A 56,278-nucleotide genomic window follows, 5' to 3' on the forward strand; every position below is an offset into this window, starting at 1 on the left:
CTGCAGCGCGAGCCGCTGGACTGGTGGATCGCGCTGCAGGCCGCTGCCGCCGCACGCGACACGGCCGCCACCGCCGACATCCGCCGCCGGCTGCTGGCCACTGGGCTGCAAGACGCCAGGCTGGCGGCCCTGCCCGCTGCCCCGGGCCGCAAGCCATGAGGCGCGCGCTGCTGTGGCTGCTGCTGGCGCTGGCCCCCGCAGCCTGGGCCCACAAAGGCAGCGACGCCTACCTGGACGTGCGCAGCGAAGCCGGTGCCCCGTTGCAGATGAGCCTGGCCGTGGCCATCAAGGACCTGGACCTCGTAGTGCCACTGGACGCCGACGCCGACGGACGGGTGACCTGGGGCGAGATCAAGTCTGCCGCCCCCGCCGTGCGAGATGTGCTGGGCGCGAGCACGGCTCTCGATGGCGCAGCGGTCTGCCCGCTCGCATGGACCTTTGCCGGCCTGGAGCGGCGCAGCGACGGCGTCTACCTGCGCTGGACAGCCAGCCCCGACTGCCCCGGCGCGCAGGCGCTGCGCTACGCACTGCTGCGCGAACAGGACGCCACCCACCGCTTGATCGTGACCGGCCATATCGACGGCCAGGACCTGCTCACGACCTGGTCGCCGCAGCAGCCCGGCGGCCTCGTGCTGCGCGCATCGACCGCGCCTTCGGCGGCAGCCGCGCCGCACAGCGGGCCGGCCACGCTGTGGACCTACCTGCAATTGGGCATGCACCATCTGCTGGAGGGCTACGATCACCTGGCTTTCCTGCTGGCCCTGGTGCTTCCGCTGCGGCTGGCATTGGGCCGGGCGCAGCCTGCTCTGCGGCCTGCGGTGGGGCCGGCGCACCACCCATCGACCTGGTGGGCATTGCTGCGTACGGTCACGGCCTTCACGGTCGGCCACTCCATCACGCTGGTGCTGGCCACGCTGGGGTTCACGCAGGCGTCGCCCGCCTGGGTCGAGCCCGTCATCGCGCTGTCGATTGGCGTCACGGCTTTGCTGAATCTGTACCCCGCAGCGCGCGTGCGCCCCGACGTGCTGGCGCTGCTGTTCGGCCTGGTCCACGGTTTCGGCTTCGCCGGGCTGCTCACCGAGGCCGCAGCCCCGAGCGGCCTGCTGCCCTGGGCACTGGCCGGCTTCAACCTGGGGGTGGAGTGCGGCCAGCTGCTGGCCGTCGCCGGCTGGGTGCTGCTGTCGCAGCTGGTGGTGCGCCGCAGCTGGTACGGCAGCGTCGTGGTGCGCGGCGGCTCCTGGGCATTGGTGTTGCTGTCCGCCTGGTGGTTCTGGGAGCGGGTGCGGTAAGCGGCGGGCGCTCGACAGCGCCCGGCTTGCCCCTACGCCACAGGTTGCGCCGCAGCAGCCGACGCCGGCAGGCCGAACAACCGGTCGAAGCTCCAGTTGAAGACGAAGGTGTAGACCAGGAAGAACAGCAGCAGCGCGGCGTCGTAGAGCAGCGCTTCCCACAGGCTGATGTCCAGCCACCAGGCGAACAGCGGGATCAGCAACAGCGCCAGCCCGCCCTCGAAGCCCAATGCGTGGCCGATGCGCCGCGCGACCGAGCGCCCCCGCACGGGCTGGCGTGCCTCCCAAGCCTCGAACAAGGTGTTGAAGACCAGGTTCCAGACCACCGCCACGAGGGACGAGGCCGTGGCCAGCACCGTGGACTGGCCGGCCCCTGCGCCCGAAAGCGCCGCCAGGCCGATGCTGGCGAACAGGATGGCGAACCCTTCGTAGAGGGTGACGTAGACGACTTTGCGTTGAATTCCTTGCATGATGGCCCGGACTGTATGCGTCGCGGGCTGAAAGAAGAAGTCAGGTCATGTCAGTTTGACTGATGAGTCAAGAACGCGCCGCTCGGATGGCGCAGGCCTGCGTGCGCGCTGCCGATGGCCGGCGCCGCTCCGGATAAACCCGACGCTGCATTTCCTGGGAGCGATGTATCGTTTTACTAAATCGATTTACAACGATCAGGAGACCACCGTGCAACGCTTTCTTTCCGCCGCGCTGATCCTCGCGTTCTCCCTTGCCGCCGGCCATGCCGGTGCACAGGCACCTGCCAAGCGCCTGCTGCGCATCCACACCGCGGGCCCGGCCGACCTGGGCGTGGACAACACCTTCCTGGCGACCGAATTCGCCAACATGGTCAATGCCGCCTCGCCGTCGCTGGAGGTCAAGGTGTTCCCCAACAGCCAGCTGGGCCAGTCGCGCGAGGTCATCGAGGCCATGCGCCTGGGCTCGGGCGCAGCAGGCACGACGGGCGGTGCGGCGGAGTACGCGTCCTTCGTGAAGCGCGTCGGCGTGCTGGGCCTGCCTTTCGTGTGGACCAGCTACGAGCATGCGCTCAAGGTGCTGGACGGCCCCGTCGGCCAGCAGCTCAGCGCCGACATGGAAAAGGGCGGCTTCAAGGTGCTGAGCTGGGGCGTGAGCTGGGGCTACCGCAACGTGATCACCGCCAAGAAGGAGGTCAAGCAGGCCGCCGACCTCAAGGGCCTGAAGATCCGCACCATCCCGACCAAGGTGTTCGTCTCCGCGATCAACGCCATGGGCGCCAATGCCACGCCCATGAACTTCGGCGAGATCTACACCTCGCTGCAGGGCGGCGTGCTGGACGGCTACGAGCACACGGCGGCGACCACGCTGTCGTTCAAGCTCAACGAGGTGTCGTGCTGCATGGCGATGACGCGCCACCTGATGGACCCGGTGGTGCTGGCGCTGTCCATGTCCGAATGGCGCAAGCTCAGCGCGGCCGAGCAGGCAGTCGTCACCAAGGCGGCAGACGATGCAGGCCGCAAGGTGCGCGCCCTGGCCGCCGTGCGCGAGGCCGAGTCGCTGGCCGCCGTGAAGAAGCTGGGCATGAAGGTTAACGACATCGACATCGCCCCGCTGCAGAAGGCCGCACTCAAGGCGCAGGACGATCTGGCCAAGGACTTCGGCGCCGAGGCGCTGCTCAAGCAGATCCGCGCGCAGTGATGCACCGCGTATTCCACGCCATCGACCGCGCGGCCGAATGGCTGGTGGTCGCCCTCATGGGCCTGATCGTCGTCATCGCGCTGATCCAGGTGGTCAACCGCTTCGCCTTCAACTCCTCGCTGAGCTGGAGCGAGGAGGCGCAGATCTTCGGCCACATCTGGATCGTGTTCATCGGCATCCCGATCGCGCTGCAACGTGGCGCACACCTGTACATCGAGACCTTCTGCGACATGCTGCCGCCGCGCGCGCGGCTGGTGTTCGACTTCACGATGGAGTTGCTGTGGGCCGCGTTCGGCTTGTCGCTCATCGTGCTGGGCTGGATGGTGGCCGAGGTAGCGCACCTGCAGGAATCGCCGGGCCTGGAGATCCCGATGAGCGGGCCTTATGCCGGCATGGTGTTGGGCGGCGCTTATTTGCTGCTGGTGGCGCTGCGTCGCCTGGCCGCACTGCGCGGGAGGCTCGCATGATCTGGTTCCTGTTCGCGCTGATGCTGGGCACCATGCTGGCCGGCATGCCCATCCTGCTGGCCATCGCGCTGGTGGGCTACGTGGGCGTGGCGGCCGTGCCCGACCTGGTGCTGCCCCTGTTCGCGCAGAAGATGTTCGCGCAACTCGACTCGTTCACGCTGCTGGCGCTGCCGTATTTCATCCTGGCCGGCGGCCTGATGTCGGCCGGCGGCATGAGCCAGCAGCTGGTGGATTTCTCGCGCGTGCTGGTGGGGCACCTGCGCGCCGGGCTGGCCCATGCGTCGGTGGTCGCCAGCATGGTGTTCGCGGGCATCTCGGGCTCCAGCACGGCCGATGCGTCGGCGATCTCGGCCATCATGATCCCGACCATGAAGAAGTCGGGCTACAACGCCGGCTTCTCGGCCGCGCTGATCGCCACGGCCGGCACCATCGGGGCCATCATCCCGCCCAGCATGGTGATGGTGGTGTACGGCGCCATCGCGCAGGTGTCGATCGGCGGGCTGTTCCTGGCGGGCATCATCCCGGGCATCCTCGTCGGGCTGTTCCTGATGGCGACCATCAAGATCTACACCTACCACCCCAAGTACCCGGAACTGCGCGTCACGCACGGCCAGTTCAAGTGGCGCGCCGTGGGCAAGTCCTTGGTGGAGGTGTGGCCGGCGCTGCTGGGGCCGGTGATCATCGTCGGCGGCATCCTGACCGGCGTGTTCACGGCCACCGAGGCCGGCGCCGTGGCCTGCCTGTACGCGCTGGTATTGGGCATGGTGGTCTACAAGAAGATCAAGTGGCGCGACCTGCCGGGCATCCTGCTCGACGCGGCCGTGATGACCACCATGGTCTCGGGCGTGATCGCCGTGGCGGGCGCCTCGGGCTGGCTGCTGGGCTACCTGGAATTCAACGACGGCGCCGTCAAGTTCGTCACCTCGTTCTCGCAGAACCCCACCGTGGTGCTGCTGCTGGTGGCCATCGTGATGATCGTGCTCGGCACCTTCGTCGACTCGCTGGCGGTGCTGCTGGTGTTCGCGCCGGTGGCCATCGAGATCAGCAAGGTCTACGGCATCGACCCGTTCCAGATGGGCCTGGTGATGGTGATGTGCAACCAGATCGGCGCCGTGTCGCCGCCCACCGCGCCGTTGCTGTTCGTGACGACCAGCATCGCGCAGACCAGCTATTCGGAAGTGAACCGCCATGTCTGGTGGTTCATGCTGGCCGAGGTGCTGGTGATGCTGCTGGTGATCTTCGTGCCGGGCCTGGCCTCGTGGATCCCGCATTACTTCCTGGGATAGCGGCTTGAGCACCATCCAGGATGTCGCGCGGCACGCCGGCGTGTCGATCAGCACGGTCTCCAACGTGCTGAACGGCCGCACCGACCGCATGGGCGCCGAGACGCTGGCGCGCGTGCAGGCAGCCGTCGCGGCGCTGAACTACCGGCCCAGCCGCGCGGCCCAGCAGCTCAAGACCGGGCACAACCCGATGCTGGGGCTGCTGGTGCCCAGCATCGCCAACCCCATGTACGGCTTCATCGCGCGCGAGGTCGAGGCGGTGGCCCAGCAGCAGCACGGCCACCGCGTGATGCTGGGCAACACCTACCGCGACAAGGACGTGGAGACCGGCTTCTTCGACGATCTGCTGTCGCACGGCGTGCGCGGCGTGATCATGATCTCCTCGCAGCTCGACGAGCAGCATTTCGAGCAGGCCCAGCAGCGTGGCCTGGTGGTGGTGAGCTACGACCGCCGCGCCACACCGGGTGCCGCGCCGGCCATCGACCACGTGACGGTCGACAACCTGGCGGCCGCGCAGCTGGCCACCGCGCACCTGATCGCGCACGGCCACCAGCGGCTGGCCTTCGCCACCGCCTCGGGCCAGACCATGAGCCGGCGCGAGAAGGTCAAGGGCTTCCAGGCCGCGGCCCAGGCCGCCGGGCTGGCCGGCAGCGCCCAGGTGGTCGAAGGCCGCATGCAGGACGGCTACGGCGATTCGCAGATGGCCGATCTGGGCCGCATGCTGGCCGCGCGCATCGCGGCCGACCCGCAGCGGCCCACCGGCATCGTGGCCGTGAACGACCTCATGGCCTTCGGCCTCTTGGCGGGCCTGCGCGATGCGGGCCTCGTGGTGCCGCGTGATGTGTCGGTGGTCGGCATCGACGGCCTGTTCCTCTCGGCACTCATGAACCCGGGCCTGACCACGGTGCGCCTGCCCGTGCCCGACATGGCGCGCACGCTGGTGGACCGCGTCATCGCCCGCCTGGCCGACCCGGGCATCGCGCCCGCTGAGTTCATCTTCCAACCCGACCTGGTGGAGCGCGAGTCCGTGGCCGCGCCGGCCCGGTCTGCCAGAAAGCAAGCGTGACAACCCGGCCTACCGTTTTCCTGACGCACAGCCCGACGGCGGTGCAGAACTACTACGGCCCACGCGCGCTGGCGGCGCTGGAGGCCGTGGCCACGGTGCGCCGCTGCACGACCGAGGAGGCCTTCACGGCCGAGACGCTGGCTGCAGCAGCCCAGGGCTGCGACATCATCGTGAGCGACCGGCGCGCCGAAGGCAGCGCCGACCTGCTGGCGCGCCTGCCGCAGCTGGTGGCGTTCTGCCGCTGCGCCGTGGACATCCGCAATGTCGACGTGGCCGCGGCCAGCGCGCACGGCATCCTGGTCACGCAGGCCAGCGCGGGCTTCATGGCCTCGGTGTCCGAATGGATCGTCGGCATGATGGTCGACCTGGCGCGGCACCTGAGCCCGGCCATCGCGCAGTCCCAGGCCGGCGCGGCGCCCACAGTGCGCATGGGGCGCGAGCTGCGCGGCGCCACGCTGGGCATCGTCGGCTTCGGCCAGATCGGCCGGTACCTCGCCGGCCTGGCGCGGGCCTTCGGCATGCGCGTGTGCGTGGCCGACCCGTTCGCGCAACTGCCGGCGGAGGTGGAGGCCATGCCGCTGGCCACCTTGCTCGCGCAATCGGATTTCGTGGTGTGCCTGGCCGCCGCCACGCCGCAGACCGAGAACCTCATGGACGCCGCCGCCTTCGCCGCCATGCAGCCCACGGCGTATTTCATCAATGCCGCGCGCGGCAACCTGGTCGACGAGGCCGCGCTGCTGCGCGCGCTGGACGCCGGCCGCATCGCCGGCTGCGCGCTCGACGTGGGCCGCGCGCCGGACCAGATGCCCAGCCCGGCGCTGGCGCGCCACCCGCTGGTGCGCGCCACGCCGCACATCGGCGGGCTCACGCCGCCGGCCATCGAGCACCAGTCGCTGGAGACGGCCGCGCAGGTCGCCGCCATCGTGCAGGGTCGCATCCCGCCCGGCGCCGTGAACGCGGCGCAGGCGCTGCGGCTGCAGGCCCGCTTTCCCATTACCCCAGGAAGGAATCCATGACCGCTGCACCTTTTCCGCCCGGCGCCTGCGACTGCCATGTGCATGTCTACGAGCAAGGCTTTCCGGTCGCGCCGAGCGCCGTCTCCCAGCCCCCGCACGGCCCGCTCTCGGCTTACCGCGAGGTGCAGGCCACGCTGGGGCTGCAGCGCGTGGTGCTGGTGCAGCCCACGGCCTATGGCTTCGACAACCGCTGCATGCTGGAGGCCCTGGCGCAATTGGGCGACACGGCGCGCGGCATCGCCATCGTGCCGCCGGACGCCAGCGATGCGGAGCTGCAGCGCCTGCATGCCCAGGGCGTGCGCGGCGTGCGCTACATGACGATTCCGAACGCGGGTGGCATCGTCTCCTGGGACAGCATCGAGGCCATGGCCGCACGCATCGCGCCGCTGGGCTGGAACCTCAACCTGCAGCTCGACGGCCGCGACCTGCCGCAGCGCCAGGCCGTCATCGACCGCCTGCCGTGCAAGGTGGTGATCGACCACAACGGCAAGTTCCTCGAACCCGTGGCGCCGGAGCATCCGGCCTTCGAAGCACTGCTAGCTGTGCTGGCGCGCAAAGACCGCTGGATCAAGCTGTCGGCGCCCTACGAGACCTCCAGGGCCGGCCCGCCCGGCTACGACGACGTGTCCACGCTGGCCCGGGCGCTGGTGCGCGCGCACCCCGACCGCTGCCTGTGGGCCAGCAACTGGCCGCACCCGGGCCGGGTGCCGCCGCCATCGAACACGGCCCTGGCGGCGCTGCTGTCGGGGTGGGCGCCCGACGAGGCGGTGCGCCGCGCCATCCTGGTGGACAACCCCGCCGCGCTGTACGGGTTCTGAGGGCGCCCCTGTCGCGCTGGCTACGAAGTAAATTGGCCGCATGGCCTTCAGCTCCGACAGCGTCACCGTGTTCCTCGCCGTGCTCGACCACGGCTCCTTCTCGGCGGCCGCGCGCGCGCTCAAGCGCGTGCCCTCGGCCGTCAGCATGGCGATCGCCAACCTGGAGGCCGATCTTGCGCTGCCGCTGTTCGACCGCGGCGGGCGCGAGCCCCAGCCGACGGCCGCCGCCCGCGCGCTGGAGCCGCAGGCGCGCCAGCTGGCGCTGCAGCTGCGCGCGCTCGATGCCCATGCGCTGTCGCTCACGCAGGGCCTGGAGAAACGGCTCACGCTGGCCATCGCGCCCGAGCTGCTGTCGGCGCGCTGGAGCGGCCCGCTGGCGGTGCTGGCGGCCGAGCACCCGCTGCTCGACGTGGAGGTGCTGGTGGCGCCGCAGACCGACGCGCTGGCGCTGCTGCACACCGGCCGCGTGCAGCTGGCGCTGGTGTTCGAGCGCCCGCTGCTCGACGGCCGTGAGGGCTTCGAGCAGGTCGGCGACGAGACCCTGGTGGCCGTGGCCGCGCCGCGGCATGCGCTGATGCACGCAGCCGAGCCGCTGGGCGAGGCGCATCTGACGGCCACGCGCCAGGTCGTCATCGCCGGGCGCGACACCGGCGTGGCCGACACGCGCGTGCTGTTCGCACGCCACCAGTGGCACACCGACAGCCCCGAGGCCGCCTGCGGCCTGCTGGAGGCGGGCCTGGGCTGGGGCTGGCTGCCGCGCAGCATCGTGCAGTGGCGGCTGGACGCCGGCACGCTCGCGCTGCTGCCGCTCGAGGGCCTGGCCAACGCGCAGACGCTGTGCGTGGACATCGTGTGGTCGCGCGAACGGCCGCTCGGCCTGGGCGCGCGGCATTTGATCGACGGCATGGCCCGCGCGCGCAAGCCTGCCGGCTGAGGTTGTGGATGTGGGCGCGCGTCCGACACGCGTGCGGCCTGGCAGACGGCTGCGCCACGGAGCCGTGCGGCGTACAACGGAACGCTCGCGACGCACGCTCGCACGACTTCCAAGGAGAACACCATGAACGTACCCACGCAACCTCATCCAGGCGCGCCGGCCGTGGACCAGAACCTGGCCGAACAGGCCCGCCCCGGCTACGGCATTCCCTCGCAGGACCCGCGGGCGGACGCACAGCTGCCGCTCGGGCCGGCCGAGGTCATGCGCGAGGCGAATTCCGTGCTCGTGGGGGGCGGCGCCATGGCCGGCACGGCGGCCGGTGCGGCCATCGGCGTGGCGCTGGGTGGCCCGGTGGGCGTGGTCGTGGGCGCGGCCATCGGCAGCGTGGCGGGTGCCGTCGGCACGGCTGCGGCCAGCATCGCGGCCAGCCATGCGGGTGACGCGGACGGCACCGCTGCATCCGGCGTGCAGCTCCACGTCGACGACACGGGCGGCACTGGCCGGCCGGTGGTGCTGATCCATGGCTGGCCCCTGTCCGCGCAGGCCTGGGAGTCGCAGACCGGCGCGCTGCAGGCCGCGGGCTTCCGTGTCGTGGCCTACGACCGGCGCGGCTTTGGCCGCTCCGACAAGCCCGCGTCGGGCTATGGCTACGACGAGCTGGCCGACGACCTGGCCCGCGTGCTGGACGAACGCGACCTGCGGGACGTGACGCTGGTCGGCTTCTCGATGGGCGGCGGCGAGGTGGCGCGCTACATCGCGCGCCATGGCGAGTCGCGCCTGCACAGCGTGGTGTTCGCCGCGGCCGTGCCGCCCTACCTCATGCAGGGCCCCGACAACCCCGAGGGCCCGCTGACTCCCGAGAAGGCGCAGGAGATGAAGGCCGGCCTGGAGCAGGACCGCGGCGCCTTCTTCGAGCAGTTCACGCGCGACTTCTTCTCGGCCGGCGGCACGCTGCAGGTGACCGAGCAGCAGCGCCAGGCCGCCGTCGCGCTGTGCCACCAGTCGGCGCAGCCGGCAGCGCTGGCCTGCATGGAATCCTTCGGCACCACGGATTTCCGCGACGACCTCGAGAAGGTGACGGTGCCCACGCTGGTGCTGCACGGCGATGCGGACGCCATCGTGCCGGTGGAGGGTTCGGGCCTGCGCACGCACCGCGCCGTGGCGCACAGCCAGCTCGTCACCGTGCCCGGTGCGCCGCACGGCCTGAACGTGTCGCATGCGAGCGCGTTCAACGAGGCCTTGCTCGCGTTCCTGCGCAACTAGCGGCGCAGGCGGGCTACGATGCCCGCCTTGACGACACGGCACGAGGAGCCGAATTGAACTGCTTACGCGCGCTCGCCCTGGTGGGGCTGTTGCTGGCCCCAGGGCTCGCCCCTGCGCAGAAAGCCGCGCCCAGGATCACCGTCGACCGCGAGTCGTACATGACGCGCTGCATCGCCCAGCTCTACCCGCTGGACGAGACGCTGCTGGACAACCTGGCCAAAGGTGACGGCTTCGACCGCAAGGCGCGCTTTTACCTGCGCGTCACGCGCGACGTGTGCGGCTGCAGCCTGGAGCAGGCGCAGATGGCGCTCAACGCGCGCCAGCAGCTGCTGTTCGCCTACCGCGGCTTCGAGCCGGTGGAGCAGGGCGTGGGCCAGGTTTTCGAGCAGGCCGACCGCGATGCCGTGGCCAAGTTCGAGCAGGAGCACAAGGGCTACCAGCAATGCGCGCAGAACTTCGACCGGCGTGTGCGCGAGGGGCCGGACGGCAAGCGCTGAGGCCGGGCGCGGAGGGCGTTCAGTGAAGCATCGGCGCTGAAGCCCACGTCCTGCACACCCTGGAGATTGGAACACTATGAAGTCGCGCTCGCGCAGGCGGCGCGCCAGGTCCGACGCATCGCTCAGGCTGCCGCGTGGTGCCGGGCCGCGAGCGAAGGGGATGAACATGTTGTAGCCGAACAGCCGGGCGGCGTCGTTGCGCTGGGCCCCGGGCCGCGTGGCCGCGGTGGTGCAGGTGTGCATGCGCGGCAGTACGGCTTGGCGGCCACCGCGCGCGCACCGGGGCATCGTGCATCCGGTGGATGCGCCAGTGCCGTCAGGCCAGCTCCAGCAGCTCGCTGTCCTGGCGTGCGACCGGCGTGGGCATCCAGCGCAGCAGTGTCTGGTACAGCGCCGACGGGTCGACGGGCTTGGTCAGGTGGTCCAGCATGCCGGCCTGCAGGCTGGCGGCACGGTCGTCGGCCATGGCGTGCGCGGTCATGGCCACGATGGGCGTCTGGCAGCCGCCGGCGCGCAGCTGTCGCGCGGCCTGCAGGCCGTCCACGCCGGGCATCTGCATGTCCATCAGCACCACGGCGTAGTCCTGCTCCAGCGCCATGGCGACCGCCTCGGCGCCGTGGCAGGCCACGTCCACCTCCAGGCCGGCCAGTTGCAGCAGCTCGCGCGCCACTTCCTGGTTCACCGGGTTGTCTTCGGCCAGCAGCACGCGGCGCCCGCCATGCAGCTCGCGCAGCACGGCCAGCCACTGGCCCAGGTCGCGCTCGGTGCGTGCGCTGTCCTGGCGCAGCGCGGCGAGCGTGGCGGGTGCGGCGCGGCCGGGCTGCTGCAGGTCGAACCAGACGCTGGCCGTGAACTGGCTGCCCAGGCCCGGCGCGCTGCGCACGCCCACGTCGCCGCCCATGGCCAGCGCCAGTTGCCGCGTGAGCGCCAGCCCCAGGCCGGTGCCGCCGAAGCGGCGCGTGGTGGAGGTGTCGGCCTGCTCGAAGCTCTCGAAGATGCGGCCGTGGCGCTCGGCCGGAATGCCCACGCCGGTGTCGCCGACCTCGAACTGCACGCGCACGCGCTGGCCCTGGTGCTCGACCGTCTGTCCACGCACGGTGACGCCGCCCTGTTCGGTGAACTTGATCGCGTTGGACACCAGGTTGAGCAGCATCTGCGAGACGCGGGTCGCATCGCCGTGCACGGCGTCGGGCAGGCCGGCCAGATCCAGGTCGAAGGCCAGCCCCTTCTTGCGTGCCGTGGCACTGAGCATGCCGACGGCCGAGCCGACCGCATCGCGCAGCGCGAACGGGCGGTGCTCCAGCGTGAGCTTGCCGGCTTCGATCTTGGACAGGTCCAGGATGTCGTTGATGATGCGCAGCAGGTGCTGTGCCGCGTCGTCGACCTTGCCCAGGCGGTCGCGCTGCCGCGGGTCGGTGGCGTCGCGCGCCATCAGGTGCGTCATGCCCAACACGGCGTTCATGGGCGTGCGGATCTCGTGGCTCATGTTGGCCAGGAAGGCGCTCTTGGCGCGGCTGGCGGCCTCGGCACGGTCGCGCGCCACGGCCAGCTCTTCGTTGGTGTCCAGCAGCGCCTGCTCGACGGTCTTGAGGTCGGTGATGTCGAAGGTCATCACCAGCACGCCGAGCACGTCGCCGCTCGGGTCCAGGTGCGGCACCAGGTGCACATGGAACACGGCGGGCTGGCCGTCGATGGTCACGTCGCGCAGGTACTTCTGCGCCTGGCCCTGCATCGCGGCGTTCATGGCCGGCATGATGAGCGCGTGCTCGGCGCCGTAGACCTCGGTTTCGCCGCGGCCCAGGATGCTGTCGCGCGTGAACCCGAAGCGGCCCGCGTAGCCGGCATTGGCGAAGCGGCACGTGCGGTCGGCGTCCCAGTACGCCACGTGGCCGGGGATGGAGTTGGTCACCGTGCGGTTGAAGTGCGCCGCGTCTTCGAGCGCGCGGTTGGCCACCTGCAGCTCGGCGGTGCGCAGGGCCACGTGCTGCTCCAGCCGGGCGTGGCCGTCCTGCAGGTCCTGCTCCATCAGGTGGCGGCGCGTCACGTCGACGAAGGACGTCACGACCGACAGCAGCCGGCCTGTGGCCGCGTCCTGCACCGGCATGGCGTTCACGCAAAAGAAGGTCTTGCGGCCCTGCGGATCGACCAGGGTCAGCTCCACGTCGGCTTCGGCGCTGTGGCCGGCGGCCACGCGGGCGTGGGGCGTGGCCTCGGCCGCGAGCGGCATGCCGTGTGCGTCCAGCAGGCGCCAGCCGGCGGGCGGCAGGCTCTGGCCCGGCGCGCAGCGCAGCATGCGCTCGGCCGCGGGGTTGCAGCTGGTCACGCAGCCCTGTGCGTCGCTGACGACCACGCCCTCGCTGAGCACCGTCACCACGCCGCGGTATTGCGCATCGCTGTCGCGCAGCGCCTGTTGCGTGCGGCGCGCCTCGGTCACGTTGCGGCCCATGGTCAACAGGCCGATCAACCGGCCCTCGGCATCGCACAGCGGCATCTTGGTGTATTCCAGCAAGATGATGCCGCCGGGCGTGGGGATGGCGTCCTCGAACACCAGCGGCTGCAATGTGCGCAGCACGGCTTCGTCGTTGGGGGCCAGGCGGCGAGCGGCTTCGTCGCCGATCAGATCGGCCACGGTGCGGCCCAGCATCTCGTCGGCCGATTTGCCGAACATGCGGGCGCACGCGGCGTTGTAGAAGATGAAGCGGCCTTGCAGGTCCTTGGCGAAGACCAGGTCGGTGCTGCTGGTGGTGATGGCTTCCAGCATGCCCAGGATTTCCAGGCGGCGGCGGTTGGCGGCCAGATCGCGCCGGTCCTGCGCGGACTGCTGGCGCATGGCCCACCAGCGCACGGTCAACACCATGCCGGCCAGGCCCAGGGCGAGCCCGGCGAACATCCACGCCGCGTGTTCCCACTCGCCCTGGTCGATCTCCGCCAGGTCCATCTTCGCTGCCAGCCACCAGTCCGTGCCGGGCACAGGCTGCACCGCGACCATCACGTCCACGCCACGGTAGTCCTTGCCCATCATGACCCCGCTGGCCACACGTGGCGCGCCGGGCGAGGCCAGGGGGCCCTGGGACGGCAGCGGGCGCACCAGGGCGCCGACGGCGTCGGGCTTGAAGCGGGCGTCGCTGAGCGCGGCGAGCTGCCCATCGCGCACCTGCCACAGCATCGCTTCGCCGGTGGCCGTGGGCACGGGCCAGCTCGCCAGCAGCGGGTAGAGCGTGCGCCGCGGGTCGATGCGCAGCACGATGGCGCCACGCGCTTGCGGGCCGGTGGCCAGCAGCGGAATCACGACGTCCATGTGCACGCGCATGGCGGCAGACGGGGCGCGGTAGATGGCGGTATGCACCGGCATGCGCTCGGCCACCGCCTGCTGCAGCGCGGCCAGCAGCTGCGGGCTGGGCTCCGGGTCGGCGGGGTGCTCGCTGCCGAGGATCCTCCCATGCGCGTCCAGCACGAAGACGGTGTCGGCACCGTTGGCCTGGCGAAAGCGCGTGGCGCGGGCCATGAGGTTGTGGCCGGCCTCGGCATCCTGGCGGTTGTGCCAGCGCATGAACAGGTCGCCCAGGTAGCTGCTGTCCATCAGGAAGTCGGCCAGCCGCATCTGCTGCTCGACCCAGTCCTGCGCCTGGCTCACGCGCAGCGTCGCCACCGATTGCACGCGCACCCTGGCCTGGGCGCGGCTGTCTTCCAGGTCCTGCTGGATATGGCCGACGAACAGGCCGCTGGTCAGCACGGCGATGGCCACTGCCGGCACCAGCCAGTTGCGCCGCGATTCGGACAAGCGGGAGAGCCAACGGGACACTGCTTGCATGGACATGGCCCCTTCGGGGTCGGACTGGCGGATGGAAGCGGCTCGCCGGTGGCCTTGCGTTGCGCATGGGGCGGTGGACGGGGCAACGCAGGTTCGCCAGACACCGGTCCCCGGCCGCGGCCTGGCAGCGCTGCCCCGGGGATGGTGCGCATTGTTCGGGTTGGGCCTGGGCAGATTGCGTCGGCTTTGTGACGTGGCGAGCCCAGGGCGCCGGAATGCGGTCAGGGCGTTAACTTGTGCCGCGGTCGAGCCCGGCCGGGAGCGGCACGCACGTGCGTTCGAACAGCAAAAAGGCCACCGGAGGTGGCCTTGCGAGTACGTTCAGCGACTCAGTCAGCTGCTTTCAGCGCCGCATCGATCCAGCCGTCGAACGTCTTCTGGTGGCCCTTGATCCACGCATCGGTATGCCGCTCCACGTCGGCCGGCTTGTTCTGCCCGTCGCGCATGCGCAGGTTCTGCGCGTTGATGTCGGAAACCGACAACTGCATCACCTCGAACAGCTTGGCCGCGGCCGGGTTCCTGGTCACGAAGTCCTTGTTGGCCACGATGCGCTGCGTGTTCATGACGAAGCCGTAGTTCTGGCCGCTGGCGAGCTTGGTGTCCAGCTTGCTCTGCTCGCCGGGCAGCGAGGAGAACGGCACCTTTAGCCAGACCACTTCCTGGCCCGGCCGCAGCACGCCGCTCACCCAATAGGGCGTCCAGGTGTAGTACAGGATGGGCTGGCCGGCCTTGAAGCGGGCGATGGTGTCGGCCATCAGCGCGGCGTAGCTGCCCTGCGTGTGGCTCACGTGGGCGCGCAGCTTGTAGGCGTCCAGTTGGTGCTCGATCACGGCCTCGCAGCCCCAGCCAGGGTTGCAGCCCGTCATGTCAGCCTTGCCGTCGCCGTTGGTGTCGAACAGCTTGGCAATCTCTGGCTTGGCCAACTGGTCGACCGAGGTGATCTTGTAGCGGTCGGCCGTCTTCTTGTCGATCAGGTAGCCCTGGGCCGCGCCGGTGGAGTATTGGCCCGTGCGCGAGAGCTTGGCGTCGCCGCCGGCGTTCTTGTAGAAGTCGGCGTGCAGCGGGTCCCAGTGGTCGGCCATGAAGGTGGCGTCGCCGTTGGCGATCGCGACATGGGCCGTGGGGTATTCCACTTCCTTGATGGGCTGCACGTCGTAGCCCAGCCTGGCGAGCGCGCGCGAGACCAGCAGGGTCTGGAAGGTTTCTTCGGCGATCGAGCTTTGCAGCGGCTGCACGCGCACGCCCTTGCCGGGCAGGTCCTGCGCCATGGCGGCGGTGGCTGCGCTAGCGATCAGGGTGGTGGCGAGCAGGGCGCGCAAGGTCGGCTTCAAATGCATGGGGTCGGTTCCTTTTGGAGGGTGGATCAATGGATGCGGGCGGCGAGTGCGAGCTCGGCGCTTTCGGGTTCGTGCACAGCCGGGGCTGGCTTGGCCGGCGCGGGCCGCAGCGCGCGCAGCACCAGCCCGGCCGGGCCGGTCTGCCACCAGTGGCGGGCGCCGCGGCGCGGCTGGCCCATGGCCTGGGTGATGCGGTCCAGCGTGATGGCCAGTAGCACGATGCCCAGGCCGCCCACGGTGGCCAGGCCCATGTCGAGCCGGCCGATGCCGCGCAGCACCATCTGGCCCAGGCCGCCGACGGCGATCATGGAGGCGATGACCACCATGGACAGCGACAGCATCAGCGCCTGGTTGATGCCGGCCATGATGGAAGGCATGGCCAGCGGCAGCTGCACCTTGGTCAGCAGTTGCCACGGCGAGGCGCCGTAGGAGCGCGCGGCCTCGATCAGGTCGGGCCGCACCTGGCGGATGCCCAGCGTCGTCAGGCGCACCAGCGGCGGCAGCGCGAACACGATGGTCACGATCACGCCCGGCACGTTGCCGATGCCGAACAGCATCACCACCGGCACCAGGTAGACGAAGGCCGGCGTGGTCTGCATCGCGTCGAGCAGCGGCCGCATGATGCGGTTGGCGCGGTCGGATGCGGCCAGCAGGATGCCCAGTGGCAGCCCGATCACGAGGCAGAACACCAGCGAGGTGAGCACCAGCGACAGCGTGGTCATGGCCTCGGGCCAGATGCCCAGCATGGCGATCAGCAGCAGCGAGACCACGCCGCCCAGCGCGATCGCGCGGCCCGCGCATTGCCAGGCGATGAGGCCCAGCAGCGCGACCATGGCCAGGGTGGGCACGGACAGCAGCAGTGCCTCGACGCTGGCCAGCGTGGTGTCGATGGGCGCGCGTACGGTCTGGAAGAAGGGGCGGAAGTGCTCCACCGTCCACGCCAGGCCCTGGTTGATCCAGGACTCGACCGGCAGCGAGCCGTCCCACAGCTGCGAGAAATGAAAGCCTGCGGCGTCGGCGCCGTCCAGGGCCGTGGCGGGCGCGTCCAGCCAGTCGTCGGCGCCGGCAGCCGGCTCGGAGCCACCCCAGGCCGAGCCGGCTTCGGGCGCGGGCTGCGGGCTGGCCCAGGGGTCGGCCGCGGGTGTCTCAACCGGTGCGGCGGGCGTGCCGGCGGCGTCCCAGGGGTTGGCGTCGGCCTGGGCGATCGAGGTGGTGGTGTTGTGGTCTTGCATGTGGTGTCCTCGTGTGGTCAGTCCGTGCCCTTGTCCATGAAGCGCAGCAGCGTGGTCTTGCTGATCGCGCCCACGTAGCGGCCCTGGTCGTCGATGACGGGCAGGGGCCAGGGCGACTGCGCGACCTGGCCGAACAGTTCGTTGACGGGGTGGACGGCCGGCACGGTCTGCACGTCGGGCAGGAAGGCGTGCTGCAGGCCCAGCGTGCCCTCGTGGTGCTTCAATGCCGTGCGCAGCGAATCGGCCGAGACCATGCCCAGCAAGCGCTGCTTGGGATCGACCACGTACGCATAGTCGCGGTCCAGGTCTTCCAGCATCTTGAGGGCGGGGCGCGCGCCGCGGTTCGGGTTTTCCGACACCACGACCTGGCTGCGCCGCGCGATGTCGCCGGCCTTGAACACGGCGGCCGCGTCCACGCCGCGCACGAAGCTGCGCACGTAGTCGTTGGCGGGCTGGCGCAGGATCTCCTCGGGCGTGCCGACCTGCACGACCTGGCCGTCCTTCATGATGGCGATGCGGTCGCCGATGCGCATCGCCTCGTCCAGGTCGTGCGAGATGAAGACGATGGTGCGGCGCTTGACCTGCTGCAGCCGCATCAGCTCGCTCTGCATCTCCGTGCGGATGATCGGGTCCAGGGCCGAGAAGGCCTCGTCCATGAGCAGGATGGACGGGTCGGACGCCAGCGCGCGCGCCAGGCCCACGCGCTGCTGCATGCCGCCCGACAGCTCATCGGGGTAGCTGTCGCCCCAGCCGTCCAGGCCCACCTGGGCCAGCGCCAGGTCGGCCTGCTCCAGCCGCGTGCGCTTGCTGGCGCCGGCCAGCTCCAGGCCGAAGGCGGTGTTCTCGCGCACCGTCATGTGCGGCATCAGCGCGAACGACTGGAACACCATGCTGATGTCCTTGCGGCGCAGCGCGCGCAGTTGCCGGTCGGAGTGCTCGTTGATGTCGGCGCCGTCGATCACGATGCGGCCGGCACTGGGCTCGATGAGCCGGTTGAGCAGCCGCACGAGCGTGGACTTGCCCGAGCCCGACAGGCCCATGATCACGAAGATCTCGCCCGCCTGGATGTCGAAGCTGGCGTCGAAGACACCGATGGATTGGCCGGTCTGGGCCAGGATCTCCTGCTTGCTGAGCCCCTGGCGCACGAGGGCCAGCGCTTCCTCGGGTTCGTCGCCGAACACCTTGAAAACGTGGTCGATGTGGATGTCTTTTGCCATGCGGCAGTCCTCCCGGTTCGTGTTCTGTATCAGGCCGCCCACGAGGCAGGCGGCCGCGATCCGCAGCCGCACGGGCAGGCACTGAAGACGACGAGAGACGACGCAACCAGAGCCTGTCGGGCGCCAAGGGGGCGATCAGCGGGCCTGGTCGAGGGGGCTGAAGGCGATGGCGCGACGCGGCGTCGGGTGGCCGGAAGAACCGGCCGGGGATGCAGGGCCAGGCCCTGCGAGAGCCTTCGGTACCGCGACGGGATGCAAGGAGATCCGCGAGTAGTACCGAAGCGCCAACATACTCAGTTGGCTGTTAAGAGGGGCGCGATTCTAACTTTTTGGTCTAAGTCATGTCAAGTCATGACTTATTTTCTGGCTGTCAGTGTCGCGCGTTCTCCGTGGCCGACATCATCTTGTCGGTGTAGGCGATCGCCATCGCCGAGAACAGGAAGGCGATGTGGATCGCCGTTTGCGCCAGCAGCACCTTCTCGGTGTAGTTGTCGGCGTTGATGAAGGTCTTGAGCAGGTGGATCGAGCTGATGCCGATGATGGACATGGCCAGCTTGACCTTGAGCACCGAGGCGTTCACATGGCTCAGCCACTCGGGCTGGTCCTCGTGGCCTTCCAGGTTCATGCGGCTCACGAAGGTCTCGTAGCCGCCCACGATCACCATGATGAGCAGGTTGGAGATCATGACCACGTCGATCAGCGCCAGCACCACCAGCATGATGACGGTCTCGTTCAGCGTGGTGATGGGCGCGTCGGTCTTGTAGCCGATGCTGTTGATCAGCGCCTGCAGCGCCGGGCCGCTGCCGAACGCGGCCTCGACCAAGTGCGTCAGCTCGACCAGGAAGTGCACGACGTAGACCGCCTGCGCGACGATCAGGCCCAGGTACAGCGGTAGCTGCAGCCAACGGCTGGCAAAGATCAGCTTGGGCAGCGGGCGCATCGGCGAAGCCTTGGACGGTATGGGTTCTGACATGGGTTGGAGGGTTGGCGAAAGGGCGCGATTGTAGGAGCGCCGCGTGCACGCAAAATGAATGCCCGGCCGGTTGTCAGCCTGCTGTCAAGGCCGGCCGCGACAGTCGCGGCGGCCCGTTCCATCGCCTACAAGAGGAGACAAATCCATGAGTGCCATCGAATCCGTGCTGGTCGAGAACCGCGTGTTTGCGCCGCCTGCCGCCGCCCAGCAGGGCGCCCGCATCGCCAGCATGGCGGCCTACCAGGCCCTGTGCGACGAGGCCGAACGCGATCGCGACGGCTTCTGGACCCGGCTGGCGCAGGAGAACCTGGTCTGGACGACGCCCTTCACGCTCGTGCTGGACGAGTCCAACGCGCCGTTCTACCGCTGGTTCGACGACGGCCAGCTCAACGTCTCGGCCAACTGCCTGGACAAGCACATGGGCACGCCGGTCGAGACCCGCACCGCCATCGTGTTCGAGGCCGACGACGGCACGGTGCTGCGCGTGAGCTACCGCGAATTGCTGGGCCGCGTGGCCCGTTTCGCCAATGCGCTCAAGGCCCAGGGCGTGGGCAAGGGCGACCGCGTCGTCGTCTACATGCCCATGGGCGTGGAGGGCATCGTCGCCATGCAGGCCTGCGCGCGCATCGGCGCCACGCATTCCGTGGTGTTCGGCGGCTTCTCGGCCAAAGCGCTGCAGGAGCGCATCATCGACGCGGGCGCCGTGGCCGTGGTCACCGCCAACTACCAGCTGCGCGGCGGCAAGGAGCTGCCGCTCAAGTCCATCATCGACGACGCCATCGCGCTGGGCGGCTGCGACACGCTCAAGACCGTGCTGGTCTACGAGCGCACGCGCACGGCCTGGAGCAAGGTGGCCGGCCGCGACAAGAGCTTCGACGAGGCGCTGGCCGGGCAGGGCGAGGACTGCCCGCCGGTGGCAGTGGACGCCGAGCACCCGCTGTTCATCCTCTACACCTCGGGCTCCACCGGCAAGCCCAAGGGCGTGCAGCATGCCAGCGGCGGCTACCTGCTGTGGGCCAGGCTCACGATGGACTGGACCTTCGACCTGCGCCCGGACGACGTGTTCTGGTGCACGGCCGACATCGGCTGGATCACCGGCCACAGCTACGTGGCCTACGGCCCGCTGGCGGCCGGCGCCACGCAGGTGGTGTTCGAGGGCGTGCCGACCTTCCCGCACGCAGGGCGCTTCTGGCAGATGATCGAGAAGCACAAGGTCAGCATCTTCTACACGGCGCCCACGGCAATCCGCTCGCTGATCAAGGCGGCCGAGACCGACGAGAAAGTGCACCCGAAGAACTGGGACCTCACCAGCCTGCGCATCCTGGGCTCGGTCGGCGAGCCGATCAACCCCGAGGCCTGGATGTGGTACCACCGGAACGTGGGCGGCGAGCGCTGCCCCATCGTCGACACCTTCTGGCAGACCGAGACCGGCGGCCACGTCATCACGCCGCTGCCGGGCGCCACGCCGCTGGTGCCGGGCTCGTGCACGCTGCCGCTGCCCGGCATCGCCGCCGCCATCGTGGACGAGACCGGCAAGGACCTGCCCGATGGCGCGGGCGGCATGCTGGTCATCAAGAAGCCCTGGCCGTCGATGATCCGCACGATCTGGAACGACCCCGAGCGCTTCAAGAAAGCCTACTTCCCCGAGGAGATGGGCGGGCGCATCTACCTGGCCGGCGACGGCGCGGTGCGCAGCACGGACCGCGGCTACTTCCGCATCACGGGCCGCATCGACGACGTGCTCAACGTCTCGGGCCACCGGCTCGGCACCATGGAGATAGAGTCGGCCCTGGTGTCCAAGACCGACCTCGTGGCAGAAGCTGCCGTGGTGGGCCGGCCCGATGACGTGACAGGCGAGGCCGTGTGCGCCTTCGTCGTCTTGAAGCGCGCGCGGCCCGATGGCGACGAGGCCAAACAGATCGCCAAGGCGCTGCGCGAGTGGGTAGCCAAGGAGATCGGCCCGATCGCCAAGCCCAAGGACATCCGCTTCGGCGACAACCTGCCCAAGACGCGCAGCGGAAAGATCATGCGGCGGCTGTTGCGGTCGATTGCCAAGGGCGAGGCGATCACGCAGGACACCAGCACGCTGGAGAACCCGGCCATCCTGGAGCAGCTGGGCCAGGCGTACTGAGCCGGATCGCGCCCACAAAAAAGCCCGCTGCATGCAGCGGGCTTTTGCGTTGGCGCCCAGGCTCAATTCAGGCTCATGACCCAGGCTGCGAGCTTCTTCGAATCGGCCTCGTTGACCTGCGGGTTCGCCGGCATCGGCACCGGGCCCCAGACGCCCGAGCCGCCCTTGACGATCTTGGCAGCCAGCTTGTCGACGGCGCCCTTGTCGTCCTTGTATTTTTCGGCGATGGCCTTGTAGGCCGGGCCGACCAGCTTCTTGTCAATGGCATGGCAGGTCATGCAGTTCTTGGACGTGGCCAGGGCCTGGTCCGCCCAGGCGGGAACAGCCGCAAAGCCGGCCAGCAAGGCCACCGTCAGCAGAGCACGTTTCATCTTTTTCCTCGTTGGGGGTTGGGGTACAGTCTTTCGATTCATTGTAGTAAGACAGGTTCCCGCTGCAGGCCGCGGTGGGACTGGTGTGAAGGGCTGCCATGTACCTGCTCGGAATCGGAATCGTGCTGCTCGCGCTGCGGTGGCTCGAGATCGGCCCGTTCGCCACCTGGAGCTGGTGGGCCGTGGCCGCGCCCTTCGGCCTGGCCGTGCTGTGGTGGGCGTGGGCCGACAGCAGCGGCTACACCAAGCGCAAGGCCGTGGAGCGTGAAAACGCGCGCAAGGCCGAGCGCCTGGAACGCCAGCGCGACAAGCTGGGGCTGCGCCCCAGGAAGCCGCGCTGAGCATTGGCCATCAATAGTCGTCCAGCACCGCGCCCTTGCTCGCCGTGCTCGCGTTGAACGCGAACTTGGCCTGCACGCCGCGCGTGTAGCGCGGCTTGGGCGCCGTCCAGCCTTCGCGGCGCTTGGCCAGCTCGGCCTCGGGCACGTTGAGTTCCAGCACCAGCTTGTGCGCGTCGATGGTGATGGAGTCGCCCTCCTGTACGAAGGCGATGGTGCCGCCGGCCGCGGCCTCGGGGGCCACGTGGCCCACCACCATGCCCCAGGTGCCGCCGGAGAAGCGGCCATCGGTGATCAAACCCACGCTCTCACCCAGGCCGGCGCCGATCAGCGCGCCCGTGGGCGCCAGCATCTCGGGCATGCCGGGGCCGCCTTTGGGACCAAGGTAGCGCAGCACCATCACGTCACCCGCGACGATCTTGCCGTCCAGAATGGCCTTGAGCGCCGACTGCTCGTCGTCGAACACGCGGGCCGGGCCGGTGATGACAGGGTTCTTCAGGCCCGTGATCTTGGCCACTGCGCCTTCGGGCGACAGGTTGCCCTTGAGGATGGCCAGATGGCCTTCGTCGTACATGGGCTTGTCGATCGGGCGGATCACGTCCTGGTCGGCGCGCAGCGCCGGCACGTCGGCCAGCGTCTCGGCAATCGTCTTGCCGGTGATGGTGATGCAGTCGCCGTGCAGCAGGCCCGCGTCGAGGAGCACCTTCATCACTTGCGGAATGCCGCCGGCCTTGTGCAGGTCCACCGCCAGGTACTTGCCGCTGGGTTTTAGGTCGCAGATCACGGGCACCTTCTTGCGCATGCGCTCGAAGTCGTCGATGGTCCATTCCACGCCGGCCGTGTGGGCGATGGCCAGGAAGTGCAGCACCGCGTTGGTCGAGCCGCCCGTGGCCATGATCACGGCCACAGCGTTCTCGATCGACTTCTTGGTCACGATGTCGCGCGGCTTCAGGTCCTTCTTGATCGCCTCGATCAGCACCTTGGCCGACTCCTTGGCCGAGTTCTGCGTCTCGTCGTGCGGGTTCGCCATGGTGGACGAGTAGGGCAGGCTCATGCCCAGCGCTTCGAACGAGCTGGACATGGTGTTGGCCGTGTACATGCCGCCGCACGAGCCCGTGCCGGGGATGGCGCGGCGTTCGATCTCGGTCAGGTCTTCGTCGCTCAGGTTGCCGGCCGCGTTCTGGCCCACGGCCTCGAACACGCTCACGATGTTCAGGTCCTGCCCCTTGTAGCGGCCCGGCAGGATGGTGCCGCCGTAGACGTAAATCGCGGGCACGTTGGCGCGCAGCATGCCCATCATGCCGCCCGGCATGTTCTTGTCGCAGCCGCCAACGACGAGCACGCCGTCCATCCACTGGCCGCCGACGCAGGTCTCGATGCAGTCGCTGATGACCTCGCGGCTGACCAGCGAGTACTTCATGCCTTCCGTGCCCATGGCCATGCCGTCCGAGATGGTGGGCGTGCCGAACACCTGAGCGTTGCCGCCGGCTTCCTCGATGCCCGCGATGGCCGCGTCGGCCAGCTTCTGCAGGCCGCTGTTGCACGGCGTGATGGTGCTGTGGCCGTTTGCCACGCCGACCATGGGCTTCTTGAAGTCGCCCTCTTGGTAGCCCATGGCGTAGTACATGGAGCGGTTGGGCGCGCGCGACTTGCCTTCGGTGATGTTGGCCGAACGGCGGTTGATCTGGATGGTCTTGGTTTCCATGGGGTCGTCTCTCGTGGGGGAGTTTTTTGCAGCGCGAAGTATGCGCCGGGCCATCCATTTATTCCAATCCGTTTCCGCACCGCCATTGATATGCTCGGCATATGAATGACACGTTCGTCGAACTCCGCGTGTGGCGCCAGTTCCTGACGGTGGCCGAAGAGCTGCACTTCGGCCGCGCCGCACACCGCCTGCACATGACGCAGCCGCCGCTGACGCAAGCCATCGCGCAGCTGGAGCGCGCGCTGGGCGTGCCGCTGTTCGAGCGCACCAGCCGGCGTGTGGCGCTCACGCCCGCAGGCCAGGCGCTGCTGCCCGATGTGCGCGACCTGCTTACACGTGCCCAGGCCTTGCCCATGCGTGCGCGCGAGGCGGCCGGCGGCGAGGTCGGCCGCATCCGGCTGGCCTTCGTGTCCACGGTGGGCTTCGAGCAATTGCCGGCCTGGGTGCGCGCCTTTCGCGCCGCCAACCCGCGCGTGGCGCTGGAGCTGGTCGAGGCCACGGGCGATGTGCAGCTCCAGGCTTTCGAGCGCGGCGAAATCGACGCCGGCTTCATGCTGCATTCACCGGGCTTCGCGCCGCCGGCCCTGGCCCATTTGCAGGTGGCGACCGAGCCGCTGGTGCTGGCGCTGCCGGCGCATCATCCTTTGGCGGCTGCCGAGCGCCCGGCCTGGCCGGCCGTGCTGGCCGAGCCGCTGGTGATCTTCCCGCGCCGCATCGTGCCCTCTCTGCACGACGCCGTGTTCGGCCTGTACCACGCGGCCGGGCGCTTGCCCGTGGTGGCTCAGGAGGCCATCCAGATGCAGACCATCGTCAACCTGGTGTCGGCCGGCATCGGCGTGGCCTGGGTGCCCGAGAGCGTGATGCAGTTTCGACGCCAGGGCGTGGTCTACCGCGTGCCCGATGCGCGCAAGCGCAAGGGCCAGCCCGGCGCGACGCCGGTGTGCGAGACGAGTCTGGTGTGGCGCGGCGAGGTCGATGGTGCGGGCGTGGCGCCCGCGCTGGCGCGCTTCGTGGCCTTCGTGCGCGCGCAGGTCGAAGAGGGCGACTAGACGCCGGCCTCTGTCTGCGACTGCAGGTAGTTCTCCAGGCCGACCTTGTCGATCAGGCCGAGCTGCTTTTCCAGCCAGTAGGCGTGGTCTTCCTCGGTGTCGCGCAGTTGCGTGAGCAGCAGGTCGCGGCTTACGTAGTCGCCCACGCTCTCGCACAGCGCCATGCCCTGCTGAAGCGCTGCGCGCACTTCGTATTCGGTGGCCAGGTCGGTGCGCAGCATGTCGGGCACGGTCTGGCCCGGCGTGAAGGGCTTGGGCTGCATGTCGGGCATTCCACCCAGGAACAGGATGCGGCGCAGCAGTGCATCGGCATGCTGCGTCTCTTCCTGCATCTCATGGTCCAGCCGCGTGTAGAGCTTGACGAAGCCCTGGTCTTCGTAGATGCGCGAGTGAATGAAGTACTGGTCGCGTGCGGCCAGCTCGCCGCGCAGCAAGTCCTTGAAATAGTCGATGACCTGTGTGTTTCCCTGCATGTTCTCGTCCTGTTCGAATGCGCCGAGTATCCCGTGGCGCGCGCATTTGCGCCGAATGGCCCCCACGCAGCGCTGTGCATGCGAGGGCACGGGGCTCCTCACCTCGGCCGGCTGATCGGACTGCTGACGCTGGTCGTGGTCTGTATCGCCGGCGTGGGCCTGGCGGGCGCTGGTAGGGAAGCAGCTCGACCCGGTGCCGGCCCGCTGGCTGCCTGTGCATGGTCGAACCGCTGCAGAATGGGCCTGGATGATCCGACCTTTCCATCCGACGCTGCGGCTGGCAGTTCTGGCCCTGGGGCTGCACGCGTGGCAGGCGCAGGCCCAGACGCCGCCGCCCGCCATCGCCCCCGCCGGCAAGCCATGGTCCACCGGCGCCGGCTTCGAGTTTGCCGACCAGCAGAAGAAGACCCGCCAGTCCGTGAGCGGCATCGCCTGCGCGCCGAACGCGGCTGGCGTGCGCATGTGCCTGGTGGTGTTCGACGAGGGCACGCAGGCGCGCTTCGCCGAGGTGGACGCCGGCCGGGTCGTGCCGCAGCCCGGCGGCGTGCTGTTCGGCGTGCCTGGCAAGGAGCTGGATGCCGAGGGTGCCGCCACCGACGGCCGCTTCTTCTATGTGACGGGCTCGCATGCCGTCAAGCGCAGCGACTGCGCACCCAACGAGGCGAGCCAGTACGTGCTGCGCTTCGCGCGCGACGGCGCCACCGGCCAGGCGCTGCCGCCCGCGCCAGGGGCCGTGACGCCGGGCGGCTACCAGCACACACGGCGCCTGCGGGCGCTGTTCGCCAACGACTTCCAACTGCAACCCAGCCTGGGCGTGGGCCGCTGCCTGGGCACCGGCGCGCTCGACATCGAGGCCCTGGCCGTGCGCGACGGGCGGCTGCATTTCGGGCTGCGCGGCCCGACCGAGGCCGACCACGCCTTCATCGCCTCGGTCGACGCAGACGCGTTCTTCAGCGGTGCCGACGCCGGCCTCACCGTCACGCGCGTGCCCGTCGGCTACCGGCGCGGCCTGCGCGACATGGCGGTCGTGCCGCAGGGCATCTTGCTGCTGGCCGGCCCCGACGACCATCCCGACAGCCGCGACGCGGGCTGGGCGGTCTCGCTGTGGGACGACAAGAGCGCCGGCCGGTTGGCCGCGCCCCGGCTGCTGGCCACGCTGGATCTGCGCACAGTCGCGCGCAGCAAGTGCGACGACGACACCAAGCCCGAGGCCATGGCGCTGCTGGAGGAGACCGCGCAGGCCTACCGCGTGCTCGTGCTGTCCGATGGCATGTGCGACGGAGGGCCGCTGGTGTTCGACATTCCGCGCTGAGAAGACGCAGCATCAAGGCCCTGCGAACACGCCCAGCAGCAGCCCCGTGAGTTCGTGCATGCCCCCGATCGCCGGCCCGGTGGGCGACAGACCGGCCTTGAAGCCCGCGCGCTCCAGGCGCTGCAGCAACCGTGGATCTGCGCTGATCACGTGCACGGGCACATCCCATGACGCGCCCGCGCCGCTGACGCCGGCGAACGCCTGGTGGTCGCCGACCACGATGGTCAGTAACCCGGTTGGCGCGCGCTCGCCGAGATAGGCGCCCAGCCACTCCCAGGTGGCCGCGATGGACTGCACATAGGCCGGCACCGGCTCGCGCAACGACGCGGGCTCGTCCAGTGCATGGGCGCGTTGCTCCGCGGTGTAGGGCTCGGGGCTTGTGAGCCGGTCCCAGTCCGCCACGAAGGGCGGGATGGGGCGGAACGGCACGTGGCTGTTGACGGTGGGGAACACGATGAAGCGCGGCGCACGGGAGGCTGCAGGCTTGGCCAGCTCCTGCGCATGCAGCAGCGCCATGGACGCCTGGTCCGGGATGCGCCAGGGGCCGAACGGCAGGCCGGCATAGCCCATGTCGTCGGCGTCGACATAGTGGTCGAAGCCGAAGAAGCGGCCTTCTGGCCAGGGGCGCTGCAGGCCCGGCATCCAGCTCACGGTGCGCCAGCCGTGCGCGCTGAAATGCTGCGCCAGCGTGCGGCGCTGCGTGCTGAGCAGCACCTCGTAGTCCAGCGGGTCGCGCGTGTCCACGCCCGTGAGCAGCGCGCCATGCGCCAGCCACGAGCCACCGGCATACGTGGGCGAGCGCACGCGGGCCGACACGACATGGCGGCCGCTGGCGGCAATGGCGCGGGCCAGGGCGTCGCGCGGGGCGGCCAGCTGGCGCGCCTGCTGCGGATCGTCCAGCGTGCTCACGCCGTAGGACTCGAAGAACAGCAGCAGCACGTCGGCGCCGCGCAGGCCCGCCAGGTCGGTTTCGAACGCGGGGCTGGGCGTCAGCCGCGACTCGGAGCCGCGGTCGTGCAGCAGCGCGGCGACCAGCTGCGTCTGGCGTGCCAGCACCGGCGTGATGCTGCCGGCGAAGAGCGGCGGCGTGTCGGGCGCGACGCGCAACTGCACCGCAAACACCGCCAGCAGCGCGGCCGACAGCGCCGCCGCGCCATGCCGCTGCGGGCGCCGCGCCAGCGTCTGCTGCAGGGCCTGCCAACACCCGCGTGCCAGGCGGTACAGCAGCCACAGCGCCAGCAGCACGCTGGCCACGGAGGCGGCGATCTGCCACCACGGCGTGGCGTTCATGGCCAGCATCCGGCCCACGTGGCGGCCGTCCCAGTACAGGTGCAACGGGCGGCCGAACAGGGCGGCCGAGGTGATGTCGATAAAACGCACCGCGATCAGCGCGGCGGTGGCGAGCGCGAACGCGCGCAGCGGCAGCCGGCCGCGCCAGGCCATGCAGCCGGTGGCCAGCAGCACGGCGATGCACAGCTCGGGCGCCACGCGCGGCGTGGGCTGCGGCCAGGGCGTCGGCCCGGGGTTGACCAGGGTCAGCAGCACGTTGAGCAGCAGCAACGCCGCAGCGCCGGCCACGATGGGCGCGCCCTGGCGGGCCGGGGCCAGGGGCACCGGCCTCACTTGCGGATCGCTTCGAACTCGATGATCAGCTGCACCTCGTCGCCAACCCAGCCGTTGGCCACGCCGTAGTCCATGCCGTAGGCGCTGCGCTGCACGCTGCCGCGCGCCGACACGCCCATCACATGCTGCTTGGTGATGGGCGAGGGCGCGCTCTTGTTCCAGGTGGCCTGCAGCACCAGCGGCTGGCTGCGGCCCAGCAGCTCCAGCGTGCCGGCGATCTCGAAGGTGCGATCACCCGTGCGCTTGCCGCCCGGCGCCGTGAACACCATGCGCGGGAACTGCGCGGCGTTCAGGAAGTCGCCGCCGCGCACATGGCGGTCGCGCCCGTTGTGGTTCGTGGTCGCGCTGGCGGACTCGACCTCCACGCGCACGTCGCTGAGCGCGCCCGTGGCCTCGTCGAAGCTGTAAGTGCCGCGCGCCTTGGTGAACTGGCCCAGCACCTTGGCGTAGCCGATGTGCGCGACCAGGAAGCCCAGGCTCAGGTGGTCGGGGTCGACCTCGTAGCGCGCGCTCTGTGCGGCAGCGGGCAGGGTGGCCAGCGCCAGGCAGGCGGCCAGGGCCGTGCGACGCGAGAAACGTGCGATGCGGTTCATGAAGCAGCCTCCACGGAATGCGGCCGGCGCCGTGCCAGCCACAGCGTGTCCACGGCGAACGACCAGGCCAGCGCGGCCAGCCCGGCCGCGGCGATCCACTGCGCCAGCGCGGGCGGCACGATGGGCGCCAGGCACACGATCAGCGTGACGATCTGCACCACGCAGACCGTCTTGCGGCGCAGGCTGGGCGGCAGCGGCGCGGCCAGCCAGGGGCAGGCGATGGCCGCCAGCACGAAGGCATAGCGCAGCGCGCCGGCCGCCAGCACCCAGGCGCCGGCCTGGCCCAGCGCGTAGACCAGCAGGCTCAGCACCAGGATCAGCAGGGCGTCGGTCTCCATGTCGAAGCGCGCGCCGAAGGCGCTGGCCTGCCGTCTGCGCCGCGCGAGCGGGCCGTCGACCGCGTCCAGCACGGCGGCCAGCGTGGCCAGCCCGAGCGCAGCCCAAGCCCAACCCGGCGCGGCGCTCTCGCCCAGGCCCGCGGCCAGCAGGCTCACCATGGCCAGACGCAGCAGCGTGATCCCATTGGCCGCGCCGAAGCGCGCATGCGGCCGGTGGGCCGCCAGCCCATGCCAGACGCAGCCGGCGGCGACGGCGAACAGCGCCAGTGCCTTCACCGTGAACCAGGGGCTCAGGTCGGCGGCGCTGGTGGCCAGCAGCGCCACGGCCAGCAAAGGCAGCGCCGTGGCCGCGATCGCCAGCGCCGCATTGCGCCGCAGCGCCAGGTGCGCGCGGGCCAGCGATGGCCTGGGCAGGGAAGGGGATGGGTGCATGGTTCTAAGATGGCGCGCCGCCGCAACCGACACAGCATGCCAGCATTGCATCCCCACATGGTTTCCGATGGTTTCCGCGCCTGCTGGACCGAGGCGCCCGGCCGCGCCGCCATCCGCAGCGGCACGCTCGCGCCGCCCGCCGATGGCGAGGTGCGCGTGCGTGCGCTGCACAGCGCGGTGAGCCGCGGCACCGAGCTGCTGGTGTTCCGTGGCGAGGTGCCGGCCAGCGAGTTCGCCCGCATGCGCGCGCCGTTCCAGCAAGGTGAGTTCCCCGCGCCCGTGCTGTATGGCTATGCCAACGTCGGCCTGGTCGAGGCCGGGCCGCCTGCGCTGCAGGGGCGGCACGTGTTCTGCCTGTTCCCGCACCAGACGCACTACAACGTGCCGGCCACTGCCGTCCACCTGCTGCCCGAGGGCGTGCCGCCGGCGCGCGCCGTGCTGGCTGCCAACATGGAGACGGCCGTCAACGCGCTGTGGGATGCCGCGCCGCGCCTGGGCGACCGCATCGCTGTGGTGGGCGGGGGCGTGGTCGGCCTGCTCGTGGCCTGGCTCGCCTCGCGCATGCCGGGCTGCGCGGTCGAGCTGGTGGACCTGCGCCCCGAGCGCGCGGCCGTCGCCGCGCAGCTGGGCCTGCGCTTCGCCCTGCCGCAGGCGGCTGCCCCGGATGCCGACCTCGTCGTGCACGCCAGCGGCCAGCCGCAGGGCCTCATCACGGCGCTGGGTCTGGCCGCCTTCGAGGCCACGGTTCTCGAGCTGAGCTGGTACGGCAGCCGCGCCGTCGCACTGCCGCTGGGCGAGGCCTTCCACGCGCGCCGGCTCACGCTGCGCAGCTCGCAGGTCGGCCACGTGGCAGCCGCGCAGCGCAGCCGCTGGAGCCATGCGCGGCGCATGGCGCTGGCGCTGGCGCTGCTGCGCGACGACGCGCTCGACGCCCTCATCACCGACCACGCCCCGTTCGACGATCTGCCGCAGGTGATGCAGCGGCTTGCCGGGGGTGCCCCCGACACGCTGTGCCACCGCATCGATTACCCCTGAAAGACAAGCCATGTACACCGTCAACGTCCGCGACCATTTCATGATCGCCCACAGCTTCCACGGCGAAGCCTTCGGCCCGGCGCAGCGCCTGCATGGCGCGACCTATGTGGTCGATGCCGCGTTCAGCCGCCGCGCGCTCGATGCCGACGGCATGGTGGTGGACATCGCCCGCGCCACCGAGGTGCTGCGCAGCGTGCTGGCCGAGTTCAACCTGCGCAACCTGGACGACGACGCCGCGTTCACGGGCCAGAACACGACCACCGAGTTCATGGCGCGCGTGGTGTTCGAGCGCATCGCGGCGCGCGCGCAGGCTGGCGAGCTGGGTGCGCACGCCAGTGGCATCGAATCGCTGCGCGTGCAGCTGCACGAGTCGCACGTGGCCTGGGCCAGCTACGAGGGCGTGCTGGGCGCGGGCTGAAGCCGTGCACGGCAAGGCCTGCATCTTCCTGGTGCCCGGCGACTGGGATGCCCGCACGGGCGGCACGCTGTACGACCGCCGTATCGCGCAGGGCCTGCGAGCGGCCGGCTGGCAGGTCGAACGGCGCTCGCCAGGCGACATGTTTCCGCTGCCCGACGCTGCCGCGTTGCGTCAAGCCAGCGAGGTCGTCGCGTTGCTGCCCGACGGTGCGCTGGTCGTGGCCGACGGGCTGGCCTTCGGCGCCATGCCGGCGATTGCCGAAGACCACGCTGCACGCCTGCGCTGGGTCGCGCTCGTGCACCACCCGCTGGCGCTGGAGACCGGCCTGTCGCCCGCGCAGCAGGCTGCGCTGCGCGACAGCGAGCGGCGCGCGCTGGCCTGCGCGCGCCAGGTCGTCGTGACCAGCCGCTCCACCGCGCGCGCGCTGGTGGCGTTCGATGTGCCGGCCGCGCGCATCTCCGTCATCGAGCCCGGCACCGAGCCGGCGCCGCGTGCGGTGGGTGGCGGCGCGGGCAGCGGGGCCCTGTCGCTGCTGTGCGTGGCCAGCGTCACGGCGCGCAAGGGCCACGCACTGCTGCTGCAGGCCCTGGCGGCCCTGCAGGATCGCCCCTGGCAACTGCACTGCGCCGGCAGCCTGGCGCGCGATGGCGACACCGTGGCCCAAGTGCGGCGCATCGCAGCGCGCCTGGGCCTGCAGGACCGCGTGGTCTGGCACGGCGAGGTCGATGCAGGCCGGCTGGAGCTGCTCTACGCGCAGGCCGACCTGTTCGTGCTGCCGTCCTGGTACGAGGGCTACGGCATGGCGCTGGCCGAAGCCCTGGCGCGCGGCCTGCCCGTCGTGAGCACGGCGGCCGGTGCCATCGTCGACACCGTGCCGGCCGGTGCCGGCGTGCTGGTGCCACCGGGCGATGCCGATGCGCTGTGCCATGCGCTGCAGCGGTTGATGGATGACCGCGCGGCACGCGCTGCGTTGGCCGCAGGGGCTGCAGCGGCCAGCACGCGGCTGCCCACCTGGCCCGCAGCCGTCACGCGTTTCGCCTCCGTGCTGCAAGGCGTGCCGCAATGACAGGCTTCAGCACCGACTGGCTGGCCCTGCGCGAGCCCTTCGACCACGCCGCGCGCACGGCGGCCGCCGCGGCGCTGGACTGGCCGGCGCTGGCAGCGCATCTGCCGGCAGGCGGAGAGCCGACCACCGTGCTCGACCTGGGCTGCGGCACGGGCGCCACGCTGCGCGCGCTGGCGCCGCGGCTGGGCAGCCGGCAGCGCTGGACGTTGGTGGACCACGACGCCCGCCTGCTTGACGCCATGCCCGCAGCGCTTGCCCCCTGGTCGGCATGCCAGGGCCTGCATCTGAAGGAGCGGGGCGGCGTCCTGCTGCTGCAAGGTGGGGGTCGCCGCATCGAGATCGAACGCCGCCGGGCCGACCTGGTCGCCGGCTTCGACCAGCTGCGATTCGAGAGCGCGCAACTGGTCACGGCCTCGGCGCTGCTGGACCTCGTCTCGGCGCCGTGGCTGGCGGCCCTGGTTGCGCGTTGCCGCGCAGCGAACGCGGCCATCTGCTGGGCGCTGAATGTCGACGATCGCATGGACTGGCAGCCGGTGGACCCGTCCGACGTGCCGGTCCACGCGCTGTTCCAGGCGCACCAGCAGCGCAACAAGGGATTCGGCCCGGCCCTGGGTGGCGCAGCCGTCACGCAAGCCGGCGCGCTGCTCGTGCAGGCGGGCTACCGCGTCAGCCGAGCCGCCAGCGACTGGCTTGTGGATGGCATGCGTGGCGCGCAGGATCGCGCCATGTTGCGCGCGATGGTCGAGGGGGTGGCGCTGGCGGCCCTCGAACAACAGCCGGCCTCACACGCCGAAGTCGACGACTGGAAGGCCCGGCGCCTGGGTCTGGTGGCCGACACGTGCCTGCGTGTGGGCCATGTCGATGTGCTGGGCATTCCTGCAGCGCCGCGCTAGGCGCGCAGGTCCATGTCCCACAGCACATCGCCGCCCAGCGCGAAGGTGCGCACGGGCGGGCGCAGCGCGTCGGCCATGGCGTCGGAGCGCTTGACCCGCAGCCCGGGGTGGCCGGCGCCGATCAGGACGGGCGCCACGATCAGGTGCAGCCGGTCCAGCAAGCCTTGCTGCACGAACTGCGACACCGTGACGCCGCCGCCCTCGATGAACAGCGTGCGCAGGCCACGCGCGCGCAGCGCGGCCAGGACCGCGGGCAGCGCCAGCACAGCACCGCCCGATGGGTGGGCGGGCAGCGCAACCACGCGGTCTGCGCCCAGCCGGGCCTCGGCCTGCGTGCGGTGGGCGGCGTGGCAGACCAGCAGGGTCGGCGCCTGGCCGTCGCGAAAGAGCTTGGCGTCGGCCGGTACGCGCAGCCGCGGGTCCAGCACCACGCGCGTGGGGTTGGGGCCGGGCACGCGGCGCGTGGTGAGCTGCGGGTTGTCCAGGCAGGCCGTGCTGGCGCCCACGACCACGGCGTCGCACAGCGCGCGCAGGCGGTGCAGGTGCACCAGGCCCTCGGGGCCGTTGACGAAGCAGGCGTCACCCGTGTGCGTGGCGATGCAGCCGTCCAGGCTCTGGCCGAGCTGGCCGATGGTCCAGTCGGCCGCATCGCCCCGGCGGTCGAGCAGCGGCTTGAACAGCGCGAACAGCGACTGGGCGTCGGCATGCCAGCCTTCGGGCAGGGCGTAGCCCGCGTGGGCCGACCAGTGCAGCGGCAGCCGCGCATCGGTCGGCGGCAGGCCGCGCCGGCGGCGCTGTGCGATGTCCAGCAACAAGGGCCACAGCGCGGCGACATCGCCGAGCGGCTGGGGGACGGCTGGCGAAAGGGGATGGGCGCTCAGAAGACGGCCTCTCGGAATGGCGCGCCGCGGAGGATGCCGCGGCAGCGCCCATGCTAGCCGCGTCCGGTGTGACCGGATGTAGTACGGCGTCGCGTTAGAAGTCGGCCGTCATGGCCAGGCGCACGGTGCGCGGCGTGCCCGTGAACAGGTAGACGTGGCCGAACTGCGTCGGCGATTCCTTCCAGTAGCGCCGGTTCGCCAGGTTCTCCACGCCCAGCGTCCAGTGCGTGGCCAGTCCCTGCACCCTGGCCGCGTAGCGCAGGCCGGCGTCCAGCCGCGTCCACGACGGCAGCTCGATGGACTGGTCGGGCAGCACCGAGCGGCGGCCTTCGTGCACCAGGCCGCCGTCCAGCGCCAGGCCCGGCACGGCCGCCACCGTGTAGGCGGCCTTGGCGCGCAAGACCAGGCGCGGCACGTTGACGGGGCGCGTGCCGTTCAGCGCCGCGTTCTCCGTGCTGCCGCGGCGCTCGGCATCCAGCAGCGTGAAGCCGCCGTCCAGCCGCCAGGGCCCGCCTGCCCAGCCCAGCGTGGCTTCCAGGCCCTGGTGCAAGGCGTTGCCGTCGTAGCGGGCTTCGCATGGCGTGTCAGGGACTGCCGGCGTGCACGACTCGATATTGGTCACCGGCCGCTCGATGCGGAACCACGCCAACTGCCAGCCCCAGGTCGATGTGCCGCCCTTGGCGCCGACCTCCCATTGCCGGGACTTGCGCACCGGCAGTGCAACGCCGGCATTGCTGTACCGCGAGGCCCTGTTCGGCACGAGTTCCGATTCCACGCCCTGGCCGTAGCTCGCGTAGACCAGCGGGCCGCTGGCGATCTGGTAGCCCAGCGAGACCCAGGGCGTGGTCAGGCTGGCGTCGTAGCCGGTCGGGCGCGAGCCATCGGTGCGCACGCTCTCGCGGTCAAGGCGCGTATGGCGCAGGCCCAGCCAGGTCGTCCACTGCGGCGACCAGCGGATCGTGTCCTGCAGCGACAGCTCCAGCGAGCGCTCGTCGCGGTTGGTGCTGGGGTCGGTCAGCGTCGGGTCGGCCGTCGTGATGGCCGTGCCGTCCACGTTGCCCACGCCCACATAGTTGTAGGCCTGGGCCTGGAAGCGGTTGCGCACGCGCGAGTGCAGCAGGCCCACGCCCAGGTCGTGCGTGATGCCGCCCGTGGCCACGCGGCCCTTGAGCTTGACCTGCGCGGCGGTCTGGCGGCGCTGCTCGTTCTCGCTGCGAAAGTCGTACAGGTCGTAGCTGCCATCGCTGCAGTAGCGGTCTGCGAGGTAGAAGTCCGGGCCCGTGCAGCCAAAGGCATAGGCCAGCCGGTCGTCCGTCTTGAGCCGCTGCTGCCCGACCTGGGCCGACCAGCTCCAGTCGGTGGTCAAGGCCTGCTCGATGCGCACGGTGCCCGTCAGCGCGCCGAACACCGAGGGCTGCGACCAGGGCTGGTTGTTCAGGTTCAGGTGCGGGCTGGGCACGGCCGGCAGGATGTTGCCCAGCAGGCTGTAGCCGGCCTGGCTGGGCTGCGACTTGCGGCTCCACTCGACCTCGGCTTCCACCACGGTGTCGCGCCCCACGCGCCAGTCGGCCGCCAGCGCCACCAGGCTGCGCCGGCCGTCCAGGTCGTCGATGCGCGGGCGCAGCGTTTCGTGCGCGACGTTGAAGCGGTAGCCGAACACGCGGTCCACGCCGAAGCGGCCACTCAGGTCGATGGCGCCCAGCACGCCGCCGTTGCCCGAGACCTCCACCGTGGCGCGGCGCAGGTCGTTCTCGGTCGGCCGCTTGACCGCGTAGTTCACCAGGCCGCCAGGCGCACTGGTGCCGGCCTGGATGCCGCTCGTGCCCTTGAGGATCTCGATGCGGTCCTTGTTGTCCAGCGGGATGGAGGTCTCCGCGCTGATCGGCAGGCCTTCGCGCCGGTAGTTGAAGCGGTTGTCCAGCGTGAAGCCGCGGATGGTCAGGTAGTCCCAGTAGCCCGGCGAGTTGTAGGCATCGGTGACCGAGGCGTCGAACCTGGTCAGGTCGGCCAGCCGGCGCGCGCCGCTGGCCTGCAGCGTGGCGGCGTCGATGACGGTGACCGACAGCGGCAGCTCGCGCAGCGGCTGGTCGCCAAAGCCCGTCACATCAGCCCGCGGGGCCTGCTGGCCGGCCTGGACGGTCACGGCCGGCAGTGTGGGGGCGGGGGCCTGTGCCGCAGCGGCCAGCGCGCACAGCGCCGCCGCTGCGCCGGCCAGGGCCTGCAAGGGAAAGGAAAAACGGTTCATTGCCACAACGCTTTCGACGTCATAGCAGGTCGGCCTGCCGGATCGTGGCGGCCGCTCGAGAGGCCACCGGGTGCGGTGGCGCGGCCTATCCTGGTCAATGCTTCCCTGCGCGAGGATGACCTCAATCAGGTTCAAAGGGACTTTCTCAGTCGCGAACCACCCCGGAAGGACAGCTCGCCACACCCCTAGCGATGCGCCCTTGCGGGCGCGGAGCGGATTCTATGGCTACTGCGGCTTGCTGACCGACAGCGTCTGGATGATGGCTTCGAGCTGCGGGCTCATCGGCAGGTTGATGCTGGTGCCCGAGGGCAGGCGGCGCAGGAACCAGCGGTTGTATTGCCGCTCGATCTCACCGTCCTCGGCCAGCAGGCGGAAGCTGTCGGTGATCACACTGGCCAGTTGCGGGTCGTCCTTGCGGTACATGATCCCGTAGGGGTCGTACGACAGGAACTCGCCGACCACCTGGAACTTGCCACCCTGGTTGGCGTTCTCGGCGATCAGGCCATACAGCAGCACGTCGTCGGTGGCAAATGCATCGGCCGCGCCATTGGCCACCTGCGCGAAGCTGGCGGCGTGGTCGGGCATGGCGACGATCTGCGTGTCCAGCTTGAACCTGGCCACCAGGTCGCGCATTGACTTCTCGTTCGTCGTGCCGGCCGTAACCACCACCTTCTTGCCCGCCAGATCACGGAACGAGCGCACGGGCGAGCCGGCCTTCACCATGAGCTTGGTGCCCGAGACGAAGATGATGGGCGAGAAGGCCACGCGCTTTTGGCGCTCCAGGTTGCTCGTGGTCGAGCCGCATTCCAGGTCGGCCTGGCCGTCGGCGATGGCGTCGATGCGCGACTCGGACGTGACCGGCACCCAGGTGATGGTCAATGTCTTCTGCACGGCGTCGGCGATGGAGTTCACGAGCGCCTTGCACAGTTCGATCGAATAGCCGATCGGCTCCTTGCGCGCATTGAAGTACGAGAACGGCACCGAGGATTCACGGTGCGCGATCGCGATCGTTCCGGTATTGCGCAGCTTGGCCAGCGTGCCGGTGAGCTGCGTGGGCGCGAATGCCGAAGAGGGCGGCCGGGGCCGCTCCACCTCGTCTTCCGCCCGCGCCGCACCGCCCGCCAGCGCGGCCCACAGGCCGATGGCCAGACATGCCTTCCATGACGTGTTCATGGCGCGCGCCTCAGGCATGAGCCGGATGCGCCAGCGTGGCCGCGGCTTCCCGGTCCAGTGCCTTGGCGTTGGCGTCGGCTTCGGCCTCGGGCAGCAGCTCACCTTCCCACTTGGCAACGACGGCCGTGGCGATCGAATTGCCGACCGCGTTGGTGGCCGAGCGGCCCATGTCCAGGAAGGTGTCCACGCCCAGGATCAGCAGCAGGCCGGCCTCGGGGATGTTGAACTGGTTCAGCGTGGCGGCGATCACCACCAGCGAGGCGCGCGGCACGCCGGCCATGCCTTTGGAGGTCAGCATCAGGATCAGCAGCATGGTGATCTGCGTGCCCATCGACAGCTCGATGCCGTAGGCCTGCGCGATGAACAGCACGGCGAAGGTGCAGTACATCATCGAGCCATCGAGGTTGAACGAGTAGCCCATGGGCATCACGAAACTGGAGATCTTGCGCTTGACGCCGAAACGGTCGAGCGCGTCCAGGATCTTGGGGTAGGCGGCTTCCGAGCTGGCCGTGGCGAACGACAGCAGGAAGGCTTCCTTGATCAGCACCAGCAGCTTGAACACGCGCGGACCCAGGAAGGCCAGGCCCGCCAGGATCAGCACCGCCCACAGCACGAACAGGCCCAGGTAGAAGTCGCGCATGAACACGGCGAACTTGAGCAGGATCTCCAGGCCATTGACCGACACTGTGGCGGCCATGGCGGCCATCACGGCCAGCGGGGCCAGCTTCATCACGTAGCCCGTGATCTTCAGCATGGCGTGGGCCAGCTCGTCGATCGCGGCGACCAGGGTCTTGCCCTTTTCACCCAGCGCGGCCAGCGCGACACCGAAGAACATGGAGAACACCACGATCTGCAGGATCTCGTTGTTGGCCATGGCCTCGGCGAAGGACTTGGGCACCAGATGGCTGATGAAGTCCTTGAGAGTGAACTTGGACGTGGCCAGGTTCGCCGAGGCCCCGATGTCGGGCAGCGGCAGCCCCAGGTTCACACCCGGCTTGAGCAGGTTGGCCATCACCAGGCCCAGCACCAGCGAGATGAGCGATGCGGTCACGAACCAGCCCAGCGCCTTGCCGAACACGCGGCCCACGGACGAGGCATCGCCCATGTGCGCAATGCCGACCACCAGCGTGGAGAACACCAGCGGGCCGATCAGCATCTTGATCAGCCGCAGGAACACGTCCGACATGATGGAGATGTAGCCGGCGATCTGCGCCGCGGTCTTCTTGTCGGGGAAGTTCGTGAACACCATGTAGCCGATCAGGATGCCGACCACCATGGCCAGCAGGATCCAGACGGCTGGGGGTAGTTTCTTTTTCATTTCAAAGTCTCCATGCAAACGTTTTGGGAATGGTTGTGGTGGGTGGTGCAGTGCGCGCGGCCTGTCACCCGCGGCCGTGCGCTGGGGGTTCAGGATGGTGCGTTGGGATAGACGATGTCGTGTTGGCCCTCGTCGAACTGCGCGATGGATTGCTCCCAGCGATGACCCGGCCAGAGCAGCTCGGCGCGGCCGGACTGTGGCCGGTAGACCGCCGTGTACAGCGTGCCGTAGCCGCGCATCCAGGCCGTCTGGTAGAGCGGCGGCTGCAGCAGTGCGTCGATGGCCTGCTGCGCCGGGGCCGGTGTTTCCACCTGTTGGCGCAGCGCCGCCAGCCGCTCGGGCGAGCGCGTGGCCTGCGCATGCTCGGGCCATTCCACGGCGTTCTGGAAGTTGGTCACGGCCTTGTGGCGCGTGACTTGCACCGGCCGGTCGGGCGCGACGAACACGGTGGCCCAGTCGGCATGGCGGTCCAGCAGGGTGATGCTGTAGCTCATGTGCACCGGCACGCGCTGCAGGATGGCGACGGCCTGCGCCGTGGTCTGCGCGACTTCGAGCACATAGCGCAAGACCAGCGGGATGCCGAAGCCGGTACCGGCCACCGTGCTCCCGCCGAACGACAGCGAGGCGGCCAGGCCGCTCTCGTTGATGCCGTCCAGCGCGCCCCACAGGCAGTCACTCATCGCCACCACACGCTGGCCCGTCCAGCGGGAGGCCAGCCAATTGCCCTCCAGCAGTGCGGGCGCGAAGTCGTAGTTGCGCAGCAGCACGGGCTCGTCCCGGCCCTGTGGGTCGATCCAGACCGCCTGCGAGCAGCCGGCGATGTAGGGCGGCGGGCACCACAGGGACAGGAAGCGCGCCTCCACGTCGCCGCCGCCCGCCAGTTCGACCAGCCGCTCCCAGGTCGGCACCAGCTCGGGCATGTGCTCTCGCAAGGCACGCCGCGATTCCAGGAAGCTGGGCCGGCCCACCGCACCGCTGCGCAGGAACCAGGCCCGGTAGCCGGGCCAGGACCGCTCGAACAGCGCCTTCCATTGCGCGCCGGGGGTGTCCTCGGCGACGGCCTGGAAGTGGATGCTGATGGACATCGTCAGAGGATCTTGAACGAGCCGGGTGCCGGCGCGGCCTCGTGCTGCGTGGTCAAGATGGGCTTGCCCGCGTAGTACTGGCTGATGCCGCGGACCCAGTCGCGTGCGCGGATGTTGAGCTTGAAGTTGTCGTCCATCGAGCGCCCGCGCGTGATCAGGATGCCCAGGTCGGCGCCGTTGTAGCGGTAGTCGCCCGGGCCCGTGATGCGCAGGAAGAAGGCCTCGCGCTCGGTGTCGATGGCGCGGCGCGTGTAGTCGAAGCGCTGGTAGGCCACGGTGCCGTCCTCGGCCATGCGGTAGATGCCGGTGGCCGGCGCGTGCGTGACCTGGTCGACCTTGTCTTCCGTGTACTTCATGACCACCTGCGACCACGAGTCGATGAAGTGCGGCTGCGCCCAGCGCTCGTTGATTTCCTTGACGTTCAAATCGAATGGCACGCCCGAGAACTCCAGCAGGTGGAACAGGAACAGCGGCGCGTCGGCATAGGCGAAGGCGGCGTGGTTGGTCATGGGGCTGGCGCCGCAGATGCGCGGGTTCAGCTCGCCCAGGTAGACCTCGCCGTTGTCCTGGTCGATCAGAAAGTCCAGATCGAAGTAGCCGCGGTAGCCTTCGGCCAAGAGCTGGTTGCCGAACTTCTCGGCCATGTCGCGGGCCTTGGCGCGCACCGTTTCGGAGAAGGCACCCGGGAACACTTCGTTGCCGCACCAGCCGCCCTTGTAGGGCGTGAGTTCGCGCGCGCCGACCACCTCGGTCAACAGCGGGCCGACGAGGGTGCCCGACTGCGTGGCGCACGCTTCCAGCGTGGCGCCGCGGCAGTTGATGCGCTTCATGATCTTGACCTCGGGGTCGCCCACGATCTCGTCCTTGTGCTTGTTGAAGTCGTCTTCGCTGGCGATGAAGAAGGTGGTGTGGCCCGAGTCGCCGAAGGCCGACTGCACGACCAGGTCCTTGCCCAGGCCGGCGCGCTCTGCGATCTGCATCAGGTGCTGGAAGCTGTCGACCTTCTCCAGCGCGTTGGGCACCGAGTACACGCCGGCCTTGTTGCCGATGCGCACGGTCTCCATCTTGTTGTCGCAGCGCTGGCGCAGCTTGGCCGGCGGGAACCAGACCTCCATGCCGAGCTCCTTGGACAGCTCTTCGGTCTTCTCGTCGAACATCAGGAACGTGGCCACGGGCTTGCCGCCGCGGCGCTCGATCAGGTCGACCACGTCCTTGTGCTGCAGCAGGTAGTTGTTGATGTCCTCGATGGAGGTGAACTCGTCGTGCGGTGTCTCCTTGGGCACGAAGACGTTGGGGTGGCGCCCGTCGAAGCAGTCGATGTAGTTGATGTAGCGGAAGCGGTTGACCCAGCGGTCCATGCCGAGCAGGTTGAAGTTGGTGGCGCTGATGAAGTAGATGGGCCGCTCATTGCGGTGGAACATCAGCAGCAGGTCGGAAATGCTCTTGACCTTGTTGGTCATTTCTTGCTCCTCGAGGTGGACTTCTTGGGCGCCAGTCCTGCGGTCGCCAGTTCGGGTTCTGGGCGCTGCTGCGCCTCTTGCTCTTGTGTTTGTGCAGCGCGGCCGGCCACGGCCAGCGCGGCGCGTGCGGCCGTGGCCTGGGCCGCGCGCTCCAGCGCGGCGTCGCTGAAGATGCGGAAGCCCAGCTCGGGCCTGAAGCCATGGATCTCGCGCACGTCCAGCGCGGCCATGAACTGCAAAATCTCGGCGCTGATGACCTGGCCCGGCACCAGGATCGGAAAGCCCGGCGGGTAGGGGATCACGAACAGCGCCGACACCAGCTCGCGGCCCGCCGCGATGGCGCGCGCGGCCTCGGGCATGTCGATGTATTCGCAGTTGACGTCGTCGTAGGACAGGAAGAACGCGCTGCGGATGTCGCCGTCGCGCGTCTCGGCCCGGCCCTCGACCGAGCGGCCACGGAACGCGAAATGGAAGCTGGAGAAATCCGGCAGCGGCGGCTGCTCCAGCGTCAGCGACTTCACGCGCTTCTCGTGGATGCGGCGCTCGATGGCGCTCATGTCGGCGATGCGCGCGTCCACGTCGCGCGCGATCTTGACCAGCACCTCGATCAGGTAGGCGATGGCCGAGCGCGTGCTGCCGATGTTGGTCATGAACAGCACGGTGTTGCGCGAGGTCTTGTTGATCTGGATGCCGTACTTGTCCATCAACTCGCGGTTCTTGAACTGGTCGCCGTCCAGGCCCGTGGCGCCGATGGTCAGCGTGGCGCGCGTGGGGTCCAGCGCGAACTCGTCGGTGCGCCAGGCTGCCTCCAGGTTGTTCCAGCCGTTCTCGTCGTTGTAGTAGCTCTCCACGCCGGACTCGCGGTAGGCCGCCGGGATCACGTCGCCCACGCGCAGGAAGCGGAAGTAGCGCTTGAGCAGCGGGTGGTTCAGCACCTGCTCGCGCAGGCTCATGGCCAGCTCCAGCTGGCGCTGGATCAACTCGTAGCCTTCGAGCTCCACCTGGCGGCGGCCCACGTCCAGTGAGGCCAGGATCTGGTAGTTGGGCGATGTCGAGGTGTGGGTCATGTAGGCCTCGTGGAAGGCCTCTTCGGCCTTGTCCTTGAAGTCCTGGTCCCACACATGGATCATCGAGCCCTGGCGCAGCGCGGTCAGCGTCTTGTGCGTGGAGTGTGTGGCGTAGACGCGGATGCGGGCCTTGGCCGGGTCGGGCAGCAAGCGCGTGTTGAGCAGCGCCTCGTCGTCGTTCCAGTCGATCTCGGCCTGGAATTGCGCGTAGCGCTTGGCGTAGGCAGGCTCCTTGAACATCTCGCACAGACGAGCGGCCGTGGCCATGCCGGTGCGCTGGCGGTAGATGGGGTGGCAGCGCGCGAAGGCGAACCAGGCTTCGTCCCACAGGAACACCAGGTCGGGCTTGATCGCCAGGCATTCCAGCATCACGCGTTCGACGTCGTAGACGATGCCATCGAAGGTGCAGTTGGTCAGCAGCACCATGCGCACGCGGTCCAGCGTGCCGGCGCGGCGGAAGCCCAGCAGCGTCTCCTTGATGTGGCGGATCGGCACCGCGCCGTACATGGAGTACTGGTCCAGCGGATAGGAGTCGAGGTAGGCCACCTGCGCGCCGGCCAGCACCAGGCCGTAATGGTGCGACTTGTGGCAATTGCGGTCGACCAGCACGATGTCGTCGGGCCGCACCAGGGCCTGCACCACGATCTTGTTGCAGGTGCTGGTGCCGTTGGTGGCGAAGTAGGTGCGCCGCGCGCCGAAGGCCCGGGCCGCGTACTCCTGCGCCAGCTTGAGCGGGCCGACCGGGTCGAGCAGCGAGTCCAGCCCGCCCGAGGTGGCAGAGGTTTCGGCCATGAACAGGTTCATGCCATAGAACTGCGCCAGGTCGCCGATCCAGCTGCTGTTCATGATGGACTTGCCGCGCGCCAGCGGCAGCGCGTGGAACACGCCCGTGGGCTGCTTGGCGTAGTCGCGCAGCGCGTGGAAGAACGGCGTGCGGTGGCGTTCGCCCACGCCCTTCATGATGGAGCTGTACAGCTCGATGTGGTCTTCCTCACCGAAGAAGATGCGCTTGAACGCCTCGCCCACGCGGGCGGCGATGTCTTCGACGTTGACGTCGGTGACCAGGTACAGGTCGAGCTCGGGCCGCAGCTGCGCGATCTGCCGGCCCAGTAGCGGGCCGCGTTCGAACTCGGGCATCTGCTCGATGCTCTCGTCCACGCTGTCCAGGAAGCGGCGCAGCATGTCGTTGTGGTTGACCGAGCGGAACGGAAAGCCGTGGCGGATCACGACCGCCTGCAGGTTGAAGTTGACCAGCGTGGCGATCAACGCGTCTTCATACGTGGGCACGACCACCACGTCGAAGATGAAATCGTCGTCGGTGCTCCGCTTGCGCAGCACGCGGCGGCGCAGCGCGTCTTCTTCGGCCGGGCTCATCTCGTCGACGATCAGCACCTCGAAGTAGGGCCGCGACAGCTGCGCCTGGCGTTCGCTCTCGGTTTCGATCTGCGACGGCAGCTCGTTGTCGCCCTCCAGCGCACTGCTGTCGTGGCGGTAGGTGCGGGCCGCCAGCACGCGGTGGATGCGGCGCGCGGCCTGGTGGGCGCGGGCCAGTTCCTCGCGCTCGATCCACTGGCACAGCTCGCCGAAGACGCGGCCGCCGGGGAAGGCCCAGTAGCTTTCGATGGGCGCCAGCGACTCGATGATCTGGTGGATGTGGGCCAGGCGGCGCTGGCGCTCGGGGTCGTCCGGCGGCAGGATGGCCGAACGGCTCAGGTCGTCCACCAGGCTGATCCAGCCGTCGGCACGCATCTCCCAGACGCTGCGGTGACGGCTGAGCGAGGTGCGGGTCCTTGTTGGAGTGTTGGTCTTCGTCATCTTGTGTCTCCTCGGCCGGGCCCGACGCCCCGGCCCTTGTCTCTCGGGTCGGGTGTGTCAGTCGGGCTTGGTCAAGGGCCCCAAGGTCTGCAGGTACGGAAAGCTGGCCGCAGCCTCCTTGTCATAGACCGCGACGTGCAGTCGCGGTCGCGAAAGCTCTTGAGCGGCTGGCCCAGGTTGCTGCGCAGGCCGCGCTCACGCTCGCGGCGCAGGCGCGCGAAGTCCACGTCGATGGCCATGATCTCGGGGCCGCTCTCGGCCTGGTGCAGCACGTAGCCGGACGGGTCGCAAATGATGGAGCGGCCCACGCCGCCATGGCCCACGCCGTTGACGTCGAAGAAATACACCTGGTTCTGCACGGCCGACGCGCGCGCGATGGCCAGCTCCACGTCGCGGTCGATGGTGTCGGTCATGGTGGGGTGCAGGATCACCTCGGCGCCCATGGCGGCCAGCGTGCGCGTGGTCTCGGGGAACCACATGTCATAGCAGATCGACACGCCGAAGCGGCCCGCGCCGGGGATGTCGAACACGCAGAACTCGGTGCCGCCCTCGACATCGCGCTCGTAAGGGCGGAACGGGAACAGCTTGCGAAAACGCGTGATGACCTCGCCCTCGGGGTTGATGACCGGCGTGGTGTTGTAGACGCGCGTGCCGTGGGGCCCGTCGACCTGCTCGAACAGCGAGCCGGGAATCAGCCACAGACCGGTTTCGCGTGCCAGTTCGCACAGCCGCGCTTCGGTCGGCCCGGGCAGCGGCTCGGCCGTGCTGTGCTTGGGGCCCAGTGCGGCGAGTTCAGAGAACAGCACCATGCGCACCCACGGGAAGCGGGTGCGGATGTGGCGCAGGTAATTGCCCATCTGCTCGACGTTGCTGTCGAACGCCGAAACGTTCATCTGCACGCCGGCGATGCCGAATGTCTGCAAATCCAAACTCACTTGTCGATGCCCCCCAGGCAGACGTACTTGGTTTCCAGGAACTCCTCGATGCCGTACTTGGAGCCCTCGCGGCCCAGGCCCGATTGCTTGACGCCGCCGAACGGCGCCTCGGCCGTGGAGATCAGGCCAGTGTTCACGCCGACCATGCCCGACTCCAGCTGCTCGGCCACGCGCATCACGCGGCCGATGTCTCGGCTGTAGAAGTAGGCGGCCAGGCCGAACTCGGTGTCGTTGGCCAGCCCGATGACTTCAGCTTCGGTGTCGAACGCGAAGATCGGCGCCAGCGGGCCGAAGGTCTCTTCCTTCGCGAACAGCATGTCCGCCGTTGCGCCACCGATCACGGTGGGCTCATAGAACAGGCCGCCCAGTGCATGCGGCTTGCCGCCGGTCAGCACGGTGCCGCCCTTGGCCACGGCGTCTGCCACGTGCTCTTCGATCTTGGCCACCGCCTTGGCATCGATCAGGGGGCCTTGCGTGACGCCGGCATCCAGGCCGTTGCCGACCTTCATGGCCTGCACCTTGGCGACCAGCTTGCGCGTGAACTGCTCCAGCACGCCGCGCTGCACATACAAACGGTTGGCGCAGACGCAGGTCTGGCCGGTGTTGCGGTACTTGGAGACCATCGCGCCCTCGACGGCGGCGTCGATGTCGGCATCGTCGAACACGATGAAGGGCGCGTTGCCGCCCAGTTCCAGCGACAGCTTCTTGATCGTGTCGGCCGATTGGCGCATCAGCGTGCGGCCCACTTCGGTGGAGCCCGTGAAGGTCAGCTTGCGCACCACGGGGCTGCGCGTCATCTCGCCGCCGATCTCCGAGGCCGAGCCGGTCAGCACCGACAGCAGGCCCTTCGGAACACCCGCGCGCGCCGCCAGTTCGGCGAAGGCCAGCGCGGAGTAGGGCGTCTGCGTCGCGGGCTTGACGACCATGGAGCAGCCTGCGGCCAGGGCCGGGCCGGCCTTGCGCGTGAGCATCGCGGTCGGGAAGTTCCAGGGCGTGATCGCGGCCGTCACGCCGATGGGCTGCTTGAGCGCGAAAATGCGCTTGTCGCCGCTGGTGGCGGGGATCGCGTCGCCGTACACGCGGCGCGCCTCGTCGGCGAACCACTCGATGAAGGACGCGGCGTAGGCGATCTCGCCCTTGGACTCGGCCAGCGGCTTGCCCTGCTCCGTGGTCATGATGAGCGCCAGGTCGTCCTGGTTCGCGAGCATCAGGTCGTTGAGCCTGCGCAGGATGGCCGCGCGTTCCTTGGCGGGCACGTCGCGCCAGGCGCGCTGGGCGCTGGCTGCGGCAGCGATGGCGCGTTCGGTCTCGGCCGTGCCGCACATCGGGATGGTGCCGATGGTTTCGCCGGTCGCGGGGTTGGTCACGGTGGTGGTCTTGCCGCTGTCGGCGTCGACCCATTCACCTGCCACGTAGGCCTGCTGGCGCAGCAGGCTGGGGTCTTTCAGTTGCTCCAACATATTCAGGCCTGCAGGGCTTGGGCCAGGATGTCCAGGCCTTCTTCGAGCAGCGCGTCCTCGATGGTCAGCGGGAACAGGAAGCGCACCACGTTGGCGTGCACGCCGCAGGTCAGCAGCAGCAGGCCGGCGTCGCGGGCGCGCTGTTGCACGAGCTTGGTGAAGTCGGGGTCGGGCGTGCCGTCGGCCTTGGCGAATTCCACGGCGACCATGGCGCCCAGGCCGCGCACGTCGCTGATCTGCGGCACGCTCTTCCTGAGCGCGTTCAAGCGTGACTTGAGGTGCTGGCCCAGGCGCTCGGCGCGGGCGCACAACTGCTCTTCCTCGATCACGTCCAGCACGGCATGGGCCGCGGCAATCGCCAGCGCATTGCCGGCGTAGGTGCCGCCCAGGCCACCGGGCAGGGGTGCGTCCATGATCTCGGCGCGGCCAACCACGCCGGACAGCGGCAGGCCGCCGGCCAGGCTCTTGGCCACCGTCATGAGGTCGGGCAGCACGTCGTAGTGCTCCATCGCGAACATCTTGCCGGTGCGCGCGAAGCCGGTCTGGATCTCGTCGGCGATCATCACGATGCCGTGGCGGTCGCAGATCTCGCGCACGGCGCGCATGAACTCGGGCGGCTGCACGTAGAAGCCGCCTTCGCCCTGGATCGGCTCCAGGATGATGGCCGCCACCTGCTCGGGGTCGATGTCGGCCTTGAACAGCTGGTTCAGCGCGGCCAGCGAATGCTTGACGGTCACGCCGTGCAGCGCAACCGGCGCGGGCACGTGGTAGATGCTGCCCGGGAACGGGCCGAAGCCGGTCTTGTACGGCACGACCTTGCCCGTGAGCGCCATGCCCATGAAGGTGCGGCCATGGAAGGCGCCGGTCAGCGCGACCACGCCGGGGCGGCGCGTGAAGGCACGTGCGATCTTGATGGCGTTCTCGACGGCTTCGGCGCCGGTGGTGAAGAAGGCCGTCTTCTTGGCGTGGCTGCCGGGCGTCGCCGCGTTCAGGCGTTCGGCCATCGCGACCGAGCTTTCATAGGGCACGACCTGGTAGGCGGTGTGCGTGAAGCGTTCGAGCTGGTCCTTCACGGCCTGCATCACGCGCGGGTGGCGGTGGCCGGTGTTCAGCACGGCGATGCCGGAGCCGAAGTCGATGTAGCGGCGGCCTTCCACGTCCCAGATCTGGGCGTTCTCGGCGCGGTCGGCGTAGATGTTGAAGCCGATGCCCACGCCGCGCGGCGTGGCCGCGATGCGGCGAGCGTCGAGCGCCTGGTTGCTGGTGGCGCAAGACTCGGAATGCGCAAGGGTGGCAGTGGTCATGGTGTGGTGCGCAGGCCCAGGGGCCGCAGGGGGGTTGGACAACGGCGCAGTCTACGAATACATTGATTCCAATAGAAGAACCAATTCGGATTGATTCGATGGAACCAATTTTTCCGCACGAGGCCAGTGGCCTGCCCGATTTCATGCTGCAGCAGTTCGAGCACGGCACGGGGGAATACAACCACCTGCAGCTCTACCGCATCCTGCAGGCCGGCATCCGCCAGTCGACCTTGCCGGCTGGGCTCAAGCTGCCGCCCACGCGTGAGATGGCGCAGGTGCTGGGCATCGCGCGCAACACCGTGGTGCAGGTCTACGAGCAGCTGGTGCTGGAGGGGCTGGCGCAGGCCGGCGTGGGCCGCGGCACCTATGTCAAGGCGATGGCACCCGGCTTCATCGGCCGCGCCCGGGCGGCGCCGGCCCGGCGTGCGAACGCCTTGTCGCACCGCGGAGACGATCTGGTGCAGGGCGCGCGCGCGAGCCCGCTGCAGTGGGGTGCGTTCGCGCCGGGTGTGCCCGAGGTGCGGATGTTCCCGGCCAAGGTCTGGAGCCGGTTGCAGGCGCAGGCCTGGCGCGAAGTGGAGCCAGCGCACCTGAGCTACGCCACCGGCGCCGGCCACCCGGACGCGCGCGAGGCCATTGCCGAGTACCTGCAGGGCACGCGTGGCGTGGTGTGCAGCGCCGAGCAGGTCGTCATCACCAACGGCACGCAGCAGGCGCTGCACCTCGTGGCGCAGCTGCTGGCCGACAGTGGCGACACGGTCTGGCTGGAAGACCCGGGCTACTGGGGCGCGCGCAGCATCTTCCGCAATGCCGGCCTCGTGCTGCAGCCCGTGCCGCTGGATGCCGAGGGCATGGCGCCCACCGCGCAGCAGCAGCTGAGCCCGCCGCGGCTGATGTTCCTGTCGCCCTCGCACCAGTACCCCACAGGCGTGCTGATGAGTCACGGCCGGCGCCGCCAGTTGCTGGACTACGCGGCACGCCATCACACGTGGATCGTCGAGGACGACTACGACAGCGAGTTCCGCTTCGCGGCCCGCCCGTTGCCGGCCTTGCAGGGGCTGGACGAGCAGGGCCGCGTGCTCTACCTGGGCACCTTCTCCAAGACACTGTTCCCTTCGATGCGGCTGGCCTACCTGGTGCTGCCGCGCGACCTGGTGGACCACTTCTCGCGTGCGCTCAACGAGCTGTTCCGCGAGGGGCAGACGCTGCAGCAGGTGGTGCTGGCGCGCTTCATGCGCGAGGGCCACTACGCGCGCCACATCCGGCGCATGCGTGGCGTGTACGCCGCGCGGCGCGGCGCGTTGATCGAGGCGATCGGCCAGCGGCTGGGCCAGCAGCTGCCGGTGCTGGGCAGCGATGCCGGCCTGCACCTGGTGCTGGGCCTGCCGGCCGAGCTGGACGATGATGCCGTGGCGCGCGAGGCACTGGCGGCCGGCGTCATGACGCGGCCACTGTCGCTGTACTCGCTGCGCAAGCCGGTGCCGGCGCGTGGCCTGGTGCTGGGCTATGGCGCCGTGACCGAGCAGGAGGTGCGGGCCAGCTTCGACCGGCTGGCGCAGGTCCTCGAGCGCTTCCTGCGCTGACGGCCCGGTCATCGGCATAGCCAGGCCCACAGTTCGTCGACCACGGACTTGGTACTGGGCATGGCGCGGTACAGCCGCACCTCCAGCTGCGTGACCCACTCGTCGCTGCCGGCAATCGCCAGCTTGCCCTCGGCCAGCTCGTCGGCGACGCAGCTCTCGGGCAGCCAACCCACGCCGTGGCCGGCCACCAGCATGGCCTTGAGTGCCTCGGACATATGGGTTTCGAAGCCGCGCGACAGATGGCTGGGCGTGCGGGCATTGAGCCGGATCATCTCGACCACGTTGCCGATGAAGGCGCCGGCAGAGTAGGCGAGGAAGGGCAGGGGCCGCTCGGCGCTGCCCGGCAATTGGTGGAGCGGCCGGCCCGCACCATCGGCGGCCGAGAAGGGCAGGATGCGCTCGCGGCCCAGCAGCAGGTGCGGGTACTGGTTGGCGTCCAGCAGGATGGGCAACTGCGGATGGTGGAAGGCCAGCAGGATGTCGCACTCGCCCTCGACCAGCTGCTGTACCCCTTCGGGCACGTTGACCGCATGCACGCGCGCGGGCAGCGGCCCGAAGTCGTCGTGCAGCTTCTTGAGCCACTGCGGGAACAGCGTGAACACCAGCGTGTGGGCCACGGCGAACTGCACCACCTTGTGCGGCTCGGCCAGCGGCTGATGGCCGCCGAGCAGCGTGCGCGCGGCGTAGGCGTCGCGCAGCAGGTCTGCCGCGATGCGGCGGAACAGCCAGCCGGCCGAGGTGAGCTTGGCCGGGTGCACGCTGCGGTCGACCAGCTCGACGTTGAGCCATTCTTCGAGCGCCATGATGCGGCGGCTGAAGGCCGACTGCGTGATGTGCCGGTCGGCCGCCGCACGCGAGAAGCTTCTGGTCTCGGCCAGGCTCAGGAAATCCTCCAGCCATTTCGTTTCCATGAAGCGCTCGCCCCCGTTGATTGCATACACCCTTGCGGGGTCGGAATCTTATGCGTGACGCGTCGTCGATGCGGTGCACGATCCATGCTGTTTTCGACTGACGCAATGCGTAGTTCGCAACAGGCTTGGCGCCGTCGCGTTTGTCGGGTCAGGCCGCGGACATGCGCCACGCCACAGGCGCGATGCGTTGTTTGCATCGCATTGGTACACCCGCGAGCCACTCCTACACTGGCGCCCCGGTCCGACCGCCTGCCGGAACGACCTGGCCCCCAAGGAGACAACACATGCCCAGCCCCAACTTTCGAATCGAGCACGATTTGCTCGGCGACCGCGAAGTGCCCGCCGACGTGTATTACGGGGTGCACACCCTGCGCGCAGTGGAGAACTTTCCGATCACCGGCACCACCATCTCGATCTACCCCGAGCTCATCAAGGCCCTGGCCTGCGTGAAGCAGGCCGCCGCCCACGCCAACCACGAGTTGGGCCTGCTGGACGAGAAGCGCTGCAGCGTGATCTCCTCGGCCTGCGACGAGCTGCTGGCCGGCAAGCTGCACGACCAGTTCGTGGTCGACGTGATCCAGGGCGGGGCCGGCACCTCGACCAACATGAATGCCAACGAGGTGATCGCCAACCGTGCGCTGGAACTGCTGGGCCACCAGAAAGGCGAGTACCAGTACCTGCACCCGAACGAGCAGGTCAACATCGGCCAGAGCACCAACGACGTCTACCCCTCGTCGCTGAAGATCGCGACCTGGTTCGGCATCCTCGGCCTGATCGACGCGATGGACGTGCTGCGCAAGTCGTTCGCGGCCAAGGCCGAGGAGTTCAAGGACGTGCTGAAGATGGGCCGCACCCAGCTGCAGGACGCCGTGCCCATGACGCTGGGCCAGGAGTTCGGCACCTATGCCGTGATGATGGAAGAAGACCAGGCCCGGCTGCGCGAGGCCGTGACGCTGATCTGCGAGATCAACATGGGCGCCACGGCCATCGGCACCGGCATCACCGCCCACCCGGACTACGCGCCGCTCGTGCTCAAGCACCTGCAGCGCATCACCGGCATCCCGCTGGTCACCGCGCCCAATCTGATCGAGGCCACGCAGGACTGCGGCTCCTTCGTGCAGCTGTCGGGCGTGCTCAAGCGCGTGGCGGTCAAGCTCTCGAAGATCTGCAACGACCTGCGGCTCTTGTCCAGCGGCCCGCGTGCCGGCTTCAACGAGATCAACCTGCCGCCCATGCAGGCCGGCTCCAGCATCATGCCGGGCAAGGTCAACCCGGTGATCCCCGAGGTGGTGAACCAGGTGGCGTTCGAGGTGATCGGCAACGACATCACGGTGAGCTTCGCGGCCGAGGCCGGGCAGCTGCAGCTCAACGCCTTCGAGCCCATCATCGCGCACAGCCTGTTCAAGAGCGTGAGCCACCTGCGCACGGCCTGCCTCACGCTGGCCACGCGCTGCGTGGACGGCATCACGGCCAATGCCGACCACCTGCGCGCGCTGGTGGCCAACTCCATCGGCATCGTGACCGCGTTGAACCCCTACATCGGCTATGCCAACGCCACGGCCGTGGCGCAGGAGGCGCACCTGAGCGGCGGCAGCGTCTACGACATCGTGCTGGCCAAGGGCCTGCTGTCCAAGGCGCAGCTCGACGAGATCCTGCGGCCCGAGGTGCTCACCCGGCCGGTGCCGTTGACGCGGCCCTGAGCCTTACGCGGCGATGAACAGTGCCGGGTCCACCATGGCCCGGTTCAGCATCACCGACCAGTGCAGGTGCGGGCCGGTCACGCGGCCGGTGGCGCCCACGCTGCAGAACGCATCGCCGGCGCGCACGGTGTCGCCGACCTGGCAATCCATCGCGCTCAGGTGGCAATACATGCTCAGCAGGCCGGCGCCGTGGTCCAGCCAGACCGTGCCGCCATTGAAGAAATAGTCGCCGACGTCGATCACGCGCCCGTCCAGCGGCGCGCGCACGGGTGTGCCCGTGGCCGCGGCGATGTCCATGCCGCTGTGCGGATTGCGCGGCTGGCCATTGAACACGCGGCGCAGGCCGAACGAGCCCGAGCGCCGGCCCGGCACGGGCACCTGCATCTGCAGTTGCGCCGGCACGGCGTCGGTGAACGTGGCCATCACGGTCGCCAGGTGGCCGCGCTCGCGTTCGTAGCGGGCCTGGTCCTCGGGCGACAGGTCGACGGTGCGCGGCGCGACGGTCAGTCGCTGCTCCTGGTACTGCTTGCCGGCGATGCGGTAGGCCAGCCGCCGGGCCGGCGCGTCGGCTTGCGCTGCGATCGTGATGGCCGCATCGCCCGTGGTCGCGGCCAGCGGGATGCCGACCAGCGCCGTCCACTCGATCACGTCGCCGGTGACCAGCAGGGGTATGTCGTCGGCATGCGCCACCGGGCGCCGCGCGGCGGGGCCCAGGGACAGGCGGGCCACGCCGCCGGGCACCTGCGAAGGACGCGGCCAGACGGCGGGGGGCGGGGGAGGGTTTTGGCGCGGTGCGGACCGCGCGGCCGGCAGTGCGAGCAGGCTGGCGGCGGCCAGCAGGGCACTGCGGCGAGAAGGAGAGGGGGGCACTTGCATGCCCCCATTGTTTCAGCCCTCGAAGAACTCCACGCCGCCGTCGTTCAGGTCGTAGGGCCCTCCTTCAGCAGGGCCAGCGCCTGCGCCGGCGGCAGCGATCGCTTTGTGCGCACGCGGGCTAGGTCGCCGGCCCTGGCTCGGCCGCGCGGCGCGCATAGACCGCCAGCACGATGCGTTCGGAATGGACGAGGTAGTCGTTCAGCGCCGCGGCGGCCTCCGCATAGCGCCCGGCCTCCGTCAGATCCAGGATCTTGACATTCATGTCCACGTAGGGCGCATGCAGAAACTCGGCGTCCTGCAGCATGCCGAAGGCCAGCCGCAGCTCGGCCAACACGGGCGCGAACATGCCGTTGAGCCGCTCGCTGTCGGCCAGTTCGACCACGGCCATGTGGAACTGCATGTTGGCCGTGCCCACGCCTGACCAGTCACTGCCGTCGCGCAGCCGCAGCGCGGTTTCCACGGCGGCGCGCATGCGCTTCTTGGCCGGGTGGCGGGGATAGGCCTGGGCCAGCGCCTGGCATTCGATGAGCCGGCGCACCCGGTAGATGTCGATGATGGACGCGATGCTGGGGATGGCGACGAACACGCCGCGGTTGGGCGCGTGCTTGATCAGACCGTCGCGCGTCAGCACCCGGAAGGCCTCGCGCAAGGTGTTGCGCGACACCCCCATGCTCTCGCTGAGCGCCTGCTCGGGCAACCGCTGGCCCGGCAGCAGTTCGCCCGATGCGATGCGCTGGCGCAGCTGGGCGGCCAGACGCTCGGGCAGCGTCTGGTCCACGGCAGGGGCGGGGGCGGAGGTGGGGGGGGGAGTTGTCATGCAGGCGCGGTTGTAGCAGATGCGCACATCCGCTTCAGTTCTCCCCAGCACCAGGGTTTGCACCAGGTTCCGTGGGCTTTGCGGTGCCCGTAGACTCTGGATTGTTCAACAATCAATTTAGTTATGTTCTTCATAAAGTGAGTATTGTTGATTCATTTTCCCTTCCTCAAACCTGGATTGCTGGAGAGCCACGATGCCGATTCGCCCCTTGATCGCCGCTGCCGCGGCACTGCTCTTGCTGGTGCAGCCGCTGTCTGCCTCGGCCACCGACTATCCGGCCAAGCCGGTCCGCATCGTCGTGCCGTATGCGGCCGGTGGCTCCACCGACACGCTGGCGCGCCTGGTCGCCGAACGACTGGGCAAGCAGCTCGGTCAGCCCGCCGTGGTCGACAACCGGCCCGGCGCCAGCGAGCAGATCGCGATCAGCCACGTCGCCAAGTCGGCGCCCGACGGCTACACGCTGCTGCTGTCCACCCTGAGCGGCCTGGCGGTCAACCCCGGCCTGTATCCCAAGCTGCCGTACGACGTGCACAAGGACCTCACGCCGATCGTGCTGGCGGCCACCGTGCCCAGCGTGGTGGTGGTCCATCCCTCGGTGCCGGTGAAGACCATGGCCGAGCTGTCCGCCTGGCTCAAGGCCAAGCCCGGCGCCATCAGCTACGCGTCGGCCGGCGCCGGCACGCCCAGCCACCTGGGCATGGAGTACTACAAGCGCGCCACCGGGGTCGACCCGGTGCATGTGCCGTACAAGGGCGGCGCGCCGGCCCTGGCCGATGTGATGGGCGGCCAGGTGCCCTTGATGATGGCGCTCGTGCCCGAGGCCATGCCCATGGTCAAGGGCGGCAAGCTGCGCGCGCTGGCCGTCACCAGCGCCAGGCGCCTGGCCGCTTACCCGGACCTGCCCACCGTGGCCGAGGCCGGCGGTCAGGACCTGGACGTGACCTTCTGGTACGGCTTCGTCGCGCCGGCCGGCACGCCGCCGGCCATCGTGGCCCGCCTGAACGAGGCCATCAACCAGATCCTTGCCGACCGGCAGGTGCAGGCTAGGCTGGCAGAGATGCAGCTCGATGTGGTCGGCGGCGCGCCCGCACAATTGACCGCGCTGATCCGGACCGACACCGCGCGCTGGAAGAAGGTGATCGACGAGGCCGGGATCAAGGTCGACTGACCACCACCCAAGGATGCCCATGCCGTCTGCTGCCGCCATTCCCGTTGCACCGACCGTCCTGGTGACGGGCTTCGAGCCCTTCGACCAGGACCTGGTCAATCCCTCGTGGGAAGTGGCGCGCGCGCTCGAGGGCGCCAGCATCGCGGGCGCCACGGTGCGCGCCGTGCAGCTGCCCTGCGTGTTCGGCCTGGGGGCCGAGCGGCTGCTGGAGGCGTTGCACACGCTGCGCCCGCAGCTCGTCGTGGGCCTGGGCCTGGCGGGTGGCCGCAGCGACTGGCAGCCCGAGCGCGTGGCCATCAACTGCAACGACGCGCGCATCCTGGACAACGCCGGGCAGCAGCCTATCGACACGGCCGTGGTCCCAGGCGGGCCGGCCGCGTATTTCTCCAGCCTGCCGATCAAGGCCATCGTGCAGGCGCTGCGCGCCGCGGGCCTGCCGGCCGCGGTGTCGAACTCTGCCGGCACCTTCGTCTGCAACCACGTGTTCTATGCGCTGATGCACGCACTGGCCACGCAGCCCGGCGTGCGCGGTGGCTTCGTGCACGTGCCCTGTCTGCCCGAGCAGGCCGCGCGTTCCCCGGGCATGCCGAGCATGGCGCTGGCGACGCAGGTCCAGGCCTTGCGTGTGCTGCTGCATACGGCCTTGACCACACCGGTCGACATCGCGATGGGCGATGGCCGCGAACATTGAAGGAGCCTTGATGCACATCGACCTCAACAGCGACCTGGGCGAAAGCCTGGCCGCCTGGACCATGGGCGACGACGCCGCCATGCTGGCCATCGTCTCCAGCGCCAACGTGGCCTGCGGCTTTCATGCCGGCGACGCGGCCGGCATCCTGAAGACGCTGCGCGCAGCCGCCGAGCGCGGCGTGGCCGTGGGCGCCCATGTGGCCTACCCCGACCTGGCCGGCTTCGGCCGGCGCAACATGGACGTGGCCAGCGCCGACCTGCAGGCCGACGTGGTCTACCAGATCGGCGCGCTGCAGGGCCTGGCGAAGGTGGCCGGCACGCGCGTCACCTACGTGAAGCCACACGGCGCGCTCTACAACACCATCGCCCATGACGAGCGGCAGGCGCGCGACGTGATCCAGGCCATCCGCGCCATCGACCCGCAGCTGGTGCTGGTCGCGCTGGCCGGCGCGCCGCTCGTCGATTGGGCGCGCGAGGCCGGCCTCACCGTGGTGGCCGAGGCCTTCGCGGACCGCGCCTACACGCCGCAGGGCACCCTGGTCTCGCGCCGCGAGAAAGGGGCCGTGCTGCACGACCCCGACACCGTGGCCGCGCGCATGCTGCGGCTGGCGCGCGAAGGCGTGCTCGAGGCCATCGACGGCAGCCTGGTGCGCGTGCGGGCCGATTCCATCTGCGTGCACGGCGACAGCCCCGGCGCCGTGGCCATGGCGCGCCAGGTGCGCCAGGTGCTGGAGCAGGCCGGCGTAACGGTGCAGGCGTTCGTGAAATGAACCCATCCACGTTTGGACTTCTCACTTCGTGTAGAAGTCCCATCCCCCCTCAAGGGGGCGCCGCCAGCGCCCGGGCAGAGCCCGTTGCGCGGCGTCCGTTGGCATGGCCTGCTCCGCGGCCTCTCGACCAGCGACGTGCGCCCCTGTTTCATGCCCTACGGATGGCGCGCAGCGCCGTGGACCACTGAGATGCGATTCCTGCCCGTCAACCTCGATGCGCTGCTGGTCGAGCTCGATGACCTGCCGCAGACGCTGGCGCTGCTGGCCTCGCTGCAGGCCGAGCCCATCGCGGGTGTCGACGAGCTGGTGCCGGCTGCGCGCACGATCCTGGTCCGTTACCGGCCGCACACCGTCGCCCGCGCGGCGCTGGTG

50 protein-coding genes and 1 riboswitch (2 of these 51 only partly in view) are annotated in these 56,278 nt (G+C 69.6%); of the genes, 25 read left to right on the forward strand and 25 right to left on the reverse strand.

What is annotated here, in order from left to right; translation table 11 throughout:
* On the forward strand, positions 1-159 hold the 3' portion of the coding sequence (locus ASF43_RS31255) for a hypothetical protein (protein WP_162241815.1). It extends 966 nt beyond the left edge of the window; the window shows 159 of its 1,125 coding nt (coding positions 967-1,125); the start codon falls outside the window, past its left edge; the stop codon is at positions 157-159.
* A complete protein-coding gene (locus ASF43_RS16055; protein WP_056183001.1) occupies positions 156-1,289 on the forward strand; it encodes a HupE/UreJ family protein in 1,134 nt (377 codons plus the stop codon). The genes ASF43_RS31255 and ASF43_RS16055 overlap by 4 nt, the downstream gene beginning before the upstream one ends.
* Positions 1,290-1,321: 32 nt before the next feature.
* Here ASF43_RS16055 and ASF43_RS16060 read toward each other — a convergent pair whose 3' ends face one another.
* Entirely contained in the window at positions 1,322-1,759 is a 438-nt protein-coding gene (locus ASF43_RS16060) for a PACE efflux transporter (protein WP_056183003.1), read from the reverse strand.
* A gap of 208 nt (positions 1,760-1,967) precedes the next feature.
* Between ASF43_RS16060 and ASF43_RS16065 the strand changes: the two genes are divergently transcribed.
* The 9 genes from ASF43_RS16065 (at position 1,968) to ASF43_RS16105 (ending at position 10,301) form a co-directional block, all read left to right on the forward strand.
* Positions 1,968-2,957: a TRAP transporter substrate-binding protein gene (locus ASF43_RS16065; protein ID WP_056183005.1), complete on the forward strand. Its 990-nt coding sequence runs from the start codon at positions 1,968-1,970 to the stop codon at positions 2,955-2,957.
* Positions 2,957-3,424 carry a TRAP transporter small permease gene (locus tag ASF43_RS16070; RefSeq protein ID WP_056183008.1) on the forward strand — a complete coding sequence of 156 codons (468 nt, stop codon included), beginning with the start codon at positions 2,957-2,959 and terminating at the stop codon, positions 3,422-3,424. The genes ASF43_RS16065 and ASF43_RS16070 overlap by 1 nt, the downstream gene beginning before the upstream one ends.
* A complete protein-coding gene (locus ASF43_RS16075; RefSeq protein WP_056183009.1) occupies positions 3,421-4,710 on the forward strand; it encodes a TRAP transporter large permease in 1,290 nt (429 codons plus the stop codon). Before ASF43_RS16070 ends, ASF43_RS16075 begins: the two co-directional genes overlap by 4 nt.
* A gap of 4 nt (positions 4,711-4,714) precedes the next feature.
* Complete coding sequence (locus ASF43_RS16080) at positions 4,715-5,773, forward strand: LacI family DNA-binding transcriptional regulator (RefSeq protein WP_056183012.1); 1,059 nt, start codon at positions 4,715-4,717, stop codon at positions 5,771-5,773.
* On the forward strand, positions 5,770-6,789 hold the full coding sequence (locus ASF43_RS16085; protein ID WP_056183014.1) for an NAD(P)-dependent oxidoreductase: 1,020 nt from the start codon (positions 5,770-5,772) through the stop codon (positions 6,787-6,789). The genes ASF43_RS16080 and ASF43_RS16085 overlap by 4 nt, the downstream gene beginning before the upstream one ends.
* On the forward strand, positions 6,786-7,607 hold the full coding sequence (locus ASF43_RS16090; protein WP_056183016.1) for an amidohydrolase: 822 nt from the start codon (positions 6,786-6,788) through the stop codon (positions 7,605-7,607). The genes ASF43_RS16085 and ASF43_RS16090 overlap by 4 nt, the downstream gene beginning before the upstream one ends.
* A gap of 40 nt (positions 7,608-7,647) precedes the next feature.
* Complete coding sequence (locus tag ASF43_RS16095) at positions 7,648-8,541, forward strand: LysR family transcriptional regulator (RefSeq protein WP_056183020.1); 894 nt, start codon at positions 7,648-7,650, stop codon at positions 8,539-8,541.
* A gap of 123 nt (positions 8,542-8,664) precedes the next feature.
* The gene (locus ASF43_RS16100; protein ID WP_235578259.1) at positions 8,665-9,804 is read left to right on the forward strand and encodes an alpha/beta fold hydrolase; all 1,140 of its coding nucleotides are present in this window, start codon (positions 8,665-8,667) and stop codon (positions 9,802-9,804) included.
* Between the two features lie 53 nt (positions 9,805-9,857).
* Positions 9,858-10,301: a hypothetical protein gene (locus ASF43_RS16105; RefSeq protein WP_156373336.1), complete on the forward strand. Its 444-nt coding sequence runs from the start codon at positions 9,858-9,860 to the stop codon at positions 10,299-10,301.
* Positions 10,302-10,617: 316 nt separating this feature from the next.
* Here the strand turns inward: ASF43_RS16105 and ASF43_RS16110 are convergent, their stop codons facing one another.
* The 5 genes from ASF43_RS16110 to ASF43_RS16130 all read right to left on the reverse strand — a co-directional run bounded on the left by ASF43_RS16110 (position 10,618) and on the right by ASF43_RS16130 (position 18,871).
* A complete protein-coding gene (locus tag ASF43_RS16110; RefSeq protein ID WP_156373337.1) occupies positions 10,618-14,112 on the reverse strand; it encodes a PAS domain-containing protein in 3,495 nt (1,164 codons plus the stop codon).
* A 329-nt stretch (positions 14,113-14,441) separates the two neighbouring features.
* A complete protein-coding gene (proX, locus tag ASF43_RS16115) occupies positions 14,442-15,449 on the reverse strand; it encodes a glycine betaine/L-proline ABC transporter substrate-binding protein ProX (RefSeq protein ID WP_056183027.1) in 1,008 nt (335 codons plus the stop codon).
* Positions 15,450-15,475: 26 nt separating this feature from the next.
* Complete coding sequence (gene proW, locus ASF43_RS16120) at positions 15,476-16,681, reverse strand: glycine betaine/L-proline ABC transporter permease ProW (protein ID WP_056183029.1); 1,206 nt, start codon at positions 16,679-16,681, stop codon at positions 15,476-15,478.
* A 17-nt stretch (positions 16,682-16,698) separates the two neighbouring features.
* On the reverse strand, positions 16,699-17,898 hold the full coding sequence (proV, locus tag ASF43_RS16125) for a glycine betaine/L-proline ABC transporter ATP-binding protein ProV (RefSeq protein WP_056183483.1): 1,200 nt from the start codon (positions 17,896-17,898) through the stop codon (positions 16,699-16,701).
* Positions 17,899-18,268: 370 nt separating this feature from the next.
* Entirely contained in the window at positions 18,269-18,871 is a 603-nt protein-coding gene (locus ASF43_RS16130) for a YqhA family protein (protein WP_056183030.1), read from the reverse strand.
* 145 nt (positions 18,872-19,016) lie between these two features.
* Here ASF43_RS16130 and acs point away from each other — a divergent pair, with 145 nt between their 5' ends.
* Positions 19,017-21,002, forward strand: a complete 1,986-nt coding sequence (gene acs / locus ASF43_RS16135; protein ID WP_056183033.1) for an acetate--CoA ligase — start codon at positions 19,017-19,019, stop codon at positions 21,000-21,002.
* A gap of 62 nt (positions 21,003-21,064) precedes the next feature.
* On the opposite strand, the gene ASF43_RS16140 is transcribed toward acs, so the two are convergent.
* On the reverse strand, positions 21,065-21,373 hold the full coding sequence (locus tag ASF43_RS16140) for a c-type cytochrome (RefSeq protein ID WP_056183035.1): 309 nt from the start codon (positions 21,371-21,373) through the stop codon (positions 21,065-21,067).
* 98 nt (positions 21,374-21,471) lie between these two features.
* Here ASF43_RS16140 and ASF43_RS16145 point away from each other — a divergent pair, with 98 nt between their 5' ends.
* Positions 21,472-21,714 (forward strand): TIGR04438 family Trp-rich protein, encoded by a 243-nt coding sequence (locus ASF43_RS16145; RefSeq protein ID WP_056183037.1) that lies wholly within the window; start codon positions 21,472-21,474, stop codon positions 21,712-21,714.
* 10 nt (positions 21,715-21,724) lie between these two features.
* Here the strand turns inward: ASF43_RS16145 and ilvD are convergent, their stop codons facing one another.
* Complete coding sequence (gene ilvD / locus ASF43_RS16150) at positions 21,725-23,416, reverse strand: dihydroxy-acid dehydratase (RefSeq protein WP_056183040.1); 1,692 nt, start codon at positions 23,414-23,416, stop codon at positions 21,725-21,727.
* 101 nt (positions 23,417-23,517) lie between these two features.
* Here ilvD and ASF43_RS16155 point away from each other — a divergent pair, with 101 nt between their 5' ends.
* Positions 23,518-24,465 carry a LysR family transcriptional regulator gene (locus ASF43_RS16155; RefSeq protein ID WP_056183043.1) on the forward strand — a complete coding sequence of 316 codons (948 nt, stop codon included), beginning with the start codon at positions 23,518-23,520 and terminating at the stop codon, positions 24,463-24,465.
* Here ASF43_RS16155 and bfr read toward each other — a convergent pair.
* Positions 24,462-24,938 (reverse strand): bacterioferritin, encoded by a 477-nt coding sequence (bfr, locus tag ASF43_RS16160; RefSeq protein ID WP_056183046.1) that lies wholly within the window; start codon positions 24,936-24,938, stop codon positions 24,462-24,464. The two genes, ASF43_RS16155 and bfr, sit on opposite strands and share 4 nt — an antisense overlap.
* 247 nt (positions 24,939-25,185) lie before the next feature.
* On the opposite strand from bfr, the gene ASF43_RS16165 reads away from it, so the two are divergent.
* The gene (locus tag ASF43_RS16165; protein WP_056183049.1) at positions 25,186-26,250 is read left to right on the forward strand and encodes a DUF3616 domain-containing protein; all 1,065 of its coding nucleotides are present in this window, start codon (positions 25,186-25,188) and stop codon (positions 26,248-26,250) included.
* Positions 26,251-26,262: 12 nt separating this feature from the next.
* On the opposite strand, the gene ASF43_RS16170 is transcribed toward ASF43_RS16165, so the two are convergent.
* The 3 genes from ASF43_RS16170 to ASF43_RS16180 are packed head-to-tail and all read right to left on the reverse strand — an operon-like array spanning position 26,263 to position 29,236.
* A complete protein-coding gene (locus tag ASF43_RS16170) occupies positions 26,263-27,873 on the reverse strand; it encodes a hypothetical protein (RefSeq protein ID WP_162241816.1) in 1,611 nt (536 codons plus the stop codon).
* A complete protein-coding gene (locus ASF43_RS16175) occupies positions 27,870-28,466 on the reverse strand; it encodes a YceI family protein (protein ID WP_056183053.1) in 597 nt (198 codons plus the stop codon). The genes ASF43_RS16170 and ASF43_RS16175 overlap by 4 nt, the downstream gene beginning before the upstream one ends.
* Positions 28,463-29,236 carry a CDP-alcohol phosphatidyltransferase family protein gene (locus ASF43_RS16180; RefSeq protein ID WP_056183056.1) on the reverse strand — a complete coding sequence of 258 codons (774 nt, stop codon included), beginning with the start codon at positions 29,234-29,236 and terminating at the stop codon, positions 28,463-28,465. Before ASF43_RS16180 ends, ASF43_RS16175 begins: the two co-directional genes overlap by 4 nt.
* Positions 29,237-29,293: 57 nt before the next feature.
* On the opposite strand from ASF43_RS16180, the gene ASF43_RS16185 reads away from it, so the two are divergent.
* The 4 genes from ASF43_RS16185 to ASF43_RS16200 are packed head-to-tail and all read left to right on the forward strand — an operon-like array spanning position 29,294 to position 32,648.
* The gene (locus ASF43_RS16185; protein WP_056183059.1) at positions 29,294-30,271 is read left to right on the forward strand and encodes a zinc-binding alcohol dehydrogenase; all 978 of its coding nucleotides are present in this window, start codon (positions 29,294-29,296) and stop codon (positions 30,269-30,271) included.
* A gap of 10 nt (positions 30,272-30,281) precedes the next feature.
* Entirely contained in the window at positions 30,282-30,689 is a 408-nt protein-coding gene (locus ASF43_RS16190; protein ID WP_056183062.1) for a 6-carboxytetrahydropterin synthase, read from the forward strand.
* Positions 30,690-30,693: 4 nt separating this feature from the next.
* Complete coding sequence (locus tag ASF43_RS16195) at positions 30,694-31,755, forward strand: glycosyltransferase family 4 protein (RefSeq protein WP_056183065.1); 1,062 nt, start codon at positions 30,694-30,696, stop codon at positions 31,753-31,755.
* Positions 31,752-32,648: a class I SAM-dependent methyltransferase gene (locus tag ASF43_RS16200; protein WP_056183067.1), complete on the forward strand. Its 897-nt coding sequence runs from the start codon at positions 31,752-31,754 to the stop codon at positions 32,646-32,648. Before ASF43_RS16195 ends, ASF43_RS16200 begins: the two co-directional genes overlap by 4 nt.
* Here ASF43_RS16200 and ASF43_RS16205 read toward each other — a convergent pair.
* The 10 genes from ASF43_RS16205 to gabT all read right to left on the reverse strand — a co-directional run bounded on the left by ASF43_RS16205 (position 32,645) and on the right by gabT (position 47,391).
* Positions 32,645-33,460 (reverse strand): RibD family protein, encoded by an 816-nt coding sequence (locus tag ASF43_RS16205; RefSeq protein WP_235578260.1) that lies wholly within the window; start codon positions 33,458-33,460, stop codon positions 32,645-32,647. The two genes, ASF43_RS16200 and ASF43_RS16205, sit on opposite strands and share 4 nt — an antisense overlap.
* Before the next feature lie 163 nt (positions 33,461-33,623).
* A complete protein-coding gene (locus ASF43_RS16210; RefSeq protein WP_056183070.1) occupies positions 33,624-35,774 on the reverse strand; it encodes a TonB-dependent siderophore receptor in 2,151 nt (716 codons plus the stop codon).
* Between the two features lie 85 nt (positions 35,775-35,859).
* Positions 35,860-35,971: riboswitch (TPP riboswitch) on the reverse strand.
* A 28-nt stretch (positions 35,972-35,999) separates the two neighbouring features.
* On the reverse strand, positions 36,000-36,947 hold the full coding sequence (locus tag ASF43_RS16215) for an amino acid ABC transporter substrate-binding protein (RefSeq protein WP_056183071.1): 948 nt from the start codon (positions 36,945-36,947) through the stop codon (positions 36,000-36,002).
* A gap of 10 nt (positions 36,948-36,957) precedes the next feature.
* Positions 36,958-38,265 (reverse strand): dicarboxylate/amino acid:cation symporter, encoded by a 1,308-nt coding sequence (locus ASF43_RS16220; RefSeq protein WP_056183072.1) that lies wholly within the window; start codon positions 38,263-38,265, stop codon positions 36,958-36,960.
* Positions 38,266-38,354: 89 nt separating this feature from the next.
* Positions 38,355-39,350 carry a C45 family autoproteolytic acyltransferase/hydolase gene (locus tag ASF43_RS16225; protein WP_056183075.1) on the reverse strand — a complete coding sequence of 332 codons (996 nt, stop codon included), beginning with the start codon at positions 39,348-39,350 and terminating at the stop codon, positions 38,355-38,357.
* A gap of 2 nt (positions 39,351-39,352) precedes the next feature.
* The gene (locus ASF43_RS16230) at positions 39,353-40,810 is read right to left on the reverse strand and encodes a biotin carboxylase (RefSeq protein WP_056183077.1); all 1,458 of its coding nucleotides are present in this window, start codon (positions 40,808-40,810) and stop codon (positions 39,353-39,355) included.
* Positions 40,807-43,692: an aminotransferase class I/II-fold pyridoxal phosphate-dependent enzyme gene (locus tag ASF43_RS16235; protein WP_056183080.1), complete on the reverse strand. Its 2,886-nt coding sequence runs from the start codon at positions 43,690-43,692 to the stop codon at positions 40,807-40,809. Before ASF43_RS16235 ends, ASF43_RS16230 begins: the two co-directional genes overlap by 4 nt.
* A gap of 71 nt (positions 43,693-43,763) precedes the next feature.
* Positions 43,764-44,627: a carbon-nitrogen hydrolase family protein gene (locus ASF43_RS16240; protein ID WP_235578261.1), complete on the reverse strand. Its 864-nt coding sequence runs from the start codon at positions 44,625-44,627 to the stop codon at positions 43,764-43,766.
* Complete coding sequence (locus ASF43_RS16245; protein ID WP_056183083.1) at positions 44,624-46,087, reverse strand: NAD-dependent succinate-semialdehyde dehydrogenase; 1,464 nt, start codon at positions 46,085-46,087, stop codon at positions 44,624-44,626. Before ASF43_RS16245 ends, ASF43_RS16240 begins: the two co-directional genes overlap by 4 nt.
* A 2-nt stretch (positions 46,088-46,089) precedes the next feature.
* Positions 46,090-47,391, reverse strand: a complete 1,302-nt coding sequence (gabT, locus tag ASF43_RS16250; RefSeq protein ID WP_056183084.1) for a 4-aminobutyrate--2-oxoglutarate transaminase — start codon at positions 47,389-47,391, stop codon at positions 46,090-46,092.
* A gap of 98 nt (positions 47,392-47,489) precedes the next feature.
* On the opposite strand from gabT, the gene ASF43_RS16255 reads away from it, so the two are divergent.
* A complete protein-coding gene (locus tag ASF43_RS16255; RefSeq protein ID WP_056183087.1) occupies positions 47,490-48,974 on the forward strand; it encodes a PLP-dependent aminotransferase family protein in 1,485 nt (494 codons plus the stop codon).
* Between the two features lie 8 nt (positions 48,975-48,982).
* Here the strand turns inward: ASF43_RS16255 and ASF43_RS16260 are convergent, their stop codons facing one another.
* A complete protein-coding gene (locus ASF43_RS16260) occupies positions 48,983-49,885 on the reverse strand; it encodes a LysR family transcriptional regulator (RefSeq protein ID WP_056183089.1) in 903 nt (300 codons plus the stop codon).
* Between the two features lie 284 nt (positions 49,886-50,169).
* Here ASF43_RS16260 and aspA point away from each other — a divergent pair, with 284 nt between their 5' ends.
* Positions 50,170-51,585: an aspartate ammonia-lyase gene (gene aspA, locus ASF43_RS16265; RefSeq protein ID WP_056183092.1), complete on the forward strand. Its 1,416-nt coding sequence runs from the start codon at positions 50,170-50,172 to the stop codon at positions 51,583-51,585.
* A 3-nt stretch (positions 51,586-51,588) separates the two neighbouring features.
* On the opposite strand, the gene ASF43_RS16270 is transcribed toward aspA, so the two are convergent.
* The gene (locus tag ASF43_RS16270) at positions 51,589-52,461 is read right to left on the reverse strand and encodes a M23 family metallopeptidase (protein ID WP_082497892.1); all 873 of its coding nucleotides are present in this window, start codon (positions 52,459-52,461) and stop codon (positions 51,589-51,591) included.
* Positions 52,462-52,579: 118 nt separating this feature from the next.
* Positions 52,580-53,278: a GntR family transcriptional regulator gene (locus ASF43_RS16275; protein WP_056183490.1), complete on the reverse strand. Its 699-nt coding sequence runs from the start codon at positions 53,276-53,278 to the stop codon at positions 52,580-52,582.
* Positions 53,279-53,471: 193 nt separating this feature from the next.
* Here ASF43_RS16275 and ASF43_RS16280 point away from each other — a divergent pair, with 193 nt between their 5' ends.
* The 4 genes from ASF43_RS16280 to ASF43_RS16295 all read left to right on the forward strand — a co-directional run.
* Positions 53,472-54,446 (forward strand): tripartite tricarboxylate transporter substrate binding protein, encoded by a 975-nt coding sequence (locus ASF43_RS16280; RefSeq protein WP_056183093.1) that lies wholly within the window; start codon positions 53,472-53,474, stop codon positions 54,444-54,446.
* A gap of 19 nt (positions 54,447-54,465) precedes the next feature.
* A complete protein-coding gene (gene pcp / locus ASF43_RS16285) occupies positions 54,466-55,137 on the forward strand; it encodes a pyroglutamyl-peptidase I (RefSeq protein ID WP_056183096.1) in 672 nt (223 codons plus the stop codon).
* A 10-nt stretch (positions 55,138-55,147) separates the two neighbouring features.
* On the forward strand, positions 55,148-55,906 hold the full coding sequence (locus ASF43_RS16290; RefSeq protein WP_056183493.1) for a LamB/YcsF family protein: 759 nt from the start codon (positions 55,148-55,150) through the stop codon (positions 55,904-55,906).
* Between the two features lie 189 nt (positions 55,907-56,095).
* Positions 56,096-56,278, forward strand: partial view of an urea amidolyase family protein gene (locus tag ASF43_RS16295; protein ID WP_056183097.1) — the start only. It continues 1,386 nt past the right edge of the window; only the first 183 of its 1,569 coding nucleotides appear in the window; the start codon lies at positions 56,096-56,098; its stop codon lies beyond the right edge, outside the window.

The sequence above is a fragment of the Pseudorhodoferax sp. Leaf267 genome (assembly GCF_001422405.1).
Classification (GTDB): domain Bacteria; phylum Pseudomonadota; class Gammaproteobacteria; order Burkholderiales; family Burkholderiaceae_C; genus Pseudorhodoferax.

Bases quoted from the DNA above. Each gene is read 5' to 3' on its own strand.
- ASF43_RS16155 (WP_056183043.1), top strand. From the start codon at position 23,518: ATGAATGACACGTTCGTCGAACTCCGCGTGTGGCGCCAGTTCCTGACG.
- ASF43_RS16180 (WP_056183056.1), bottom strand. From the start codon at position 29,236: ATGCACCCATCCCCTTCCCTGCCCAGGCCATCGCTGGCCCGCGCGCAC.
- ASF43_RS16190 (WP_056183062.1), top strand. From the start codon at position 30,282: ATGTACACCGTCAACGTCCGCGACCATTTCATGATCGCCCACAGCTTC.
- bfr (WP_056183046.1), bottom strand. From the start codon at position 24,938: ATGCAGGGAAACACACAGGTCATCGACTATTTCAAGGACTTGCTGCGC.
- ASF43_RS16070 (WP_056183008.1), top strand. From the start codon at position 2,957: ATGCACCGCGTATTCCACGCCATCGACCGCGCGGCCGAATGGCTGGTG.
- ASF43_RS16255 (WP_056183087.1), top strand. From the start codon at position 47,490: ATGGAACCAATTTTTCCGCACGAGGCCAGTGGCCTGCCCGATTTCATG.
- ASF43_RS16165 (WP_056183049.1), top strand. From the start codon at position 25,186: ATGATCCGACCTTTCCATCCGACGCTGCGGCTGGCAGTTCTGGCCCTG.
- ASF43_RS16110 (WP_156373337.1), bottom strand. From the start codon at position 14,112: ATGCAAGCAGTGTCCCGTTGGCTCTCCCGCTTGTCCGAATCGCGGCGC.
- ASF43_RS16175 (WP_056183053.1), bottom strand. From the start codon at position 28,466: ATGAACCGCATCGCACGTTTCTCGCGTCGCACGGCCCTGGCCGCCTGC.
- proX (WP_056183027.1), bottom strand. From the start codon at position 15,449: ATGCATTTGAAGCCGACCTTGCGCGCCCTGCTCGCCACCACCCTGATC.
- ilvD (WP_056183040.1), bottom strand. From the start codon at position 23,416: ATGGAAACCAAGACCATCCAGATCAACCGCCGTTCGGCCAACATCACC.
- ASF43_RS16210 (WP_056183070.1), bottom strand. From the start codon at position 35,774: ATGAACCGTTTTTCCTTTCCCTTGCAGGCCCTGGCCGGCGCAGCGGCG.
- proV (WP_056183483.1), bottom strand. From the start codon at position 17,898: ATGGCAAAAGACATCCACATCGACCACGTTTTCAAGGTGTTCGGCGAC.
- ASF43_RS16055 (WP_056183001.1), top strand. From the start codon at position 156: ATGAGGCGCGCGCTGCTGTGGCTGCTGCTGGCGCTGGCCCCCGCAGCC.
- ASF43_RS16290 (WP_056183493.1), top strand. From the start codon at position 55,148: ATGCACATCGACCTCAACAGCGACCTGGGCGAAAGCCTGGCCGCCTGG.
- ASF43_RS16140 (WP_056183035.1), bottom strand. From the start codon at position 21,373: ATGAAACGTGCTCTGCTGACGGTGGCCTTGCTGGCCGGCTTTGCGGCT.
- gabT (WP_056183084.1), bottom strand. From the start codon at position 47,391: ATGACCACTGCCACCCTTGCGCATTCCGAGTCTTGCGCCACCAGCAAC.
- ASF43_RS16275 (WP_056183490.1), bottom strand. From the start codon at position 53,278: ATGACAACTCCCCCCCCCACCTCCGCCCCCGCCCCTGCCGTGGACCAG.
- ASF43_RS16260 (WP_056183089.1), bottom strand. From the start codon at position 49,885: ATGGAAACGAAATGGCTGGAGGATTTCCTGAGCCTGGCCGAGACCAGA.
- aspA (WP_056183092.1), top strand. From the start codon at position 50,170: ATGCCCAGCCCCAACTTTCGAATCGAGCACGATTTGCTCGGCGACCGC.
- ASF43_RS16100 (WP_235578259.1), top strand. From the start codon at position 8,665: ATGAACGTACCCACGCAACCTCATCCAGGCGCGCCGGCCGTGGACCAG.
- ASF43_RS16225 (WP_056183075.1), bottom strand. From the start codon at position 39,350: ATGTCCATCAGCATCCACTTCCAGGCCGTCGCCGAGGACACCCCCGGC.
- acs (WP_056183033.1), top strand. From the start codon at position 19,017: ATGAGTGCCATCGAATCCGTGCTGGTCGAGAACCGCGTGTTTGCGCCG.
- ASF43_RS16215 (WP_056183071.1), bottom strand. From the start codon at position 36,947: ATGAACACGTCATGGAAGGCATGTCTGGCCATCGGCCTGTGGGCCGCG.
- ASF43_RS16095 (WP_056183020.1), top strand. From the start codon at position 7,648: ATGGCCTTCAGCTCCGACAGCGTCACCGTGTTCCTCGCCGTGCTCGAC.
- proW (WP_056183029.1), bottom strand. From the start codon at position 16,681: ATGCAAGACCACAACACCACCACCTCGATCGCCCAGGCCGACGCCAAC.
- ASF43_RS16130 (WP_056183030.1), bottom strand. From the start codon at position 18,871: ATGTCAGAACCCATACCGTCCAAGGCTTCGCCGATGCGCCCGCTGCCC.
- ASF43_RS16245 (WP_056183083.1), bottom strand. From the start codon at position 46,087: ATGTTGGAGCAACTGAAAGACCCCAGCCTGCTGCGCCAGCAGGCCTAC.
- ASF43_RS16185 (WP_056183059.1), top strand. From the start codon at position 29,294: ATGGTTTCCGATGGTTTCCGCGCCTGCTGGACCGAGGCGCCCGGCCGC.
- pcp (WP_056183096.1), top strand. From the start codon at position 54,466: ATGCCGTCTGCTGCCGCCATTCCCGTTGCACCGACCGTCCTGGTGACG.
- ASF43_RS16220 (WP_056183072.1), bottom strand. From the start codon at position 38,265: ATGAAAAAGAAACTACCCCCAGCCGTCTGGATCCTGCTGGCCATGGTG.
- ASF43_RS16060 (WP_056183003.1), bottom strand. From the start codon at position 1,759: ATGCAAGGAATTCAACGCAAAGTCGTCTACGTCACCCTCTACGAAGGG.
- ASF43_RS16200 (WP_056183067.1), top strand. From the start codon at position 31,752: ATGACAGGCTTCAGCACCGACTGGCTGGCCCTGCGCGAGCCCTTCGAC.
- ASF43_RS16280 (WP_056183093.1), top strand. From the start codon at position 53,472: ATGCCGATTCGCCCCTTGATCGCCGCTGCCGCGGCACTGCTCTTGCTG.
- ASF43_RS16090 (WP_056183016.1), top strand. From the start codon at position 6,786: ATGACCGCTGCACCTTTTCCGCCCGGCGCCTGCGACTGCCATGTGCAT.
- ASF43_RS16075 (WP_056183009.1), top strand. From the start codon at position 3,421: ATGATCTGGTTCCTGTTCGCGCTGATGCTGGGCACCATGCTGGCCGGC.
- ASF43_RS16230 (WP_056183077.1), bottom strand. From the start codon at position 40,810: ATGACCAACAAGGTCAAGAGCATTTCCGACCTGCTGCTGATGTTCCAC.
- ASF43_RS16270 (WP_082497892.1), bottom strand. From the start codon at position 52,461: ATGCAAGTGCCCCCCTCTCCTTCTCGCCGCAGTGCCCTGCTGGCCGCC.
- ASF43_RS16235 (WP_056183080.1), bottom strand. From the start codon at position 43,692: ATGACGAAGACCAACACTCCAACAAGGACCCGCACCTCGCTCAGCCGT.
- ASF43_RS16145 (WP_056183037.1), top strand. From the start codon at position 21,472: ATGTACCTGCTCGGAATCGGAATCGTGCTGCTCGCGCTGCGGTGGCTC.